General features: G+C 57.7%; 41 protein-coding genes and 1 tRNA gene (1 of these 42 running past the window's edge). 24 read left to right on the forward strand and 18 right to left on the reverse strand.

The features are described from left to right. Both ADB08_RS11510 and ADB08_RS06790 read right to left on the reverse strand, forming a co-directional pair. The coding region (locus ADB08_RS11510) for a helix-turn-helix domain-containing protein (RefSeq protein ID WP_239660036.1) at positions 1-174 on the reverse strand (174 nt) is incomplete at its 3' end. A 208-nt stretch (positions 175-382) separates the two neighbouring features. Beyond that, positions 383-1,516 carry an Mrp/NBP35 family ATP-binding protein gene (locus ADB08_RS06790; RefSeq protein ID WP_049171989.1) on the reverse strand — a complete coding sequence of 378 codons (1,134 nt, stop codon included), beginning with the start codon at positions 1,514-1,516 and terminating at the stop codon, positions 383-385. A 319-nt stretch (positions 1,517-1,835) separates the two neighbouring features. Between ADB08_RS06790 and ADB08_RS06795 the strand changes: the two genes are divergently transcribed. Further along, the gene (locus ADB08_RS06795; RefSeq protein WP_042388577.1) at positions 1,836-2,318 is read left to right on the forward strand and encodes a general stress protein; all 483 of its coding nucleotides are present in this window, start codon (positions 1,836-1,838) and stop codon (positions 2,316-2,318) included. 43 nt (positions 2,319-2,361) lie between these two features. On the opposite strand, the gene ADB08_RS06800 is transcribed toward ADB08_RS06795, so the two are convergent. Then, a complete protein-coding gene (locus ADB08_RS06800) occupies positions 2,362-3,585 on the reverse strand; it encodes a magnesium and cobalt transport protein CorA (protein WP_049171991.1) in 1,224 nt (407 codons plus the stop codon). Between the two features lie 43 nt (positions 3,586-3,628). On the opposite strand from ADB08_RS06800, the gene ADB08_RS06805 reads away from it, so the two are divergent. Next, the gene (locus ADB08_RS06805; RefSeq protein ID WP_048732840.1) at positions 3,629-4,384 is read left to right on the forward strand and encodes a hypothetical protein; all 756 of its coding nucleotides are present in this window, start codon (positions 3,629-3,631) and stop codon (positions 4,382-4,384) included. Positions 4,385-4,736: 352 nt separating this feature from the next. Here the strand turns inward: ADB08_RS06805 and ADB08_RS06810 are convergent, their stop codons facing one another. The 3 genes from ADB08_RS06810 to ADB08_RS06820 form a co-directional block, all read right to left on the reverse strand. Next, positions 4,737-8,405 carry a multifunctional oxoglutarate decarboxylase/oxoglutarate dehydrogenase thiamine pyrophosphate-binding subunit/dihydrolipoyllysine-residue succinyltransferase subunit gene (locus ADB08_RS06810; RefSeq protein WP_048732838.1) on the reverse strand — a complete coding sequence of 1,223 codons (3,669 nt, stop codon included), beginning with the start codon at positions 8,403-8,405 and terminating at the stop codon, positions 4,737-4,739. A gap of 103 nt (positions 8,406-8,508) precedes the next feature. Beyond that, on the reverse strand, positions 8,509-12,327 hold the full coding sequence (locus ADB08_RS06815) for an ABC transporter ATP-binding protein (protein ID WP_162837152.1): 3,819 nt from the start codon (positions 12,325-12,327) through the stop codon (positions 8,509-8,511). A 105-nt stretch (positions 12,328-12,432) separates the two neighbouring features. After that, the gene (locus ADB08_RS06820; RefSeq protein WP_224433199.1) at positions 12,433-13,251 is read right to left on the reverse strand and encodes a hypothetical protein; all 819 of its coding nucleotides are present in this window, start codon (positions 13,249-13,251) and stop codon (positions 12,433-12,435) included. 177 nt (positions 13,252-13,428) lie between these two features. On the opposite strand from ADB08_RS06820, the gene ADB08_RS06825 reads away from it, so the two are divergent. Both ADB08_RS06825 and ADB08_RS06830 read left to right on the forward strand, forming a co-directional pair. Continuing rightward, positions 13,429-14,250 carry a (2Fe-2S)-binding protein gene (locus ADB08_RS06825; protein WP_222865052.1) on the forward strand — a complete coding sequence of 274 codons (822 nt, stop codon included), beginning with the start codon at positions 13,429-13,431 and terminating at the stop codon, positions 14,248-14,250. A 198-nt stretch (positions 14,251-14,448) separates the two neighbouring features. Then, on the forward strand, positions 14,449-15,279 hold the full coding sequence (locus ADB08_RS06830; protein WP_049171997.1) for a hypothetical protein: 831 nt from the start codon (positions 14,449-14,451) through the stop codon (positions 15,277-15,279). A 28-nt stretch (positions 15,280-15,307) separates the two neighbouring features. Here ADB08_RS06830 and ADB08_RS06835 read toward each other — a convergent pair whose 3' ends face one another. Continuing rightward, positions 15,308-15,862: a hypothetical protein gene (locus ADB08_RS06835; protein ID WP_049171999.1), complete on the reverse strand. Its 555-nt coding sequence runs from the start codon at positions 15,860-15,862 to the stop codon at positions 15,308-15,310. Positions 15,863-16,139: 277 nt separating this feature from the next. On the opposite strand from ADB08_RS06835, the gene ADB08_RS06840 reads away from it, so the two are divergent. Then, the gene (locus ADB08_RS06840; protein ID WP_239660032.1) at positions 16,140-17,222 is read left to right on the forward strand and encodes a S1 family peptidase; all 1,083 of its coding nucleotides are present in this window, start codon (positions 16,140-16,142) and stop codon (positions 17,220-17,222) included. 255 nt (positions 17,223-17,477) lie between these two features. After that, positions 17,478-18,617 carry a trypsin-like serine protease gene (locus ADB08_RS06845; protein WP_239660033.1) on the forward strand — a complete coding sequence of 380 codons (1,140 nt, stop codon included), beginning with the start codon at positions 17,478-17,480 and terminating at the stop codon, positions 18,615-18,617. 97 nt (positions 18,618-18,714) lie between these two features. Here ADB08_RS06845 and ADB08_RS06850 read toward each other — a convergent pair whose 3' ends face one another. Continuing rightward, positions 18,715-21,603: a DUF3427 domain-containing protein gene (locus ADB08_RS06850; protein WP_049172005.1), complete on the reverse strand. Its 2,889-nt coding sequence runs from the start codon at positions 21,601-21,603 to the stop codon at positions 18,715-18,717. A 41-nt stretch (positions 21,604-21,644) separates the two neighbouring features. After that, positions 21,645-22,037 carry a (deoxy)nucleoside triphosphate pyrophosphohydrolase gene (locus tag ADB08_RS06855; protein WP_049172128.1) on the reverse strand — a complete coding sequence of 131 codons (393 nt, stop codon included), beginning with the start codon at positions 22,035-22,037 and terminating at the stop codon, positions 21,645-21,647. Between the two features lie 120 nt (positions 22,038-22,157). Between ADB08_RS06855 and ADB08_RS06860 the strand changes: the two genes are divergently transcribed. Further along, a complete protein-coding gene (locus ADB08_RS06860) occupies positions 22,158-23,540 on the forward strand; it encodes an MFS transporter (protein ID WP_049172006.1) in 1,383 nt (460 codons plus the stop codon). Here ADB08_RS06860 and ADB08_RS06865 read toward each other — a convergent pair. Next, on the reverse strand, positions 23,537-24,469 hold the full coding sequence (locus ADB08_RS06865; RefSeq protein WP_049172008.1) for a bile acid:sodium symporter family protein: 933 nt from the start codon (positions 24,467-24,469) through the stop codon (positions 23,537-23,539). The two genes, ADB08_RS06860 and ADB08_RS06865, sit on opposite strands and share 4 nt — an antisense overlap. Positions 24,470-25,182: 713 nt before the next feature. Between ADB08_RS06865 and ADB08_RS06870 the strand changes: the two genes are divergently transcribed. Then, a complete protein-coding gene (locus ADB08_RS06870; protein ID WP_049172010.1) occupies positions 25,183-27,348 on the forward strand; it encodes a DEAD/DEAH box helicase in 2,166 nt (721 codons plus the stop codon). Between the two features lie 176 nt (positions 27,349-27,524). Here the strand turns inward: ADB08_RS06870 and ADB08_RS06875 are convergent, their stop codons facing one another. From ADB08_RS06875 to putP, 3 genes are all read right to left on the reverse strand, one after another. Beyond that, positions 27,525-28,025, reverse strand: coding sequence for a hypothetical protein (locus ADB08_RS06875; RefSeq protein WP_049172012.1), 501 nt, complete (start codon positions 28,023-28,025; stop codon positions 27,525-27,527). Between the two features lie 108 nt (positions 28,026-28,133). Next, on the reverse strand, positions 28,134-28,775 hold the full coding sequence (locus ADB08_RS06880; protein WP_049172013.1) for an HNH endonuclease family protein: 642 nt from the start codon (positions 28,773-28,775) through the stop codon (positions 28,134-28,136). 97 nt (positions 28,776-28,872) lie between these two features. Further along, positions 28,873-30,396 carry a sodium/proline symporter PutP gene (putP, locus tag ADB08_RS06885; protein ID WP_053087320.1) on the reverse strand — a complete coding sequence of 508 codons (1,524 nt, stop codon included), beginning with the start codon at positions 30,394-30,396 and terminating at the stop codon, positions 28,873-28,875. 578 nt (positions 30,397-30,974) lie between these two features. Between putP and ADB08_RS06890 the strand changes: the two genes are divergently transcribed. The 10 genes from ADB08_RS06890 to ADB08_RS06935 all read left to right on the forward strand — a co-directional run bounded on the left by ADB08_RS06890 (position 30,975) and on the right by ADB08_RS06935 (position 43,678). Continuing rightward, entirely contained in the window at positions 30,975-34,214 is a 3,240-nt protein-coding gene (locus tag ADB08_RS06890; protein ID WP_049172017.1) for a DEAD/DEAH box helicase, read from the forward strand. After that, positions 34,214-35,272 carry a hypothetical protein gene (locus tag ADB08_RS06895; protein WP_049172019.1) on the forward strand — a complete coding sequence of 353 codons (1,059 nt, stop codon included), beginning with the start codon at positions 34,214-34,216 and terminating at the stop codon, positions 35,270-35,272. Before ADB08_RS06890 ends, ADB08_RS06895 begins: the two co-directional genes overlap by 1 nt. A gap of 2 nt (positions 35,273-35,274) precedes the next feature. Further along, positions 35,275-36,450: a metallophosphoesterase family protein gene (locus ADB08_RS06900; RefSeq protein ID WP_049172021.1), complete on the forward strand. Its 1,176-nt coding sequence runs from the start codon at positions 35,275-35,277 to the stop codon at positions 36,448-36,450. A 3-nt stretch (positions 36,451-36,453) separates the two neighbouring features. After that, on the forward strand, positions 36,454-39,111 hold the full coding sequence (locus ADB08_RS06905) for an ATP-binding protein (protein WP_049172023.1): 2,658 nt from the start codon (positions 36,454-36,456) through the stop codon (positions 39,109-39,111). Positions 39,112-39,125: 14 nt separating this feature from the next. Next, entirely contained in the window at positions 39,126-39,617 is a 492-nt protein-coding gene (locus tag ADB08_RS06910) for a MarR family winged helix-turn-helix transcriptional regulator (protein WP_049172025.1), read from the forward strand. Between the two features lie 71 nt (positions 39,618-39,688). After that, positions 39,689-40,141, forward strand: coding sequence for a MarR family winged helix-turn-helix transcriptional regulator (locus ADB08_RS06915; protein ID WP_016422437.1), 453 nt, complete (start codon positions 39,689-39,691; stop codon positions 40,139-40,141). Between the two features lie 171 nt (positions 40,142-40,312). Next, positions 40,313-41,515, forward strand: coding sequence for an ABC transporter substrate-binding protein (locus ADB08_RS06920; RefSeq protein ID WP_049172028.1), 1,203 nt, complete (start codon positions 40,313-40,315; stop codon positions 41,513-41,515). A 30-nt stretch (positions 41,516-41,545) separates the two neighbouring features. Next, the gene (locus ADB08_RS06925; protein ID WP_049172030.1) at positions 41,546-42,721 is read left to right on the forward strand and encodes a FecCD family ABC transporter permease; all 1,176 of its coding nucleotides are present in this window, start codon (positions 41,546-41,548) and stop codon (positions 42,719-42,721) included. Then, positions 42,721-43,512 carry an ABC transporter ATP-binding protein gene (locus tag ADB08_RS06930; RefSeq protein WP_049172032.1) on the forward strand — a complete coding sequence of 264 codons (792 nt, stop codon included), beginning with the start codon at positions 42,721-42,723 and terminating at the stop codon, positions 43,510-43,512. Before ADB08_RS06925 ends, ADB08_RS06930 begins: the two co-directional genes overlap by 1 nt. 93 nt (positions 43,513-43,605) lie before the next feature. Next, a tRNA-Arg gene (locus tag ADB08_RS06935) sits at positions 43,606-43,678 on the forward strand. Positions 43,679-43,873: 195 nt separating this feature from the next. Here the strand turns inward: ADB08_RS06935 and ADB08_RS06940 are convergent. Further along, on the reverse strand, positions 43,874-44,896 hold the full coding sequence (locus tag ADB08_RS06940; RefSeq protein WP_049172034.1) for a pirin family protein: 1,023 nt from the start codon (positions 44,894-44,896) through the stop codon (positions 43,874-43,876). A 117-nt stretch (positions 44,897-45,013) separates the two neighbouring features. On the opposite strand from ADB08_RS06940, the gene ADB08_RS06945 reads away from it, so the two are divergent. Beyond that, positions 45,014-45,418: a hypothetical protein gene (locus ADB08_RS06945; RefSeq protein ID WP_016422442.1), complete on the forward strand. Its 405-nt coding sequence runs from the start codon at positions 45,014-45,016 to the stop codon at positions 45,416-45,418. A gap of 16 nt (positions 45,419-45,434) precedes the next feature. On the opposite strand, the gene ADB08_RS06950 is transcribed toward ADB08_RS06945, so the two are convergent. Genes ADB08_RS06950 through ADB08_RS06960 form a run of 3 tightly spaced genes read right to left on the reverse strand, consistent with a single transcriptional unit; the run spans position 45,435 to position 48,489 of the window. Further along, a complete protein-coding gene (locus ADB08_RS06950; protein ID WP_016422443.1) occupies positions 45,435-46,151 on the reverse strand; it encodes a LutC/YkgG family protein in 717 nt (238 codons plus the stop codon). A gap of 2 nt (positions 46,152-46,153) precedes the next feature. Further along, positions 46,154-47,701: a LutB/LldF family L-lactate oxidation iron-sulfur protein gene (locus ADB08_RS06955; RefSeq protein WP_049172036.1), complete on the reverse strand. Its 1,548-nt coding sequence runs from the start codon at positions 47,699-47,701 to the stop codon at positions 46,154-46,156. Next, the gene (locus ADB08_RS06960) at positions 47,701-48,489 is read right to left on the reverse strand and encodes a (Fe-S)-binding protein (protein ID WP_042388597.1); all 789 of its coding nucleotides are present in this window, start codon (positions 48,487-48,489) and stop codon (positions 47,701-47,703) included. The genes ADB08_RS06955 and ADB08_RS06960 overlap by 1 nt, the downstream gene beginning before the upstream one ends. Before the next feature lie 213 nt (positions 48,490-48,702). On the opposite strand from ADB08_RS06960, the gene argS reads away from it, so the two are divergent. From argS to thrB, 4 genes are all read left to right on the forward strand, one after another. Next, positions 48,703-50,355 carry an arginine--tRNA ligase gene (gene argS, locus ADB08_RS06965; protein ID WP_049172039.1) on the forward strand — a complete coding sequence of 551 codons (1,653 nt, stop codon included), beginning with the start codon at positions 48,703-48,705 and terminating at the stop codon, positions 50,353-50,355. Positions 50,356-50,420: 65 nt separating this feature from the next. Beyond that, entirely contained in the window at positions 50,421-51,839 is a 1,419-nt protein-coding gene (gene lysA, locus ADB08_RS06970) for a diaminopimelate decarboxylase (RefSeq protein ID WP_049172040.1), read from the forward strand. Beyond that, positions 51,836-53,170 (forward strand): homoserine dehydrogenase, encoded by a 1,335-nt coding sequence (locus tag ADB08_RS06975; RefSeq protein WP_049172042.1) that lies wholly within the window; start codon positions 51,836-51,838, stop codon positions 53,168-53,170. The genes lysA and ADB08_RS06975 overlap by 4 nt, the downstream gene beginning before the upstream one ends. After that, positions 53,171-54,097, forward strand: a complete 927-nt coding sequence (thrB, locus tag ADB08_RS06980) for a homoserine kinase (RefSeq protein ID WP_005509404.1) — start codon at positions 53,171-53,173, stop codon at positions 54,095-54,097. Positions 54,098-54,142: 45 nt separating this feature from the next. Here thrB and ADB08_RS06985 read toward each other — a convergent pair whose 3' ends face one another. Next, a complete protein-coding gene (locus ADB08_RS06985; RefSeq protein ID WP_049172045.1) occupies positions 54,143-55,861 on the reverse strand; it encodes a long-chain fatty-acid--CoA ligase in 1,719 nt (572 codons plus the stop codon). Positions 55,862-56,376: 515 nt separating this feature from the next. Here ADB08_RS06985 and rho point away from each other — a divergent pair. Next, positions 56,377-57,671, forward strand: partial view of a transcription termination factor Rho gene (gene rho / locus ADB08_RS06990; RefSeq protein WP_049172046.1) — the 5' portion only. The gene runs 658 nt beyond the window's last position; 1,295 of the gene's 1,953 nt are visible here — the first part of the coding sequence; its start codon is at positions 56,377-56,379; its stop codon lies off the right edge, out of view.

Genomic DNA, 57,671 nt, shown 5'->3' on the forward strand with positions numbered 1-57,671 from the left:
TCCGGCTTGTCGCGCCCACCGCCTGACAGTTGGTGAGGGTATCCCTAACTCACGTCCAACCGCGCTTGCTGATGCCCCGTTGGCAATGTGTTGAAGCGCAATNGGTTTGATGGCACTGTATTTCGTTCGGCGGGTTTGCTTCACTACTTCTCCTGGTCGAAAGTGGTGATGCATTCACCGCCTGAACCTACCGCACAAATTTTGCCACGAAAGTGTCATAAACCTAGTCAGTAAGTGCACGCAGCCGCTTTGGTGGATGCACCACCGAAAACGCCCACAACACATACGCCCCAGACACCGCAGCCGCAAAAGCAGACGCCCCCTTCCCGGCACCGAAAATACCGGGGAGGGGGCGTCGCTGTGATCGTCGTAAAGCGAAGGCCTACTTCGGAGTCACGCCCAAGCCGAGCGACTTGCCTGCGAGCGACTCGCGACGAACAACCAGCTTGCCAGCGATAGCGTTCAGGGCCTCGCCCGCGCCCGAATCCGGCTTGGACAGGACAATCGGAGTGCCCTTGTCGCCGCCTTCGCGGAGCTCGGTGTCCAGCGGTACCTGGCCGAGCAGCTCGACCTTTCCGCCGGTGATCTGGGTAAGACGACGGGCAACGGTCTCGCCGCCGCCTGTGCCGAAGACCTCCATCTTGGAGCCGTCGGGCATTTCCATCCAGCTCATGTTCTCGATGACACCGGCGATGCGCTGGCGGGTCTGCAGCGAAATGGTGCCGGCGCGCTCTGCGACCTCGGCGGCGGCCATCTGCGGGGTAGTAACAATCAGCAGCTCAGCGTTCGGCACGAGCTGCGCCACGGAGATGGCGATGTCGCCGGTTCCCGGGGGCAGGTCGAAAAGCAGGACGTCCAGGTCGCCCCAGAACACGTCTGCGAGGAACTGCTGGATAGCGCGGTGCAGCATTGGCCCACGCCAGACAACCGGTGCGTTGTCGTCGACGAAGTGTCCGATAGAAATCAGTGACACGCCGTGCGCCTGCGGAGGCATGATCATGTCGTCGACCTGGTGCGGCTTTTCCTCGGAGCCCATCATGTGCGGAATGGAGTGTCCGTAGACGTCGGCATCGAGGACACCGACAGACAGACCCTTCGCGGCCAGCGCGGCGGCGAGGTTCACGGTCACGGAGGACTTACCAACGCCACCCTTACCGGAGGCGACGGCGAACACGCGGGTGCGGGAGTCCGGCTGGGCGAATGGGATCACCGGCTCGGAGGCGGTGCCGCGGACGGCGTTGCGGAACTCGCGGCGCTGCTCGTCATTCATCACATCGGTGGTGACGGTGACGTTGCCAACGCCCTCGATACCGTTCAGCGCCTCTTCGGTGCGCTCGATGATGGTGTTTTTCATGGGGCAACCGGCGATGGTGAGGTAAATCTCCACGGCCACGTCATTGTTGTCCGCCACCGAGATGGACTTGACCATGCCAATCTCGGTAATCGGGCGACGTACCTCAGGATCTTCGACCTGCGCCAGGGCGGTGCGAACTTCAGCTTCAGTAATCGTAGACATTATGTAGTGAATCTTATCGTGAGACCCCGCAAGACAAAGAACTACTGACAAAATCAGTAGTTTGCCGCTTTACGACGGTCACAGCGACCAACCCTTCCGGCAAGAGCGGTGGCGGTGGAATGGGCGGCGGACCAGTCGGTGGAACAATTGCCAATCGTCTGACGTTGTCCTTGATAGAACGCCTTTTGGCGATAGTTTTAGCAATATTTTCAGCAACTGAGTCACCTTTTACTGTGACAACAACTGCAAGGGAACGGTGAGAGTACCGATGGCAAATGGGGAAGCGGGCAGCGGTTGGGGGAGCGGCCGGGAACAGAGCATGAAGTCCCGGTTGCCTCAGCGCCAGGTACCCGAGGGGTGGCCGGTGGGCAGTTTCACCAACTACTCCGACGCGCAGGCGGCGGTGGATTCGCTCAGTGATCGCGATGAGTTCCCGGTTTCCGACCTCACCATCGTCGGTGTTGACCTGATGCAGGTGGAGCGCGTGGTTGGCAGGCTGACCTGGCCGAAGGTGCTCGGCGGCGGCGCGCTGTACGGGCTGTGGATGGGCCTGTTCTTCGGCCTGATTCTGGGGCTTTTCCAGGAGGATTGGGTTAGTCCGCTGATTGTTGGCCTCGGTATGGGCGCCATCTTCGGCATCGTGCTGGCCGCAGTTCCGTACGCAATGCAAAACGGCAAGCGGGATTTCTCGAGCACAACGGAGATTGTTGCCCGTCGCTACGACGTCCTGTGCAATCCCCGCAATGCCGAGCGGGCCCGTGACCTGTTGGCGCAGCGGGCGCTCGGTGGGAATCGCGGGTAGGTTGCTGTATCCGTCGTAAAGCGATGCCTGCCAGAAGCAGTACCTACAGCCACTTGTTGCGGCGCAGGACCCACACCAAAAACGCCACGATGGCAAACATGATGGCGAGGACGATGAAGTAGCCGTACTCCCAGTGCAGCTCGGGCATGTGGTCAAAGTTCATGCCGTAGATGCCGGCCAGGGCGGTCGGGACGGCGAGAATAGCCGCGTACGCCGAGATGGTACGCATATCCTGGTTCTGCTGCAGCTGGATTTTCACGGCGGCGGCGTCGATGAGGGCGGAGAGTCGTTCGTCGAGTCCGGAGACGAGGTCCGCGGCGGCGAGCTGGTGGTCGAGAACATCGGAAAGATAACGGCTGACGTCCTTAGGCATGATGTCTTCCCGCAGATTCATCAGGGAGCGCAGTGCCGGTGTCAGCGGATCGATCGCGTGGCGCATTTCCAGAATCTCTCGTTTGAGGATGTAAATGTCCTCAATATCCGAATCCAAGTTCGGCTCGAAGACTTCGTCTTCCATGATCTCCACGCGATCTTCCAGCTGCATCGCGATGCGCAGGTACGCATCGACGAGATTGTCCGTCAGCGCCCACAGCACGCCCGCGGGGCCGTAGTCGATGGCGTCGGTGGTGTTCTCCACGCGTGCGCTAATGCGCTGCATATCCGAGCTCGGCATGCCCATGCGAATGGTGATGACGTACTCCGGGCCGATAACAATCATCAGCTGGCCGGAGCGAATAATCTCATTTTCGTCATCCGCGAGGCCTTCCGGGGAGTAATGAATCGAGCGAATTACAAAAACCACGTGATCATCGTGGATCTCAATCTTGGGACGCTGGCGGTTAGTCAGTGCGTCCTCCACCGTCAGCTCATCCAGCCCGTAAAGCTCGGCGATGGCGTCCATCTGTGTCGCGTTGGGACGCGACAATGACAGCCACGTGAAGCCCTCGCCAAAATTCCGTACCTCGGACAGCCCGGAGAAGTGGTCGTAGGTGCCGGGCAACCGCTTGCCGCCGATGTAGACGCCGCAATCGCGCAGGGCATCGCGCACCGCCCTCGACTGTCCTGTTCCTGTGCTTGACGACGAGCCGTTGGTGCGCGTCACCTTCGAGACAGCCGACTTCGCTGCGGATTTAGCCGCATTCGTCGCCCGAGCGGTTTTACCGGGTTTTGCTGTGGCCGACGGTTTTGGGCTTTGACTGGCCGAGCTAGTTCGCGGATTGCGAGCCTTCGCCGAAGCGCTGATGTTGCGGCTTTTCTCTTCGCCCATTCTGGGTGACCTCACAATCCGTTCGTAGGTTACGCTGGTGTCGATGATTGATTCTAGACGTGCGAACGCCGGGTTCCACTTTCGCATCCGCTCAATGGGGTGCAAGGGTAGCTCCACGGCTACTGCGTGCACTTTTACCGCCCTGGCGTTGGTCACTGGGGCGACGGGGTTCGGTCTTGCCGCATGTTCTGATTTGGATCCGCAGATGCCCGTTCCTCCTGAGCAGGAGGCGGTAGTGACTGTCGGGGCAGACCTACGCAACCCTGAGCAAGCAGCTCTTGCGTACGTGTATGCGCAGAGCTTTGAGAGGATAGGTCGGCAAGCGGAGGTCGTTGGCATTCGCAATGCTGACGACCGGTTGCGGGCCGTACGCAATGAAGCGGTCCTGGTCTCCTTCGGATGCACAGGTGAGCTACTCGGCCTGAGCGACCCTGCGTCGGCGGCTTCACTGGCGGAGGAATACGCGGACGACTCCACCCCGGACAAGCAGTTCAGCGGCGAGTGGCGCGACCGTGTGTACGACGCATTTTCGCGGTCGCTGCCGGGCGAAGTAATGGCCACCGACGCGGGCATGGCACAGGGCTGCGCAGATGTGTCAGCTGACAATGCCGGGGCTGACTTGCCGCAATGGCTTGTGCCTTTCTACGTCAAGCCAGCGCTGGACCGAGATGATCGAGTCCGCGTGCTCAATGAAATTGCGGGTTCGCTGAGCACTGAGGACTTAAAGCTGATGACCCGGGCTGTGGCTGGTGGCGCCAGCCCTGAGTTGGTCGCTCAAGAGTGGCTGGACAAGGCGTAGTCGGGGTGGCGGGGGCTAGTTGTGGCGGTATCGGACGTGTATCTGCTGTTGGCTGCCGCCAAGTTTGTTGATTAACCCATGAATGCGGGCTGCAAATGTGAAACTGTGCGAGTTTATGACACTTTCATGCCATTTTTCGGGACATTTTTGTCATAAACGTAGTCAGTAACTCGCATTGAGGACTAAGTAGTAAATGGTGCCGACCCGGTGGCACGCCGACCGGACACGCTTTTTGACTATTCGCCCTTGATGCCTGGCAACGATCGCCCAAGCAACAGGAAAGGGGCTCCAACCGTTCGGTTGGAGCCCCTTAGCGTTTACACGCCAACTGGCGAAGACCAGTCAATGAGACCTACTTGAGAGCCTCTTCCAGCAGAGCCTTCTCCTCAATCTGGTGGACCTTAGCCACACCAGTTGCGGTGGAGGACTGTGCACGGCGGGAAACGCGGGTCAGCTTCGGCATATCCGGCAGAACCTCTGGGAGGTTCAGTGCCAGGAACGGCCATGGACCCTGGTTAGCCGGCTCGTCCTGAACCCAGCGGACTTCCTCAAGATCCGGGTAGGACTCGAAGATGTCGCGGAGGCGGTTGTGCGGCAGCGGGTGCAGCATCTCCAGGCGAGCGATTGCAAGATCGTCGCGCTTGTCCTTCTTACGCTTCTTCTCCAGCTCCCAGTAGATCTTGCCGGAGCAGAGCAGCAGGGTCTTGATGCCGGACTTGTCCTTGGACTCGAAGTTCGGGTCATCGATGACCGAGCGGAACTTGTTCGGGTTGGTGAAGTCCTCGACAGCAGACGCTGCCATCTTGTTGCGCAGCATCGACTTCGGCGAGAACACAACCAGCGGACGGTGCAGGTCGGACAGGACGTGGCGACGCAGCAGGTGGAAGTAGTTAGCCGGCTCGGACGGCTGAGCAACGGTGTAGGAGCCCTCGGCTGCGAGCTGCAGGAAGCGCTCGATACGTGCCGAAGAGTGGTCCGGGCCCATGCCCTCGTAGCCGTGCGGTAGCAGCAGAATCAGCTTGGAGGTCTGACCCCACTTGGCCTCGCCGGAGGAAACGTACTGGTCAATGGTGGTCTGAGCGCCGTTGGCGAAGTCACCGAACTGTGCTTCCCAGAACACTGCTGCGTCCGGGTTACCCAGGGTGTAGCCGTACTCGAAGCCCATGCCTGCGTACTCGGTCAGAGCCGAGTTGTAGATCATGAAGCGACCACCGTTCTTGGACTTACCGTAGGCGTCGATCGGGTTGTATTCCGAACCGTCCTCGGAGTCAATCAGAACTGCATGGCGAGAGGTAAAGGTACCGCGGCGGACATCCTCACCTGCGAAGCGGACGTCGATGCCAGCACCGGTGAAGGAGCCGATTGCCAGCAGCTCGGCCATACCCCAGTCGATGCCACCTTCCTGAGTCATCTCCGCGCGCTTCTTAGCGACCGGCGCAACACGCGGGTGAATCTTGAAGCCCTCAGGGAGGTTGACGTAGGACTGACCAATCTCGACGATTTCAGCCTTGTCGATGCCGGTCTTGAGACCGTGCGGCAGCGGCTGAGAACCGGCGATACCGGTCTGCTCGCCCGGCTTTGCGTCCTGAGCTGCGCGAACCTCGTTGAAGACCGCTTCCATCTGGTCGTGGAAGTCTCGGCGTACTGCTTCGTACTCTTCCTCGGAGATGTCACCGCGACCGATGAGGTCCTCGGTGTACTGAGCACGAACGCTTTCCTTCTCGTCGATGATCTTGTACATCAGCGGCTGAGTCATGGACGGGTCATCGGCCTCGTTGTGGCCGCGCTTGCGGTAGCAGACCAGGTCGATGAAGACGTCCTTGCCGTAGCGGTTACGGTACTCAACAGCCAGCTGGCCGACCCAGACGACAGCCTCCGGGTCGTCACCGTTGACGTGGAAGACCGGGCAGCCGTATGCCTTGGCGATGTCGGTTGCGTAGTAGGAGGAACGACCGGAGTCCGGCGAAGTGGTGAAGCCAATCTGATTGTTCACCACGATGTGGACGGTACCGCCGACCTTGTAACCACGCAGGGACATGAGGTTCAGGGTCTCCTGGACAATGCCCAGGCCGGCGAAGGATGCGTCACCGTGCAGCAGCAGCGGCATGACGGAGTAGCCCTCTTCGCCCTTGTTGATCTTGTCCTGGCGTGCACGAGCAAGACCCTCAACGACCGGGTTGACGGCCTCGAGGTGGGACGGGTTCGCAGTCAGGGTGACGTCAATCTCGCCCTCGCCGAACATCTGGATGTGACGGCCAGTAGTACCCAGGTGGTACTTGACGTCACCAGAACCGCCGACCTGTGCCGGGTCGATGTTGCCTTCGAACTCGGTGAAGATCTGGCGCAGTGGCTTGCCGACGATGTTTGCGAGCACATTCAGTCGACCGCGGTGTGGCATACCGATGACGACCTCATCCAGGCCAGCACCAGCAGCGGTGTCAATGGCGGAGTCCATCAGCGGAATCAGCGACTCTGCGCCCTCAAGGGAGAAGCGCTTCTGGCCGACGTACTTGGTCTGCAGGAAGTTCTCGAATGCCTCAGCGGCGTTCAGCTTCTGCAGAATGTACTTCTGCTCAGCGTGGGACGGCTTTGGCTGGCCGCCCTCAATGCGCTCTTCCAGCCACTCGCGCTCTTCGCGGTCGAGGATGTGAGCGTACTCGGAACCGACCTTGAGGCAGTATGCGTTCTGCAGGCGCGAGAGAACTTCGCGCAGCGTCATCGTCTCCTTGCCGCCGAAACCACCGACGTTGAAGGTACGGTCCAGATCCCACAGGGTCAGACCGTGCTCCTCAATATCGAGGTCAGCGTGGTTCGGAGCGGAATCATTCGGCTGGTCAGAACGCAGCGGGTCGATATCAGCCAGCAAGTGACCGCGGGAGCGGTAGGCCTCAATCAGACGCATAACGCGGGTGTTCTTGTCGATACCCGTGTTCGGCAGATCCTGTGCCCAACGGATTGGGGTGTAGGGGACGCGCATGGTCTGGAAGATGTGGTCCCAGAACTTGTCGTCGACGAGCAGGTTGCTCATCGTGCGCAGGAACTCACCGGACTCTGCACCCTGGATAATGCGGTGATCGTAAGTAGAGGTGATGGTCACCAGCTTGCCGATGCCCATCTCTGCCAGACGGTCCGCGGAAGCACCGGCGAACTCAGCCGGGTAATCCATGGAGCCGACACCGATAATCGCGCCCTGCCCCTTGGTAAGGCGCGGGACGGAGTGGCGAGTACCGATACCGCCCGGGTTGGTCAGGGAAATGGTGACGCCCTGGAAGTCCTTACCGGTCAGCTTGCCGTGGCGAGCACGAACGACGATGTCCTCGTAGGCGTCGACGAACTGCTTGAAGGTCAGGGTTTCACACTCGCGGATAGCAGCAACTACGAGCGAACGAGAGCCGTCCTTAGCTGGCATATCAATGGCCAGGCCGAGGTTAATGTGCTCCGGGGTAACCAGAACTGGCTTGCCGTCAACCACCTTGTAGTTGTTGTTCATGTCCGGGTGGAGCATGACAGCCTTCACCATGGCGTAACCAATGATGTGGGTGAAGGAGATCTTGCCGCCGCGGGCGCGTGCCAGATGATTGTTAACCAGGGTGCGGTTTTCAAACATCAGACGTGCCGGCATATCGCGAACCGACGTAGCGGTCGGCATCTCCAGGGAGACATCCATGTTCTTAGCGATAGCCCGTGCGACGCCCTTCAGAGGCTCCTCGCCGGATTCAACAGCCGAAACCTTGGCTGCTGCATCCATTGGGGACTTCTTTGGCTTCGGGGACGCCGGCTTGTTCGGGGTCTTAGTGGGTTCGACTCCCTTGGATTCACGACGTCCGGTTGCCTTAGCTTCCTCCTTCGTGGCTGCTGCTGGCTTTGCCATATTGGAAAGGTCCTCGCCCTTTTGGGACGGGGTGTGGGTTGCGAAGAATTCGCGCCATTCCTGACCCACAGATTGTGGATCCTTCTGGAATTGCTGGTACATCTCGTCGACCAGCCATTCGTTCTGGCCGAAGCTCATGTCGCTGCTCACGGCAGGTACTCGCCTCTTTTCGTCTTAGTTTTACTAACTCACGTTTATTCTAATTAGCGCAAGTGTCAAAGTGTCATTCAAGGATAACGAAAATTCTGAATTACTACACCGTCGCGCTCCCCATATGGTACTTGCTCCAAAGCTCTGCGTATTGGCCACCCGCCGCTAGGAGCTCGTCATGGGAGCCGTCCTCGACAATACGCCCGTGGTCAAGTACCAAAATCCGGTTGGCCCGAGCCGCTGTAGCCAGGCGGTGGGCCACAATAATTGCCGAGCGTTGACGCGACGCACGGTCAGTGGCTTCAAGGATTGCCGACTCTGTTGCAGGGTCGAGTGTCGCGGTGGCTTCGTCGAGAAGCAGCAGTTCAGGACGCATCATTTCGGCACGAGCGAGTGCGATGAGCTGACGCTGTCCGGAGGAGAGCCCTCGGCCATCTGGGCCGACGGGGTGGTGGAAGCCACCGGGCAGGCTGGCAATGGTGCTGAGGGCACCGACGTTTTTCGCGGCCTGCTGAATTTCAGCATGACTGCTGTCCGGTAGACCGTAGGAAATATTTGTTGCTACTGTCCCCGAAAACAGGTGTGATTCTTGGGGGACATAGCCGAGGGTGCGTCGCCAATCGTTAAGAGGGAAGTCGCGGATGTCAGTTTCGGAGGCTCGCACCACACCGTCAACTGGATCGTAGAACCGAGCAAACAACTTAATGATTGTTGATTTTCCGGCGCCGGTGGATCCGACAATTGCGACTGTTTCTCCGGCAGGAATCTGCAAATCGAGAGCATCGAGAACCTGCGGGCGTTCGTGCTCAGAGTCGGCGGCGGGGTAGGAGAAAGTTACCTTGTCTAAGCGCAGGTCGCCAGCAGCTGCGCGGGACGCGCCGTCAGTAGTACCGTGATCTGGCATGGGGGCGGTCTGTAGGAGGTCATCAATGCGATTGAGGCCGACCTTCGCCTGCTGGTAGCCGTCGAAAACATGGGACAGCTGCTGAATCGGGCCAAAGAGCATTCCTAGGTACAGCGTGAAGGCGACGAGTACGCCGGGTGTCGTGGTTCCCGAAGCAACCTGTTGGGCACCGACAGCCAATACCGCGGCTGTTGCCAACTCAGAGACGAAGTTGATGCCGGGGAAGAATAGAGCCACGGCCAGCTGTGCTCTCTGACGAATTGCGCGGTACTTGTTGGATTCCTCGGCAAAGGAAGATTCGATATCGGCGACGCGGTGGTACATCTGAATCTCGCGAAGCCCACCAATAGTCTCCTGAAAATCAGCGTTGACCAAGGAGAGCTGCTCTCGCGCAGCCTTGTATAGGCGCGAGGAGATCCGGCGGAATACCAGAGTGGACACCACAATGATGGGAAGCGATGCCAACGCCACCGCGGCGAGTGACACCTGTGTGGCAAGCAACAGCGCCGTGACACCGAGCAGAGTAAACGCGGCGATTGCCCCCTCTGCCAGTCCCGTTTGCAGGAAAGAGGAGAGCGCATCGATGTCGGTTGTCATCCTCGTCATGATGGCGCCCGAGCGATTGGCCTCGAAGTAGTTAATGCCAAGCGACTGCAGGTGACGGTAGCAGCGCACACGCAGGGCATAGAGCAGCCGCTCACCAGTGCGCGCAGTAATAACAGCATTTGTGGCTACGGCAAGCCAACTGATGAGGACCGTCGCCAAGCCACCTGCGGCGCAGGCCCACAGCACGGCCTCATTGTGCTCACTGATGCCGTGGTCAATGGCGTAGCGCACGAGCATGGGGAACGCCAGATCGGCAACGGCAATGAGGGCGAGCAGCGCGATGACACTTATAAATAGGCCGCGGACATAGGAGAGCAGCCGGCGTAGAGAAAAAAGCTCGGAGTTGTCGAGTGCCGCAGCGGGCACACGCGGTTTTTCGGTAGCGGGTGGGAGGTTTCGCACACGCTCGAGAAGCTCAGGCGTCGCAGGAGCATTGGCGAGAGCCGCCCCCATGCCACCACGACCGCCGCCGCGGCCACCTGGACCGCCTCCGGCTCGGCCAACCCCGCGGCTCATTTGAGAAGTGGCACCTCCGGGAAGCCGCGCAGCGGTGTCTGGCGTGGAGTTGTCGGAGGTTGGCGCGGTTTCGTCGGGCCAGAGTTCCTCGGGGCTGGGGTCCTCACTGCCAATGGGGTCGAGAACGAGGTTTTCGATTTCGGGGTAGGCGTTCTGGTCGATGTCCATCAGCTCGGTGAAGCGCGGATGAGAAGCAATCAGTTCGGCCTTGGTGCCAATGCCAGTGATGGCACCGTCTTCGAAAATGGCGATGTGGTCCGCCTGCTCGAGAGTGGAAGATCGATGCGCCACGATGACGATAGTCGTATCCGCCAGCTGTGAGGTCAGCGCGCTGAAGATTTCCAACTCTGTCGCGGCATCGATTGCTGAGGTCGCGTCATCGAGAACCAAAACCCGAGGACGGGCGAGGAATGCCCGTGCTAACGCCACGCGTTGAGCTTGTCCGCCGGAGAGATTATGCCCGCGCTCACCGATGGCTGTGTCCCACCCCTGAGGCAGGTCGTCGACGAAGTTGACCTGGGCGGCGGTCGCTGCGGCGTTAATCTCTTCCTGGGACGCCGCGGGATTGGCGAATGCGATGTTCTCACGCAACGTGCCCGCAAATAGATAAGGAGTGTCCGGAACGACAGTAATAGCGTCATACACATCGCTGGAGAGAATGCGCGCCGTATCTGTGGATGTGCCGTGGCTGGGCGCATCGATAGTGATGGTTCCCGAATCCGGCAGATAGTGACGGCCGAGTAACTCCGTGGCGATAGTCTTTCCGGACCCCGGTGGGCCAATCAACGCTAAGGTCGCCCCTGGCGCGACGGAGAATGAGACATCGTCGATAAGCGTGCGTCCGCCACGGCTGTGGGTGACGTGGTTGAAGCTGATGCCAACGGGGCCGTCGGGGAGAGGAAGCGCGTCGGTGGGTTCGGGGTTGTCTGGTCGGGCGTCGATGACATCGGAAATGCGGTCGATGCTTGCCGACGTCAGATGTATCGAGATGACCATGTTGGAGACCAGACGCGACAGGGCAGTCAGGCTGGTGAGATACGTGGCAAAAGCTACGAACGTGCCTAGGGTGATGTGTCCGTTAATCGCGAGCCAGCCACCGACCGCGATATTTCCGACGAGGGACAGTTGCGGCAACGACTGCAGCGCCGGTTGGAATCGAGCGCTGAGTTTTGCCGCTCGCAGGCGTAGGGAATAGAGCAGCGACGAGTTACGCTCCATCTTCGCAACTTCGTTGTCACCCTGCGCAAACGCCTTGACAACGCGGATGCCGGAAACGGTTTCCTCGACTTGTCCGGCGATCTCGCCTGCTTGCTGTTGGGCAGCCCAGGTTGCGGCATGGAGTTTGTCACGCGAATTCACCGCAATGTAGACAATCGCTGGCACGACGGCGAGGCCGACCAGTGTCAGGGGCAGCGAGAGGGCGAGCATGATGCCGATTGTGATGAACAGCTTGACGACGGATCCCAGCGTCAACGGCAACATCGCCAGTAGTCCGGACACTGCCTGGAGGTCAGAAATTGACCGTGACACAACCTGGCCGGTGTTGACTCGGTCTTGTGCTGGACCATCGAGGTTTTGTAGGGAGCGAAGGATCTTTAGTCGCAGGTCGTGCTGAACATCAATGGAGAGTTTGCCGGAGAAGAATCTGCGCCCCATCTGGGCGACGAAGCGTACTAACGCGATGGTCAGAAATACAGAAATGACTGCCTGCAGGGGAGTTAGGGAAGGCAGTAGGCGTGCGGGGACACCGCCATCGGAAGTGCCCGTTGCCACATCAATGGCATCTCTAGTGAGAAGTGGAAGTACGGACTCCAGCCCGACAACGATTAGCGCTGCGACAACGACACCATAGAGCGGTAGTGGCCTGTGAAGAGACTGTTTCCACAAGAACTTCATGGGAGAGGTTCTGAGGGGTTTGCTCTGGGCCATGGTGGGTACCGCTCTTCCATTGAAAAACGTCGCTGAAGGGTAAGTCGCTGAAGGGTAATCGGGTAAGAGGAACTACTTATTCTTCTTTTTCTTCGGCCACTTCAGCGCCGAGGGGATAGAGAACCTCGATGACCTTGAGCCCTTCTTCGAGTCCTCAGAGGTGTTGGATTTAGCCGGTAGCTTTCGTTCAAAGTCCGACCAATCCTGGGGAAGCGGGCCCAGAGATGCGCGAGTGGAGCTGATAAGAATGCCACCGAGCTTGCGATTGGCGGAGGCCCCAACCACGGCGCCAATTCCAAATGGCAAAATCTTACCGATGATGGCCAGACGAGCGTTCTTCATCAAGCGCTTGCGTGCCTCGCGAATCAGCAGGCGGTTTGCTGCACCCAGCTGCGGAACACCAAGCCGTGGCAGTAGAGAATTCACGGAAGTTTTGGTCTGCTTCCGCAGCGATTCCTCGCCAAGCAGAGAGGCCATAATAGCTGTCCCCTCAGAACCACTCATGGCCGCAAGAATCAGCGTGCGACGGCGTTGCGGATCGGTGATGTCAATATTGCGCAGGGTTGCTGAGGCCAGTGTGTACCAGGCTGATGCTTCCAGAAACAGCAGCGATTCACCGGTAACCGCAGCCAAGCCCGTGATCATGCCGACGCCGGGAAGAACCGCACTGCCGCCGGCGGCACCACCGGTTCCGGTGACCAGGTTGAGGTAGTGGGAATCAATACGTTCCTGTACCTGCGCCGGAGTTTCATCTTTTTTTCGCTTGTGTAGGGAACTGACGTACCCGGTGATGGCAGACGACTGCCAGCTCATGGTCTTATCCAGGGTTTGGATAAGAAGGGTTCCCAGTTTTCCGGCATCACGTTCGATCGCTTCGGGGGTTGAGTTCACCGCATCAGTTACTGTGCGAGTTGAATCCTTCTTCGTCTTTTGGAACAAAGTAGTAGACCTCCTAAACGGGTCCGTTGAGAGCCATATGCCCATATAAACACTACTGAGCTGTGGGGAAATTCCGTAGTCGGTGGAAAAATAGACAGGTGTACGGCGATTAACACAGTCGATAGAAGGATGAGACTGGTGAACGATGTCACGCGGGGTGCCGCATTGCCTCCCGAGTACTCCCAGCTTTTGGCGGACTTTCCTCGGTTTTCCGCAGATGTCACGCCTCACGACGGCGCTGCGGAGTGGCACCTTTCTACCGAAGCTGTAGCCGCCGGAATTGAGGCTGGGAGAAAGCTGTTTCCCATGCCCGAGGTTGAGGTGGATACCCGTTTCCAGGCCCAGTTGTGGTGGTGGTCCATGTGCGGAGCATTGGTAGGGCCATCGCTGGCATGCGTGTTGGTGTCCGATCGAGTTCCAGTGTGGCAGTGGTCTTCTTGGCTCACATTTCTTCGAGATGACTATTGGGTTGGGTTCCAAGCTCAACAGTTTGAAAGCATTTCCGCTGAGGATGCGGATGAGCTGAAGGATTCCGGCGAAGCACTGGCTCATTTCTTGGAGCCGTTGGCTCAGGTTGTTGGAGAAGTCGGGGAAATCAAGCCTGCCCCTCTTTGGGCCGTGGCTGCCGATGCCGTAGCTAACGCCGCAATATCCGCCGGTAATGAGCTGATGGAGCCCTGGCGTGGAGCGCTTATTGGCAAACATGTCGTTGAGGGAATACAGCGAGTACATCGGGTCCCTCTTCCTCGTTTCATGGATTCCTGCGGAGGCGAGGTGCGCCCCTGGGATGAAGCCGCTGCTGAATCGGGAGAAGAACCGGACTTCGATGTAGTTACTCACCTGGAGAGAGCTACTTGCTGCATGATTTATCACAGCCCAGATGCCGATCTGTGTGTCTCCTGTCCAAAACGTTCTCGTGAGGAACGCCATCAACTCTGGGCACGCTACTGAGCGCTCTGTTTTCGAGAATCGACAGCTGGCGGCCTGCCCCTCAACCGACCGCGTTGGCGGCTTTGCAGCAGCACGCACGCTGCCGGCGCGATCTTTCCCAGCAATTGCCGGGGGCATGAGGCACCCCATGATTGCGCGTTTGTCGCTACGATTGGCTGCGGGTAGAGGCCAATTATCTTTCAAGGGAGGATTCCACCCATGAGCTTTTTCGAGCAGATTGCTGCGGCACTGGACCGCGAGGGCATTGAAAGCCGTGTCAACGATGACACCCTCTTCGTCCCCATTACCTCTGACCTGGAGGTTCAGTTCGTCACCATTGATGAGGACATCCCGGCTGCCGAAGTTTACGTAGCCGCTGCCGATGTGGATGATGAGGACGACGAGTTCGAAGCTGTTCTGGTCTCCGCTGTATTCTCCGTCGAAGACGCCGTCGCGGCAGTCGCCCACCATGTAGCTACTGACCAGGTTGTTGGCCTGCTGCGCACTCTGCTCGATGGTGATGATGACCGCATTGCTGACCTGGAGTTTGAACAGGACCCCGAAGAGGCAACCTTGGTCACCTCCGAAGTTGGTACCTCCTCGTTGGTCCAGGTTTTGGTAACTGCCCACAACAACGAGCCCAGCGCACACGTCCGCTTCATCTCTCAGGACGCGAACTTGGACGACATTGTCGACCAGGCCATCGCAGAGTTCTGGGACTCGGACACCGAAACGGTTCTCACCGATGATGACCGTCGCAAGATGTTCGCTGACCTCTACTCTGACATCCAGACCTTGCGCAATGAGGTTCTGACGCTGGGCACCTTCAAGGACTTTGACAAGCTGATGGATGTCCTTGCGCTCGTGGTAGACCGCGCAGAGGAATGGGAAGATCAGCTGGCACCCGTCGATGACGGGTACGCGGAGTATATCTACTCTGATCACGTTGCCTCCTTGGACGGGGATGATGACGATGACGACGATGATGACCTCTATGACGATGGCGACTATGACGACGAGGACGACGAAGAAGGCGACGACAGCGAGTAGCTGTACTGTGGCAGCACTGGGACCAGTACTAAGCCGCTGATGGGCGAGAAGAAAAGAGCTCGTTAGGACACGGCAGTGGCCGCGCGTCCCTGGTGCCAATCCAGCTATAACGGCGCCCGGGGAGTGCGAGGTCAGTGCCGTTTTCGTGTATCTTGCTGCAGTCCTGCGCACGATGGAGTGCCTCAGCCACAGCCCGAGTACGTCGGCGGTTTTCTTCCCGCGTCCGATTCGAACCGCCAATTCCGCGGAGGACTACCTCCGATGAGGATTCCACCTTGACGGAAACGGAGTACATGAACATGGGCACATCCTTCAGGATGAAGTATTCCGCGTGCACGTCGGCAAGCTGGGAGACCAGTGCGCGAGGAAGCGCTATCCGTGACGCGCGGACGGTGACCACAGGCCCGTCGGGAAGCGAGAAGGTGTGATCTAGCGCGCCGGGCGAATGCCTACGGCCGATGGTGGGGTGGCAGAGGATTGTGCGGATGAGGTCGAGGTCTTCGAAACATTCTGCACGGTAGGTAGCGGAAAGTGGGGGAAGAGCTAGGCGGCGATGAATGGGAAACTCGTCTGCTGTGTTCATGGCTCACAAGTTATCGAACACCCCGGACTCACATTTTCGAACATATAGAACTAATGTTCGAGATATGTTTAGCATCAATTGGCTACCCAAGTGGGGGTAGTCAATTGGCTAGGTGCCTGGTGTTATTGCAGGGACATGTGGGGTTGTGGAAACGATTCGATAACGACTTTTGTAAAAGTCCAAGAGTCTGAGAAAACGCTATTTCTGGGGGTGGGGTGGTGGATTAGTGTGGGGGATGGTCCTAAAGGAAAACTAAAAATTTGAAAGATTCGTCTCAATGAAGCACGCAAGAAGTCGAATGGCGGTATCGGCTTTCGCAGCACTTTTGTCCTTGGCAGCCCCGGTCGCGGCACATGCTGTCGTGGTTGGTCCGGGTGACCCGATTCGAACTCCCATGGAGGGAAGTCCGTGGGATGGGTATCGAAATATCAACTCGCCGATGTGTTCGGCGGGTGTTCCGGGAACGGTGACGGACCGCAATGGGGAAAAGCATCGGGTCATGTTGACCGCAGGGCACTGCGTGAATGATGCTCCGGATGTGGGGCTGCCAATCGTCACTGGTGAGGTGTATGTGCCGACCACCGAAGGCGATAAGCGCATTGGTACGACAGGTGCTCACCGTTGGGAAGTGCCGCAGGAAGATGCCGGACTGGAGTCGTTGCCGGCGGCCTTTAATGGCGCGGACTATGGGGTAATCAACCTTGATCCGGACGTAGAAACTACCGGCGCAAGTTACTCCATCGATGAAAATGGTCAGAGCTACGGGGAGCCTGTAGCGATGACTGGCATTCAGGACAATGAAGACCTGCCGCGTGGCGAAGTCTCCTTCGATAATTTTGGCAAACCTATCTGTAAGGACGGCATGCGTACTGGACGTGCCTGTGGCTATCAGGTATTTCGGGCTCGAAACGGCATTTGGACGGTTGGTATTGGCGTTGACCATGGTGACTCCGGCGGAAATGCCTATGATCCGACCACTAACGAAGTTATTGGCGTAAATTCGATGACCTTCGGTCCGGTCTCGCGTGTGATGCCCGCGGATATTGCCATTCAGGAGGCCTACGGCATTCCCGATGGTCAGGTAAATGACCACTTCGAGGTATCGGATTCCACGGCTCAGCGCGACTCCTCCTACCGCACCCTCAATGAGGATATGGCGGCGGATCAGGAGTATGCCCGGGCGCAGGATTCGCAGGCTTCGCAGGAAGCTTCTGTACCGCAGTTAGCTGATCTTGTGGACCAGCTGCCGCAGTCACCGCAGCTCCCTGAACTGCCACAATCGCCCCAATTGCCACAATCGTCACAGCCGTTTGAGCTGCCTCAATTGGCAGAAATTCAGCTTCCAAGCTTTGAGGGCTAGCACCAGTCTGAGAATCTGACAAAAATCACCCCCGAACCGTTAAGAGAGCCAGAATCATCCAAGGCGGATGGTTCTGGCTCTTGCATTGCTGTTGAACAAACCTTTTGATGTGTAATGCGCGTGCCGTGAAGGCGAATGAACGGTTCCTCGACTGAGAATTTCACCCTAGGTTCCATTTTTGGAGAGCTTTGTAAAGGTGTCCCTAATACACTGAGTGGGACAAGTTTTCTGTACAGAAATGGAGTATCGCACACTATGGCCAGTTCAAAGAAGGTCGCCACACTCACGGCTGCACTGTCGGTAGCTGCGGGTGGCTTTGTGCCCGGAATCGCGGTAGCTGAGGCTGCACCGGCAAACTCGGATGTTGTCATCGGCCCGGGCTCGCCGTTGCGAATGCCGTTCCCGAGCAGTAAGAACATCGACGGACGGCATGTTCAGTCCCCGATGTGCTCTCTGGGAGTTCCCGGCACCGTTGTGGATCAGAATGGCGTTTCGCATCGTGTCATCATGACTGCCGGTCACTGTGTTGTGGCGAAGGATACTGAAACCGGCGAAGAGGTCACCGGCCAGTTCTTCATCCCAACCAAGGACGGCGACAAGCTGGTCAACAAGGACTACATGGGCACCGATATCATGCCGGAAGAGGGTGACTTCGACGAAAACACCACTATGCCGGAGTTCTTCAACGACCTCTTCAATAGCGGTGACTACGGCATCATTGAGGTTCAGGACGACATCAAGACCACCTCTATGTCCCACTCTGTTGATGAGTTCGGCAACGTCCACGGCGAGCCGGTTCAGATCGTCGGTATCGAGGACAAGCGCACTCTCGAGCCGATGGAGATTTCTGTCGACAACTTCGGTGAGCCTGTGTGCACCGACGGTTCCCGTACCGGCCGTGGCTGCGGCTTCCAGGTCTTCCGAGTCCGCAATGGTGTCTGGGCTATCGCTCCGATTGACCACGGCGATTCGGGCGGAAACGCTTTCAACCCGGAGACTCGCGAGGCCATTGGCGTTAACTCCATGGGCATCGGCCCGCTGAGTCGCTTCCAGCCGATTGACGTTGCTCTTGAAGAGCAGTACGACATCCCGGACGGCCAGGTCAACGAGCGCTTCAAGGTAGAGACCTCCACTGAACCGCAGTCCGAGTTCCGCACGATTGACGAGGACTCCCAGTACACCAAGCAGCACGTCCCACAGGAAGAGCCGGATTTGGGTCCGATTGGCGAGCTGCTTCCAGAGGGCGTCGAGGTCCCGCCGGAGATTGCCGACATTATCTCGGAGAGCCCATCTCTCCCGGAGCTGCCGATTCCGGAGCTGTCTGGTGCGACCGCTCAGGCAACGCAGGCAGCCAGCAACATTTCCTCGCAGGCGAACCTGCCGAGCCTGTTCTAATCAGGTCACCGCAGTCTCGTAGATAGGGCGTTCGCTTTACGACGCTCCGTCCAACCCCCTATTCCGCCACAGTGGCGGGGTAGGGGGTTTGCTTTCGTTAGTCAATCGGCTTTGCGTGAAGGTACTCGAAGAATGTGTCGGGAACGGGATGTTCAAGGTGAAGCTTCATTGTGACAACATTCGAGTCTTTTCCCTTAACCCCCTTCATTTTTGCTTGCTGGGGATCACTTGGAGTGGCTTCGCCAAGGTAGGTGAATCCTTCATCTGGTAAATCATCCCTGCGTACAAACAAATGGATAGGGAATTTATGTTGGATGATGCTCTGGACTTCCTGACTCTTTAGCGTCCTATTCGAACGTGTAAACCAACGCATCGTCGAATGGTCAATGAATTCATCCTCGTATGCGATGCGAGGAGCAAGCCCTTTGTGCTTTCGGTAGTTTACAAAGATTGGAATCGTCTGCGAGTGGGAATCGATTTTGTAGCCGTTAAGCGTTCCTGACTGATCGGATTCGAGTCGTAACAGGCGGGAAACGTCCTTCCTCGAGTAGCGGTGATTGCGACGAAGCGCGCCTGCGAAATAACCATTTTCTCGGGATCGGAAAAGAGCAGTTTGAATAATGTCGTCGACATGCTCTCGAAAACTGTTTGGATATGACGTGTCCCACTGGTTGTACAAAGCCAAGAATTCATCAGTCAGTCTGTACCGCGAAGTTTCGTCATCATAATGGACCAAACTGATTTCCTCGTAAGCCCGCTTCGGATAAAACTCGAGGTTGAGCACTCGTTCGACAACAGAGAGATCCTGGTCGCTATTGGAAACACTCTTAGTGCCGAGAAGATCTGAAAACTCTCCACGCGTAAGCGAACCATGTTTAATAAGCTGCTCAAGTAGAAGCAGCTCTTGCGGTTGCTTCCCAGGTAATAGCTCGCGGGACAAAAACTTCAAGTATTCACTTTGCCTTTGCGTCGGCTCTGTTTCGGCTTTTCCCACTCGGTGAAGGAGCTCCCAATAATTCTTGGTGCGTCTGGTCGAGATCACTACGGGATCAACGAGGTCGAACCGTGCAAAATCCATTAGTCGCGGAACTCGGTTAAGGCGGTACTGAAGTAGTTGAATATCCTTCTTAAATTCAGCAATCGTGTCTAGCGAGGCAGTATCAATGGCCTTAAGGATCTTTTCTTTAGCGATTTCATCGAAGCTCACAGTCGAGCCTGATGGGATAGGGGATGGGTCAACGACTTTGCCCTTCATGTTCGACTTATTTCTAGAAGAATCGCCGAAAAGAGCCATTGGAATCAGGTAATTGTTCTTGTAATTTCCGATGAAATCAATTACTCGGAGATGATCCTTTTCCGGGGCTTTGCGAAGGCCTCGCCCCAGCTGTTGCGTAAAGATGATGCTTGACTGCGTGGCTCGCAGCATTACTACTTGGTTGACTGCTGGAATATCAATGCCCTCATTGAAAATGTCAACAGTAATGATGTAGTCAAGTTCGCCTGCAGATAACTCCGCGACGACAGCATTTCGCGTTGAAATTGAGTCCTCGCCAAGAAGAACTTTCGTTCGCAGCTGCCGCCCAAAAAGCTGCTCTTGGTTGAGTTGCTCGGACAGCGCTTTCGCTTCGTCTTTCCGACTGCAAAATATGAGTCCCTTAACTCCTTCAGGAAACCCATAGACACGGAGCTTCTCCAAGAGATAGTCGATACGATCTTTAGCGACCAAGGCCTCAATGGAGGCGGTTTTGTCACCGATAGCCCGCTCTCCATCATCAAAATCGGTGACACCGAAATAATGGAATGGTGCAAGCATGTCGGCTTCAAGGGCGGCTTTCAGCCGGATTTCGTAAGGAACGTTGAAATCAAAGAGCCGAAAGATGTCTCCTGAATCTGGACGCTCGGGTGTCGCTGTTAGGCCGAGAACAAACTCACTGTTGAAGTATTCAAAGACTGGCTTGTAGGAATTAGCAACGCCACGATGAACCTCATCGATAATGATGAAGTCAAAGGCATCAGGAGAAAAGGTCTTGTATGTCGATTGGGAGTACAGGGATTGCACTGAGGCAAAAAGGTATCGTGCATCAGTTTCTTTTTTCCCACCAACTAAAAGGCCAAAGTCTGTGTCTGTAAGATCAGTGCCGGAGTAGGCAAGTACTTTCTGGAACTCCTTCATTGTCTTTTCCAGAATTTGTTCCCGGTGGGCAACGAACAAGACGCGCTTGGCCTGTGCTTCTTTAACTGCTAGTGCAGCAAGGATCGTTTTCCCCGTGCCGGTAGCGGAAATTATGAGGCCTTTCCGCTCGCCTGACTGCCTCAAGTCAGCGATATTCGACAGCGCCACTTGCTGCATTTGATTAGCGATAATTGGGCCGTCAGGCAACAATTTGGTGCTCGAGTTTTTCCAACGTGGAGGGATGCGGCGCTGTTCGTACTCATTGACCCATTGGTGAGTTAATGGAATGCAGCGCTTACGTTGCATATCAATGGCCGTCTCAATTTGGAACGTGATATCGCCATTTTGGTGACTCGAAAAGTGTAGATTCCATTCTTCGTTTTGTTGCAGCGCCTTTTTCGTTAGGTTCGCACTCCCAACGATGGCTGAGAGCCCGATGTCGTTGTAAAAGAGGTATCCCTTAGGGTGAAATCCGCGGTGATGATCATCGGGGTAAATATAAACATTGAGTCCCTTAATCTGAAGGAGTTCCCTGAACATCGATGGTGTATTGAAGTCAAGGTAGGTCGAAGTAATGATCGTCTTTGGGCCAGAAAACTCAAGGAGTTCATTCTTCAACATGGCCAAGGCTTCTGCGGAAATGAAAGCAACCGAAAAAACAAAGCCTGTTGCAGTGCCAAGCTCCTCGCGGAGCGCATTGTACATAGTGGCGGACTCATCATTTCGGATGAGCCGAGGATTGTATTTTTTGTCGGCAACGAATTTTTTATCGATGAAGCCGTAGCGTAGGTCTCCGACCAGGGAATTCATCATTGTTTTAGCATACTAAATGCACCCTGCGTCGCTTGTATTGATTACTGTTCGTTTACAAGAATGTCGACTGTAGGGATGTCCGCTGGCGCCCAATCAACGGAATAAAGCTCGGCCGGTTCTAACCAACGATATTCAGTGTGCTCCGTTAGCTTGATTTTGGGAGAAGAAACGGAACAAAAGTATGTCGCAAGTGAGATAACGGCGAAGTCATACTCATGGTCGACAGTGAGAATGTGGTTCCCAATCTCAGCGTCAAGTTTTAGCTCTTCTCTTAGTTCACGGGCTAGAGCCTCACGAGGGGACTCGCCTTCTTCGATCTTTCCACCGGGAAATTCCCAATAGTTTTCCATCGAGCGACCTGGGCCGCGTTGGGCGGCGAAGATTTTTCCTTCGTAGGTAAGAACGGCACCTACAACTTCGATTCGTTTTTTCATCTCAACTCCGCGTTCTGTCATTGCGCCTCATTCTAGTAATCGTCACTGTTTGCAGATCGGGCTATGGTGAACTCTTGGGCTTCTTATTTTCGCTTTTGCACAGTAGAAAGGACCGTTACCTTGTCAGCTTCCCGTTCGCGCGACCTGCTTCGTCGTAAAGCAAAGTGCGAATCTCAGCCGGATATCGCATCGGAGGTGGGAAGCAAACCACAAGGTCTGGATCCTCGGCAGGGTGAATTAGACGGGACTAAACAGCCGATTCCGCGAGAGATTTGGATTCTGGTCAGCGCTGCGTTCATCATTGCGCTGGGCTTCGGTCTGATTGCACCGATCTTGCCGCAGTACGCGCGCAGCTTCGATGTGGGGGTGTTCGCGGCCAGCTTCGTGGTCAGTTCGTTCTCCATTTTCCGGCTAATCTTCGCGCCGGCATCGGGCTCACTGGTAGAGAAGCTCGGATATCGACGCACGTACCTAACCGGCATCAGTATCGTCGCGTTCTCGACTTTGCTTGTTGGTGTTGCGCAGACATATTGGCAACTGCTGGCGTTTCGTGCGCTCGGAGGCATCGGTTCGACGATGTTTACGGTCTCGGCAATGGGGCTGATTGTGCGGATTTCACCGCCGGAGATCCGCGGTAAGAGCTCGGCTGCCTACGGCACAGCCTTCCTGTTGGGCAATGTCTTTGGACCAATTATTGGTGCTGCGATGGGCGCATGGGGCATGAGGGTGCCGTTTTTCATTTACGGTGGCGCGCTGATTGTGGCAACGATTGTGGTCGGTATGTCGCTGAGTGCGGAGCATCTTCGCCACGTAGTGCCCAAGCGCACGACCCCGGTGCTGAAGTTCTCCGAGGCAATCCGTGACTCGGCATATCGAAGCGCACTAGTCGGAGCCTTCGCCAACGGTTGGTCGAACTTCGGCGTGCGCGTCGCGATTGTCCCGTTGTTCGCCGCGGCAACGTTTTCCCATGTCGGCGCACCAGAACCGGGCAGCGATGGGGCAGTAGCCGCCACTGCCACAGCTGGTTTTGCGCTGACGGCCTTCGCACTCGGCAATGTTACGGCACTGCAGTTTTCCGGCCGTCTCTCCGACCGCATTGGCCGTCGCCCACTGCTCATCACAGGGCTGTTTATCAACGGCGTATTCACTGGCGCTATCGGATTTAGCAGCGGCGCCATTCCGCTACTGATTCTCTCCGTCCTCGCGGGTTTCGGCGCTGGCATGATCAATCCATCGCAGCAGGCTGTGCTTGCCGACGTCATCGGCGCCAACCGCCAAGGTGGAAAGGTGCTCGCCAATTTCCAGATGGCTCAGGACTTCGGAGCGATTTCCGGCCCGCTGATTGTCGGCGCAATCGTGGATGCCGCAGGGTTCAAGGCCGGTTTCTTTGTTTGCGGTGTCATTTCGCTGGTCGCAATGGTGGGCTGGATCTTCGGGCGCGAGACTCTACCAGCCCACTCGTCGAACAGCGGAGCCAAAGAAGCCGAAGCGAAAACAGCTTAAGCAGAGGCGGATTTGCTAGTTTCCTTGCCTTCATCGAGCTTTCGGCAAATAGCCACGTAGATAGCGCCAGTAATGTTATGCACCACAGCGGCCACCGCGCCGGGAAGCGCTGCCTCCGGGGTAAAGAACTTCGCTGCCATACCGGAGGACAGGCCAGCGGACTGTGTGCCGACCTCCACGGCCACCGTGCGCTTGCCCGCAGTCGGCATCCCCACCAGCTGGCCTGCAAAGAAGCCGAGCACGTAGCCCAGGACGTTGTGGATGATCACAGCCACAAACACAATCAGGCCAATGTTCGCCAGGCTCTCAGCGTTCTTGGCCACGGCACCGAAGACCACGCCACCGATACCGAGAATGGAAATCCACGGCAGAATCGGCAGGATCTTATTAATAAACGAGTCGGCCACAAAGCGGATAATCAGACCGCCAATCACTGGCAGGAGGACTGTCTGACAGAGGCTCCAGGCCATCCCGAGGCCGTCGACCTCCGTGTGCGCGTCGGCAAGCACGAGCATAAGAAACGGCGTCATAATCGGCGAGACCAGCGTCGACACACTGGTCATGGCGACGGACAGTGCGACGTCACCGCGTGCCAGGTAAGCGATGACGTTCGACGAGGTGCCGCCGGGGACGGATCCCAGCATCAGCAGGCCGACGGCGAGTGCCGGGTTGAGGCCGAGGGCTTTCGCCACGGCAATCGCTAGCAGCGGCATGATGACAAACTGAGCAATGACGCCGAAGAGAATCGCCAACGGGCGCTTAGCGACCTGCTTAAAGTCCGGGATGGTCAGGGTGAGGCCCATCGCGAACATGATGATCATCAGGAAGTACGTGATGTAACCCGTCAGCGGAGTAAACGGGGCGGGGAAGAAGAATGCCAGCGCCGAACCCGCCAAAATAAAGCCCGGAAACCCGAGAACTTCAATCATTGCCGAGAGCTTCGACGGTGCCTTATTTTCCTGCCTGCCATTCCCAGAAATCTCCTCGGGAGAATGTGGTTTTAGCGGGGACTGCCGGGGCGAAGACGGCTGCGTTTCTGGTGCGTTGTTATAGCTGGACATTCTCTAGCGACCTTGGGCTTATGCGTTGCGAAATTGCAAAAATCCGCCGAACGGTGGGTGTTCCACGGCGGAAAATAGCTGATATGTGTACAAACTTGTAGGGAAAATGTTAGCCACCTCACCCCAGGAAATTACAAAATAGGCACCCCGAAGTGGGTGCAATGCGCTCGCTTAACGACGGCCCCAGCGCCGGGGCCTCATCCAAGAAATCGACCGCCTAGTGTTGTGACCTTGCGGACAGGAAATGGTTTTTTGACCGACGGTGGCGTAGTCTGGGCAGTCGGTGTGAAATCCTGACGACAATGTCGCAGAGAATCTGGCAGCGGTATAAATTCGCTGGTGAAACGCTTGAAAGTGCATAGTGCATGATGGGCGCCCCTCCTCGGAAGTAAAAGCTGAATTGGGTTTGGGCGCAATTTTTCGAAGTATGTGCAAGAGAAGCGATGTCATCGCAATTCCGACGTGAGAGCACTGAAAAACAAGAACGTAAATTGGGCGGGTCATGTATGTGCGACCCAACTGTGAGTAATCAACTGTTGAATATTGAGTGTGCGGGCGAAAAGGCCCAGGAAGAGCCCCAAATGGCTAATAATGAAATGAATGGCAGCGTCGAGGAAAACCGCGAGGATCAGCGCGAAAACCGCGAGGACGCAATTGTGAAGGCCGAGGATGTAGTGGCCGAGGAAGCACCGGTGGTCGAAGAGAAGGCCGCTGAGGAAAAGACCGAAAAGGCCGAGGTCAAGGAAAAGGCTGAGAAGAAGGCCGAAAAGAACAAAGACGACAACGACGACACCGTCGGCTTCGATGAGCTTGAGCTGCCGGATGACATTGTCAATGCAGTTCGCAAGGTTGGGTTTGAGACTCCGTCCCCAATTCAGGCTGCTACTATCCCGACTCTGATGAGCGGCCGCGACGTCGTCGGCCTGGCTCAGACTGGTACCGGTAAGACCGCGGCGTTTGCGCTGCCGATTCTGGCTCGCATTGATCGCTCCGTCCGCGCACCTCAGGCTCTGGTGCTTGCTCCGACCCGTGAGCTGGCGCTGCAGGTTGCGGACTCCTTCCAGTCGTTTGCTGATCACCTGGGCAAGATTCAGGTCCTGCCAATCTACGGTGGTCAGTCCTATGGAGTGCAGCTGTCGGGTCTGCGCCGAGGTGCGCAGATTATCGTCGGCACGCCTGGTCGTGTCATCGACCACCTGGAGAAGGGCTCGCTGGACATTTCCGACCTGCGTTTCCTGGTGCTGGACGAGGCCGATGAGATGCTGCAGATGGGCTTCCAGGAGGATGTCGAGCGCATTCTTGCCGACACCCCGGATGACAAGCAGGTCGCGCTGTTCTCGGCTACCATGCCGGCTGCGATTCGTCGCCTGTCCAAGCAGTACCTGACGGAGCCGGAAGAGATTACCGTCAAGTCCCAGACTCGCACTGCGGACAACATTCGCCAGCGCTTCCTGATGGTCAGCCACCGCAACAAGCTGGACGCGCTGACCCGCATCCTCGAAGTCGAGGAATTCGAAGCGATGATCATGTTCGTGCGCACCAAGCACGAGACCGAGGAGCTCGCCGAGAAGCTGCGTGCCCGCGGATTCTCCGCTGCTGCCATCAACGGCGACATCCCGCAGACTCTCCGTGAGCGCACGATTGATCAGCTCAAGGACGGCCGCCTGGACATCCTGGTGGCAACCGATGTGGCTGCTCGTGGCCTGGACGTTGACCGCATTTCCCACGTGGTCAACTACGACATTCCGCACGACACCGAGTCCTACGTCCACCGCATCGGTCGTACCGGCCGCGCTGGCCGCTCCGGCGAGGCGCTGCTCTTTGTCACCCCGCGTGAGGGACGCCTGCTGCGCTCGATTGAGCGTGCAACCAAGTCGCAGCTGCACGAGATGAAGCTGCCGACCGTCGATGAGGTCAACGACTCTCGCAAGCAGAAGTTCGCTGATGACTTGACCGAGGCGCTTGCTGATTCGCAGGTTCCGGTCTTCCGTGAGCTCATCGAGGAGTACGCAGAAGAGCACGACACCCCACTGGTTGATATCGCCGCCGCTATCGCTGCGCAGGCACAGTCGGGCGACTTCCTAATGAAGGAACCGCCGCGTGGCCGTCGTAACGACCGTGACCGTGATCGTTTCGACCGCGACCGCAACCGTGGCCGCGATGGTCGCTCCCGCGGTGAGCGCGGTCAGGGCAAGCGCGCTGACCTGGTCGAATTCGACCGCGAGGGCACCGCAACCTACCGCATCAGCGTCGGTCGTCGCCAGCACGTCCGCCCGGGTGCCATCGTCGGCGCCATCGCCAACGAGGGTGGCCTGTCCTCCAAGGACTTCGGACACATCGACATCCGTGGCGACCACACACTGGTCGAACTGCCGGCCAACCTGCCGCAAGAAGTCATCAACAACCTCTCCGATACTCGCATCTCCGGCCAGCTCATTGGGCTGAAGCTTGACGACGGCACCTCGGTCGACGACAGCGATGACTACCGCGGTGGCCGTGGTGGCTACCGTGGCGATCGTCGTGATGGCGGCCGCGGTCGCGGAGGATACCGTGGTGGTCGCGGTCGCGATGACCGTCGTGGTGGTGGCCGTGGCCGTGGTGGCTACCGTGGAAACTTCGATGACGGTGACGATTTCGGTGGCCGTGGTCGCGGTCGCGATGACCGTCGTGGTGGCGGTCGCGGTCGCGGTGGCTACCGTGGTGGCCGTGATGACCGTCGCGGTGGTTACCGAGGCGGACGCCGCTAAACCTGCTAGGTGAGGTGAGCTGGGGGGGGGGAGCGTCGTCAGGCGACAACCGACGACCGCCCTTGGCGCTGACCTAGAAAATAAAAAACTGCCGGTGCGCATGTACTTCCAAGCCCTAAAAGTCGGGCCGAAACGTACAGGCGCACCGGCAGTTTTATTGTGTCTGAGCGTGAGCTCTAGATGAAGAACATCAGGATGCCGGCGACAACCCACAGCAGGGAGAAGATGCCGGAGAACATAGCCAGCTGGCCCTTCTGCTTGTCCCAGTCGAGCTCTTCAGCCTTCTTGCGACGCTCGATGAACTCCGGATCGTCAGCATCCTCGTCTTCGTCAGCGATGCCGAGGCCGGCCATCATCAGACGCTGACGCGGAATGACCAGGAAGAACAACAGTGCCCAGGCGATGATAGCCAGCAGAATTGCGGCGTGCATTGCCCCGGACTTCATGTAGGTCGACACATCGGTGAACATGACACCGAAGCCGAGCAGCGGCACGAGCAGCGACCACATGCCGTAGGTGCGCGAAATGGCGTGCATGGTGCGCGCGGCGCCGACCGTTCCAGCCTCTCCGCCGCGGGCTGCAAGCGCGAGCTTCGGGAACATCGAAATTGCGACAGTCACCGGTCCAAGCAGCAGAATTGCCGCCAGGACGTGAACCATAAGAACTACGTTTTGCACGTATTACCTTTCCACGACTGAATGTAGGCCTCGCGTTCAAGCGAGGAGTGGCCTGGATATTTCTTTATTAAGACCAGTCCTTAACTTAACGTGCTCGCACTATTTTCTCTATTTCGTGCCTTTCCTCGCGCGGATTCCACACGCAGTGGCCATCGCCTTCCAGTCTGCCGACGATACGGGCAGGTCCCATTTAATGGCCACCGCTAAGTAACGATGCGAGTAGTCACACGCCTTCGCATCCTCGGGAAGCCATTCCGCCGGGCTGGCATCTCCTTTATCCCGGTTGACCGCGCTTCGCGTGGGCACGAGGTTGGTCTCGATATCGTTGGCAAATTGCCGACGCCTCTCGGGATCCCAGGCGTAGGCTCCGAAATCCCACGCCGCTGCCAACGGATAAATGTGGTCGATATCGACCTCATGCGCACCAACCGGGTCACCCGTGTAAGGGTCAGGGATTTCGCGCGGGGAGCCGTCGTCAAGCGAACACGCAGAGCCCCCGAACCACGCCGCCAACACTTTATGGCGTGTATTGCAATCGGCAGAACCTGCCCAGACGTCGAAGCGCTCGCGCTTGTATCCGGTGACGGTGGGGCGGTCGGCGACGACGCGTACGGTGCGCAGTTGCTTGACGACGGCTTCCGTCTCCGAGCCCGCGGGGGAGGAGGTGACGAGAACTCGCGTAAGCGCAAAGGATGAGACAAAGGCGGCAGTCAGGGAGGCGGCCAGGATGGCAAATAAAAAAGGGCGCATACCTAGTTGGGCGCGAAAAATACTTTTTCGGTTCCCTTGTAGGTATGCGCCGGGGCTAGCCTGCGGGGCTAGCGGAGGCCAAGCCTAGATCAAAGCGTTAGACCAGAGCCTGCTTTGCTGCGTGGTCGAACTCTTCCTTGATCTTCTCGTTCGGCTCCTTGGTAAGCAGCGTGACAATAATCATCACGACAGTTGCAGCGGCGAAGCCCGGGACGATCTCGTAGAGAGTGTCGCTGAGCGAGCTCATGCCCCATGCGAAGGAGACAACCGCACCGGTGATCATGCCGGCAGCAGCACCAGGGGTGTTCAGGCGCGACCAGTAGAGGGCGGCCAGCAGAATCGGGCCGAATGCCGAGCCGAAGCCAGCCCACGCGAAGCCAACCAGATCCAGAATGGAGCTGTTCGGGTTAGCAGCGATGATTGCGGCGATGATGGCAATCAGCGCGACGGCGACGCGGGAGAGCGTCATGTAGGTCTTCGGACGCAGGGACTTGTTGACCGTTGCCTTGAACAGGTCCTCGATCAGCGCGGAGGAAGACACCAGCAGCTGCGAAGAAATGGTGGACATGATTGCTGCCAGCACTGCAGTCAGAATCAGGCCTGCAATCAGCGGGTGGAACAGGATGCGGGTCATGTCCAGGAAGATGGTTTCGTAGGAAGACGCATCAGTGACCGAAGCATCTGGGTTCGTAGCGAAGAAAACAGTTGCGGTCAGGGCCACGAGGACCGAGCCGAACATGCACAGTGCCTGCCAGCCAACGCCCCAGCGGCGACCCTCAGTTGCGTCCTTTGCACTGCGCAGAGCCATGAAGCGAACGATAATATGCGGCTGGCCAAAGTAGCCCAGACCCCAGCCGAGCAGACCGATAATCGTAATTAGCGGAATACCAGCGAACGGATCGAAGAAGGCCTCAACCGGCTGTCCCTCGCTGCCCGGGTAGGGGTTGTTAGCAGCAAAGCTGAAGATGTCCGAGGCGGAGTTGCCATTGTTGATTAGGTAGATGATGCCGACAGTCGGAACCGCCAGCAGTGCGATGAACATAATGATGCCCTGCACCGTGTCTGTGTAAGACACCGCCAGGAAGCCACCGAACAGGGTGTACGCGACAGTGATAGCCGCTACCAACAGCATGCCGACGAGGTAGTTGCCACCGAACGTCGACTCCCAGTAACGGCCACCTGCCACCATGCCCGAGGAGACGTAGAAGGTGAAGAACAGCAAAATAATCAGGCCTGCGGCAACGCGCAGCACCTTCGACGTATCGTGCAGACGATTCTCCAGGAACGACGGCACGGTAATCGAGTTACGAGCAATCTTGGTGTAGCTACGCAGCCGTGGTGCGGTGAACTTCCAGTTCAGCCATGCGCCTGCGACCAGGCCGATTGCAATCCAGGTCTGGTTCAGACCCGAAAGGTAAATCGCGCCGGGCAGACCCATCAGCAGCCAGCCGGACATGTCCGATGCACCCGCTGACAGTGCCGCGACGAACGGATGTAGGCCGCGGCCGCCAATCATGTATTCGTCATACTCTGCAGTCTTTTTCCATCCGGTCCAACCGATGTAGACCATCAACAGCAGATAAATGACTAGTGCGATGATGAACCATGTGTGTTGGTCCACAGGGCAACTCCTCATTATTTATTAGTCGTACAGTCGGACTCGCGCACTACCTAGCGCACCAAAAAGCATTTTCGGCGCACAACTCAGTTTCGCTTAATCAAGTCTGCTTGACGACGTTCACAGCGCCGCGGCAGCATCGAGCCAAAAAGTGGCCGACGTCCACGGTGGAACCTGCGGTTCGCGATTCAGCACAGCTTCAGCTTCCGGACTATCTTCGACAGTCAGCGGAGCCTACTGGCACATGCGAACCATGGCAGAACTATTGCACGAGTCACACATTTTTAATTCTTGTGGCCTATACGACGTTTTCATGTGATGCGCTGCATTGCAAGATAAGAAGCGTTGAAAAAGCTTTTAAAAATCGGTTAAGTGCGACAAATTACCTGGGAAAAGGGGTATTTGGGTAGAGGAGGAGTAATTTTTGCAAGATACATAATTCGAACATGCGTGCTAATGTTGTGGTGTGGTGGAAAAGCTGATCCGGGGTGCGTGGCAGAATCTTCATTGAACAAATATCTGGTGGCGAAGTCGCCGGGTGATTAGACGGTGATGACTGAGCAAGCAGTGGGGAGGAAGTAATGGACCAAGTTGCTAAGTCAGCGGTGCCGTTGCTGCTGCACGCGGTCTGGAAAGATGATTCGGGTCTTCACCTATGGGTGGAGCGGCCAGAGGGGCACCGGATTATTGCGGACGTGGATTTGCTGGAAGTCCCGGCGCATCAGCGTCGGCTTTTTGCAGTGCTGGACCAGGGGAGTCGAGCGCAACTGACGCTAAAACTGCGCACACCGAAGGGGCGGGCAGTAGAGAAAGCGGTACCCACATGGGTGTTCCCGCCATGGGCTGCGGTGACGGCACTGGTGCAATTGCAGGAGGAAGTTTCCTCGGCGGCGATGGCACCGGATCTTCGGTTCTTTGTGGATGTTGTACAGGGATTGGATGCTTTCGCACGCTCTGGGCGGGCATTGGTGGCGCTGACGTGGGAAGACAATGAGTGGTGGCCGACGTGGCGGATGTCGGAGGGGCTGAGTGAGATTGCTTGGCAGAGTCAGGTCATTTCTCGTACACCACCGGTATTGATTGATAACGGAGGCGCCACGGTGGCTGAGGATTTCATCAATCGGATGTTTCATTGGGTCACCAACGCGCTTCTGGCCGATCTGGATGAACCGGCAGAACAGCGGCAGAGTTTCGTGCGGTCGTTGTTGCAGTCTCAGTCCCTGGGGCGTGCGACGCCGGGGGTGGCGCAGTCACTGGCAAAGTGGAGGCTGTCGGCCGATGGTGAGGATGTTCGTCTGCAGCTAATGGTGCAGGAACCTGTTGGTTTTGAAGGCCAGCTGGAAGACTTGCCGGATGTGGATCTTCCGCAGCTGTTGGAGTTGCGGAATCGAGCGGATGAAGAAGGCGGCTCAGTAACTCGCTTCAATCCTCGTTCAGCTGCGGTGGAACATGAGACTCTATGGCCATTGCGGATGTACTACCGCATCGGCGTCGCAGCTCCGGAGCGCCTGAATCCAGAAATGTGTCGCCGGTCCGTGCTGTCGCTGCTTCGCCCGCAGCTATTGGCGGCACAGGAGGCATTCCCAACGCTCAAATATGCGAAAGCAGCGGGACACCCGGGCTTGGATCTGCTGCTGACCTCAGAGCAGCTGATAGAGCTTATGACTGATGGCATCTCGCAGCTGGCAAAGGTTGATATCGATGTGATGCTGCCGCCGAACTGGAAGTCAGTGGAGACCACCCTGCAGTTGCACACTGAAGTCGTCCAGTTAGATCCGACGGGGCCTGCTGGGCGCCGTTCGGAACCGAAACTCGGATTTGACCAACTGGTTGATTACGAGTGGAAGCTGGCCGTGGGGGATGCCGTACTGACGGAAGCGGAAATGCGTGAGCTCGCTGCATCGAGTACGGGGCTAGTGCATCTGCGAGACCATTGGGTGCACGCGAACCCAGAGGTAGCTAGGGAAGCCCTGAAGTTTTTGGTGGAGCAGACCAAGGCCGGGGAGGAAACCGGTAAGGGGCAAGCCACCCTGAAAGAGCTGGTCTTCGACGGTGGCTTAGAGTCGCAAGCTCCAGCAGCAGTGCCAGTCGCCCCCAGGGACCCCTCTTGGCTCAAGGCGTTGGTGTCGAAGTACTCAGACGGTTCCACGGCCCTCGCAGAGTCGGTCGAGGTGCCACCGAGTTTTGTCGGTGAGCTGCGGGAGTATCAACAGCGCGGTGTGGAGTGGCTGGCGGATATGTCCAACCGCGGCTTTGGTGTCATTCTCGCGGATGACATGGGGCTCGGTAAGACTGTGCAAATTCTGGCGCTGTTGGAGTATGAGCGCTGCCGTCGGAAAGCAGATGCTACGGCTCAAGGGCACAAGACTTCGCTGCTGGTGGTTCCGACAGGTGTGTTGCGCAACTGGGCAGCAGAAGCGGCAAAGTTCACTCCAGAGCTTAAGGTTGGGCTGCTGCATGGTTCAAACCGCCCTCATGGTGGGGAACTACAAGAATTTATCGGAAAACACGATGTTGTTGTGACGACCTATGGTGTTGCTACCCGCGATGTGAACGAACTCGCCCAAGTGCAGTGGGATCATGTGATTGCTGACGAAGCACAGGCAATTAAGAACCCCAACGCACAGGTATCCAGAGCGCTGCGGAGCCTGGGCTCGCGACACAACATCGCCATGACTGGTACTCCGGTGGAAAATGACTTGGGCGAACTGCGCACCATCATGGATTTCTGTAATCCAGGCATGCTGGGCTCGGCGAATGCATTTCGCAACAAGTTTGCGATTCCCATCGAGCGTGATGGGAATGCGGAAATGCTGCTGCAATTACAGTCGATTACAGCACCTTTTATCCTGCGCCGACTCAAGTCGGATCCAGCTATCGCGCCGGACCTGCCCAAGAAGAATGAGCAGGTGGAGATGGTTCCTCTCACGACGGAGCAGGCTTTCTTGTATCAGGAGGCCGTGAAGGATATCGAGGACAAGCTTAAGCGCTCGAAGCGGAATCGTTCTGGCAGCTTCGGGCGAAAGAGCATCATCCTCGGCGGCATCATGAAGTTGAAGCAGATTTGCAACCACCCAGCGCACTACCAGCACGACGGCTCGGGGCTGCTTAATCATGGGCAGCATCGCTCGGGCAAGGTCGCACGGTTGGAAGAGCTCGTCGATGAGATTGTGCAAAACGGTGAACGCGCGCTTGTGTTCACGCAGTTCGTGGAGTTTGGCAAGATGCTTGCCCCTCATTTCAGCAAGCGCTTGGGCGTGGACATTCCGTTTATTCAAGGGGCAATGACTCCGGCACAGCGCGAAAAAGTAGTGGCAGAGTTTAATGCCCCGGACGGTCCGCCAATCATTTTGCTGTCGACTCTCGCGGCAGGTGTCGGCATCAACCTAGTTGCCGCCAACCACGTCATTCACATTGACAGGTGGTGGAATCCAGCGGTTGAAAACCAGGCCACGGACCGTTCCTACCGCATCGGTCAGCGTAAAGACGTCCATGTGCACAAGCTGGTCAGTGTTGGAACGCTTGAAGAACGCATCGACGAGCTGATTTTTGAAAAAGCAGAATTGGCGGATGCAGTTGTGCGCGCTGGTGAAACCAAGCTGACGGAGATGGACTTTCACCGTTTGCGGTCACTGTGGCAATTGGACAAGGACAAGATTCAGTCACTGCGTGAATCGATGGACGCAGCGGAGTCAGAGTCCGGTGGGACGGTGACCGATGGGGTGACCCCGGAGGCCACGGCATTGGATTCCGCAACCTCGGATGACGATTCGATTCCCAACAATGTGACACCGTTTAGAGTCCAGAAGAGGTGGTACTAATGGCCGGTGACGGAGACGTGACATGGGGCGACAATGTCATCTTTGCCGAGTTTGGCAAGGGCCCCTCTGGAAAGCGCGGTCGTAAAAGGACTACGGCGCGAAGCGCACCAGCAACCAGCTCGACGATTGAAAAGCTCCTGGCCACCCAGGACTGGGCTGGTGCATTTACCGGGCAGCAGCGACGTGGAACCTCAGCGCGTGTGGCGGTCGAGCCACGTACTACTTTTGCCCGGTGGGTGTGGGAGTTCATCATCCGTGGTGCCGATTCGGGTCGTATTCACAGAGGCGAGAAGTACAGGTTCGACGGCAATGTGCTCGGGCTTCGAATCGCGGATGGTTACATCATCGGGGAAGTGCAGGGTAGCCAGCCGGAACCATTCTCAGTCTTTATTCGGTTCCCACGGCGGGAGCAGAAACAAACTGACGACGTACTGCGGTGGTTGGTGAACAATCCGTCGGCCTTCACAGAGTTTGAGCACGGCGAGTTGCCGTATGAGCAGATGGAAATGCTGTTGTGCGATGGTGAAGAGCACATTTATAGCGAATGCACCTGCCCGGACCCGGCACCTGTGTGTAAGCACACCGTTGCAGTCGCCGCTCAACTTGTCGCTGATATTGACCGTGATCCGCTGTCGCTAATGCAGCTGCGCGATTATCCGCAGCGCGAATTGCAACGCCGACTTCAGGAACTAACACAGCTGCGAAACCGGACTGCGCCAAAGCGCCTCGGGCTTGGCGGCGCGGTTCGGGAGGATCCCAATAAAATCGCCCAGAAGGCGGATGGCGCTGGTGGAAATGATGGCGGTGACAACGAGCAGAAAAAGGTTGCCGAGCTTTTCGCGGTCGAAGCCGACTACTGGGGCAATGATTTGGAACGAGTCAGTGTTCCTTCGCTCGAGGTTATTGCCCCACTAACAGTTACCGACCGTAGTTTGCTGCATGAAGCATTGCAGCCAACCTGCGTAATTTCGAGAGAGACCATTCGTGCAGTCGCCGATTTGGAAGATTGTTGGCAACATCTGCAGGAATCGCTGAGCCTGGGACAAAAGGAGCGCTAGTCATGAAATTCATTCACACCTCAGATTGGCAACTGGGAATGACTCGGTGGTTCCTAGAGCTCGATGGCGGTGAAGCCCAAGCTAGGTTCCACGAAAGTCGCCTCAACGCCATCGACCGCATCGGTGAGTTGGCGACTAGCGAAGGCGCTGAGTTCATCGTCGTCGCTGGAGACGTGTTCGATTCCAACACATTGCCGGACAAGGTGTTCTTGCGGGCTCTTGAGCGAATAGCCAAGCTACCCGTGCCGGTGTATCTCCTGCCCGGCAACCATGATGCGCTTGATGCTTCTTCCATTTATCGACGTAGTGCTTTCGAATCTTTGGAAGACCGAGGAGTTTACGTAATTCGCGACAGCCAGCCCATTTCCATCCGTGACGGGGTGGAACTCATCGGTGTGCCAGTACGCGGCAAGTATTCGGCAGACGACATCGTGGCGGAAATAGCCACGGAGCTTGAGCCGGCCGATGGAATCCGAGTGATGGTCGCACATGGCCAAGTAGAAGGCTTTGGTGCTGATGCGGGAGCCACCATTGATTTGACCAGCTTGGAACAGGCTATTGACCGTGGGGCGTTGCACTATGTGGCGCTGGGGGATTCCCACTCCACGAGCCAACTTGACCATGCTGGCAGAGTTTATTTCTCCGGCGCACACGAAACCACAGCGTACGACGACAAAGAACGGGATTCCGGCAATGCACTCGTCGTCGACATTGTAGAGAGCGGCCCCGAAAAGGGCTCAGTTACCGTGGCCTCCCACCGAGTGGGGCAGTGGGCTTTTCATGCCATTGACATGGATATCACTGGCGCGGAAGACCTCGATGAGTTCTTTGCTGAACTGGACGGTATCGAGGCGAAGACAGACACAGCGGTGAAGTATTCATTGCGAGGAACCGTGACACTGTCGGAGTCGACTACCTTTGAAAATCGACTTGAGCAGTATCAACAGCTTTTCGCTGCACTTTATCGCCGAGAAAGTGGTTCCGATTTGACGGTGGTTCCGTCCGAGGGGGATATCTCTAATCTCAATCTCACCGGTTATCCGCTCATAGCTGCAGAAAAACTAACGGTCTTGAGCAAAGGGCGAACCGAGAGCGGCAGCCCGCTATCAGAATCTGAATCCACCGCAGCAGCCGATGCGCTTCGCTTGCTGGCGCGCCTGGCCGGAGAGAAGGAATAAATCATGCGTTTTCACGACATCGAATTACACAATGTACGTGCGATTGATTCACTCTCAATCACAGGGCTAGCCGAGCGGGGCGTGGTAGTGATTTCCGGTGAAAACGAGTCGGGTAAGACGACAATCGCCAAAGCTATTCACGTTGCGCTGACGACAAAATGGAAGTCCAGGTCAAGCGAAGCGCTTAGTCTGAACAGCCACTCCAGCCAGGAAAAGCCGCAGGTTAAGCTCCGGCTGGAGCTTGACGGCTACGAATTTACGCTGGACAAGATCTTTGGTAGCACCAAGGACACCGGCACAATCGTCACCGTCCACTCTCCGACAGCCGAGGTTCTTAAAGATGACCAGGCGGAAGAGTGGCTGGCCGCACGAATGCACAATGCGGACACCAAGAACCTGTGGCAGGTTTTCGTTGCTGAACAGGGACAAGCGCAAAAGACACTCTCCTTGGGCGGTTATGCGCAGGTCACAAGCGCACTGCAGTCGGCATCGGGGCAGCGCGCGGAAACCGCAGAAGAGGTAGGTCTGTTTGAAGCCGTTGAAGCTGAATACGGCAACTATTTCCAAAAAAATGGCAAAGAGCGCAAGCAGCTTACCGACGTAGACAAGGAGCTGACGGAAGCCCAGCAGGTGCGCGACGAAGCGGCGAAAAAGGTCCGAGAATTCGAAGCGCTCAATGAGGAAGCTGCTCGTAATGAAGAAAGCCAACACACGCAGCGGGCATCGTTGCCAGAAGCCAAAAACGAAGTCGAGCATTGGGCGCAGGCACTCGAAGAACTCGAAAAGTTCAGGGTTGCCGTGTCCCAGGCACAGGAGGTCTCCGCAGCGGCGAAGCAGCAGCTGGACTTAGCTAAACAGGCTCAGCAAGAGCGCGAAACCTTCATTCAGCAGGCACAAGATGCCAGGGATCAGCATTCCGTCGCAGAGAAGAAAGTTGCTGAACTTAAGGAAGCGTTCGATAAGGAGGTCGCAGCTTTAAAGAAGGCGCAGGAGGATCGCGATGCAGTTGTGACCGCGTACCGCGAAGCTCGAAAAGCAGAAGAGCTGGCTGCAGCTGAAGTCGCATTGGGGGAGAAGCGCGGCTTGGTTGAAGCCTTGTCGAAGCGAGTGGAGAAGCTCGATGCGCTCCGCGCGCAATTGGCAGAGCAAAAGGAGGTAATTGCTCGGAATTCCGTTACCGAGGAGGTAATGGAAAAACTGTTGACCTGCGAACGCGAAGTTGCAACAGCCACCGCTGTGCTGGAGGCGTCGAGCCCGAGTGTGCAGCTCTCGGCTAGTAGTGCGCAGGAGGTCACAGTCGACGGCGAGAAAGTGGGGCTAGCTCCGGAGGCTGAGACAGTTCAACGTGCGGTTACTAAGCCGTTGGCCATCGAAGTTGGCGACGTCACGGTTGCTATCCAGCCCGGAGACGGCTCAGATTCGCAGCAGCGCAAGCTAGAAAAAGCAGAGATATCGCTCAAGGAACAGCTTGAGGCGGCAGGCGCTGATTCCGTCGCGGAAGCACAAGAGGCACACACACGACGGCGTGAAGCGGAAAAAGCAAGATTCCAGGTGGAGACATCCATAACTGCGGTGTCCGACGGTGTGGAGTATCACCAGCTCACCGCAGAGTTGGACGATGCGAAGGAAGAAGCACGAGTACAGGGCGAGCGGTATCGGGCACTTGCGGGCGAGGATGCGCCGACGGAGATTGACTTGGTAGCGGCGAAGGCGCGGTTGGAAGAAGCTGCAGCGGGGCGTAGGGATGCCGAGTCGAAGCGTGACAATGCCGATATGCGCTTGTCGAAGCTGGAAAAGCGTCCTGCACACGCCAACTATACGAAGGCCAGCAGCGAGCTTGAAGGGGCTCGGTCCGTCCTAAAGGTCCGCGAAGATTCGCTCACGACGGCGCGAGAAAAAGCCTCGGATGCCGAGATTTTTGCTGCGGTGGAAAACCGAGGCAAGGACTATGAGGTGGCAGAAGAGCAGCTGGCTGCGGCTCTGAAAGAGTTGGCGCAGCGGGATGCCGACGACGTGGAAGCATCGCTCGCGGGCGCTAAGCAGCGACGGGATGCAGTTGAGAATCGCCTGGCTGAGCTGGAAAAGCGCCGGCAAGAGATTCGGGTGCACTTGGACTATTTCGACAGCGCGAATGAGAAGCTGGCAGCTGCTGAGGGGGTAGTGGAGCGAACACAGCGAGATCGGGACTCGATGCGTCGCCGTGCAGCCGCCGCCAAGACTCTTATGGAGGTAATGACACAGGCACGTGCGGCATCGCGGAATGCGCTGGCTGACCCCTTGCTCCGCAAGCTCGAAGAGTACGGCGGCGGTGTGTTCGGTGCGGGAACCCAGTTCACGATGAATGAGGACTTGCAGATTGAGTCACGGTCCAATGCTGATGGCAAGTTCGATGTCGATGAACTATCTGGTGGAGCGCAGGAGCAGCTGGACATTCTGCTGCGCTTGGCCGTTGCCGGTGTCCTGGAGGGCGGCCAAGGCGCTCCGGTGATTATTGATGATGCGTTAGGTTATTCAGACGAACACCGTTTGCGGCGGATGAATAATGCTCTTGCCAAAGCGGGGCGCGATATGCAGGTATTAGTCCTGACGTGCGATGAAGCCCGTTTTGATCGCGTGACAGGAGCGGAATTTATGAAAATTCAGGATTTGGTTTCAAGATAGTAGGCTCTGTACATATGCAAGATGTTCCGTGGTTAAGTGATGAAGAGCAGCGGTTATGGCGCTCAATTCTGAACGCTAAACGGGCCGTTGACAGGTCAATTGACCTTCAGCTGCAAGATTCTCTCGATATTTCCACTGCAGATTTTTCGGTTCTGGTTGTTCTCTCCGAGGCTGAAGACAATGTTGTGCGCATGCGCACCCTGTGTGAGTCCCTGGAATGGGACCGCAGCCGAATGTCGCACCAAATTACTCGCATGGAGCGACGTGGACTAGTAACTAAGGAACGCTGCGCCTGCGATAACCGTGGTATCGATGTCACGCTTACTGAACACGGTCGAACCGTGATTGAGAAGGCGGCGCCGAACCATGTGAAGCTTGTACGTCATGTCTTGTTTGACGTGCTCGGTGAAAATATCGACTATCAGGGGATTTCCGCTGTGCTCGATAAGATTGCAGCGACCGCCAATGCTGCGGTCACCGATTCCGTCGACGGAAAAGCAGAGTAGTCAAAAGTTTTTCTGTGAGTGTTTTCTCATTTGTCTCCGCTTCGAGGCTCTCACCATTAGCCTAGAGCAGTATGAACTCATTTGAATGGCTGAGTGATGATGAACAGCTCTTTTGGCAGTCGATGGTAGCTGCTTTTCGCGAGGTAGAGCGCAATATTGAGCGGAGCCTACGCACTCGCACCGGGCTGACGTTCGCTGACTTTACCCTGCTCATCGCTTTGCATGAGGTGGAGGATGGGATTCTGCATGTTGACAAGATTTGTGATCGACTGAAGTGGAACCACCCCCGCGCGCTGCTGCATACCAACAGATTGGAAAAGCGCGGATTTATTCACACCGAAGATCACGGCGAAGACCCGGACTCGGATTATGTCGTCGTCCTAACAGGTGTTGGTCGACACGTGTTTGCCGAAGCGGCGCCGGATTACGTAGACACCGTTCGCGAGGAAGTTATTTCGCCACTTGCGAATGAAGACCGCGAAGTGATGTTGAGGTGCTTCCAGGCGGTTCTCGAAAGGAAATAAGCCTCCTACGCCCTGCTAGTAAAACCACCACTAGCAGGGCGCTTTTTTCTCTCCGTTTCAATCTGTAAGGTAAGGCGTGCCTAATGCAAAGGGATGAGTATTCACTTCTCTTTGTGCGCCCTAAACACCAAAAAAACTACGCAGAGATAAATAAGGCAGAAACAAGAACGCATGAGAGTCAATATTTTCGCCAAGGCTAAAACCGCGCCAAAGACCAAAACTCTGGCCGCAATCGGGTGTGCAGCGCTGAGCTTCGTCGCTACAGCATGCGGTGCGGACGCAGAGTCGAACACGGCTGCCGACAACAAGGGAGAACTCACTGTCACTGATGTCGCAGGTCGCACTGTGACCTTCGACAAGCAGCCAGAACGAGTAGTGCTCGGTGAAGGCCGCGCCATGTTTGTCACCGCGATGCTTGACCAAGAAAACCCGGGTGACCATGTTGTCGCCATGGGCAGCGATCTGCATTCGGGCGCTCCATCGTTTGAAGCCAAGCTTTTCGAGACGAATCCAGAGCTGAAGGATATGCCGACCATCGGCAATATTGCCAAGGGCGATGTCACAGTTGAAAACCTCATCTCCCACGACCCAGACGTGGTCGTCATGACCCTTGACCACAAGAAGGCCGCGGAGGAGTCCGGCTTCCTCACCAAGCTCGATCAGGCAGGTCTGAAGTACGTATTCACCGACTTCCGTCAGAAGCCCCTGGAGAATACCGCCAAGTCCGTCGAGCTCCTCGGCCAGATCGTCGACGAGCAGGACAATGCCAAAAAGTTCACCGACTTCTACACTGAGCGCGTCAACGAGATCACCGAACGTGCCGCCAAGCTCGAAGACAAGCCAAAGACCTTTGTCTGGCGAGCAGCTGGTCTCAAGGATTGCTGCTCGACCGTCAACAAGTCCAACCTCGGTGACCTCGTCACAGCAGCCGGCGGTGAAAACCTCGGAGACAGCCTCATCAATACCGAATCGGGCAGCGTGACCGCAGAGAAAGTCCTGTCCGTCCAGCCGGAAAAGATCATCGCCACCGGCGGCTCCTGGGCGCTCGACCCGCAGAAGCCGGAAGTCCTGCCACACGTTGAGCTCGGTTACACCGCCACTCCAGAGACCGCACAGCGCACTCTGGAAGGCCTGCTGAAGACTCCGGGTTTTGACACCCTGACCGCGCCGAAGAAGGGGGACCTGTACGCCGCCTTCCACCAGTTCTACGACTCGCCGTACAACGTCTTCGCCCTCGAGCAATTCGCCAAGTGGATTCACCCCGAAGAGTTCGCTGACCTCGACCCAGTCGCTGACTTCGCCAAGTTCCACAAGGACTATCTGCCCTTCGAACTCAGCGGCACCTTCTTCACCGCGCTGGAGCCGACCAAGTAACCCATCTTCCACCATCGAAGAAGGAATCCGATGACTTACACCAATCTGCACGCTCCCGCGTCAGGGCTTGACGACGAACCCCGCGAGCCCACCTCCACCAACGACAGTGGCGGTCAAGAGTCGCACCCCGCCACCGAACAGCACGAGTGTCCGTCGTCAAGCACGACCTACGACTCTGCGCGACAGTACCGACGACGCTCGGCCCAGAAGATTGCCGTTATTGCGGTGCTGGTAGGCCTGGCCGTGTGCGCGTTTGTAGTGGCGACAATCGTGGGGCCGATGTCACTGAGTGTGGGAGACGTCGTCCGTGGCATCGTGAGCCCGAATGATGTGGACGAAACCACTCGTACGGTGCTGTGGAAGCTGCGTCTGCCTGCATCGGTGATGGCAGTGCTGATTGGTGCAGCGCTGTCGCTTGCCGGTGCACAGATGCAGACAATCCTCGATAACCCTCTGGCGGAGCCGTTTACGCTCGGTATCTCGGCTGCAGCGGCGTTCGGTGGGGCGGCATCGATTGTGCTGGGCTGGGTGATTATTCCGCATGCGCAGTTCAACCTGGCGGCCGTGGCCTGGGTATCATCCGTCGTCGCTGTGGCGATTGTGGCGGCGGCGTCGGTATGGCGCGGCTCGGGTAAGGAATCGATGATTCTGCTCGGCATTGGTCTGGTGTTTCTATTCCAAGCGCTGTTGGCGCTGTTGCAATACCGCGCGACTACCGAGGCGCTCCAGCAGATTGTGTTCTGGACGATGGGCTCGCTACAGCGCGCGAACTGGGTGGCCAACGGTATCATTGCGGCGGCGCTGCTAATCGCTATTCCGTTCACTATCCGCTATGCGTGGGCGCTGACGGTGTTGCGGCTTGGCGATGCCCGAGCAAAAGCCGTGGGCATCAATGTGGATAGGCTGCGCATTGCGACGCTGATTGTAGCCTCGCTGCTGGCAGCAACCGCAGTGGCCTTCGCCGGCATCATCGGCTTCATCGGACTGGTCGGCCCACACATTGCACGCATGCTGGTCGGTGAAGAACAGCGCTTCTTTGCCCCGGCATCGATGGCGGCGGGCGCGGCGCTGCTTGCGGCAGCTCATGCGGTATCCATCACGGTGGTGCCGGGTGTGGCAGTGCCGATTGGCATCATTACCGCAATCGTCGGTGTCCCATTCTTTGTCGGCTTGGTTTTTCTGCGTAAGAGGACGGTGTGGAACTAATGGGCGTATTTCTCGATGTCAACGAAGTAGCTGCAGGCTATGGTAAGCGGAAGGTGCTGCGCGGGGCGTCGATGCGCACGCTGAAGCCGGGTACGGTGACGGGTTTGCTCGGGCCAAACGCTGCGGGTAAGTCCACACTGATGACCACCCTGGCGGGGATTCGAAAGCCAATGGCCGGGGAGATTGCACTGACCCGTGACACTGAGCGGGTCGTCGGCTCCGAACTGCGCGATGTGGTGGGCTACGTGCCCCAGGATTTGCCAGCAAGTGCCTCGCTGACCGCATTCGAATCGGTACTGGTCTCTGGCCGGCGCGCCGGGCGTCTGCGCGTGCGCGGCTCCGAGATTGAGCACACTGCGGCGGTTCTCCGGAAGGTTGGTATTGAGCACCTTGCCGACCGCTTCGTCGGCGAGCTCTCCGGCGGTCAGCGTCAGCTCGTCGCCGTCGCGCAGATGTTTGTCCGCAATCCCGAGGTCATGCTTCTCGACGAACCCACCTCCGCCCTCGACCTGCGCCACCAGGTGGAACTCCTACAGCTCGTCCGCGCGGAGGTCGCCTCACGGAGCTCCTTGGCGCTCGTCGCAATCCACGATCTCAATCTCGCAGCCCGCTACTGCGATGAGCTTGTCATGCTTCACGACGGCCACGTGGTTGCCCAGGGGAGTCCTGCTGACGTTCTCACACCGGATCTTTTGGCCCGCGTCTATGGAATTCGAGCCCGCGTGCTTAATGATGGAGGCGTTCCTGTGGTGTGTCCTATTGAGGAAGACCAGGTTTCTGAGGCCGCATAGTGCGGATTCGGCTGGGGTGCGGGGCATTTCGCTAATCGCCCCAGCCAAGTGGTAACATCTTTTCTCGTTGCACTTGTTGTGCTTGTGCCACACGCCCCCGTAGCTCAGTGGATAGAGCGCCGGTTTCCGGTACCGAAGGTCGGAGGTTCGACTCCTCTCGGGGGCACGTCTTATCCCTTAAGCGGTTAGGTTCGATTAGATTCGCCTGGTTGCTTGAGGGATTTTTGTTTCGGGTGTACCTGGCGGAAGCGGGCCAATCCGAGTTACTGACTGCGTTTATGACAAAAATGACCCAAAAAATGGCCTGAAAGTGTCATAAACTCACACAGTTTCACATGTGCAGCCCCGTCGGGGATCCCGGTTAATTGACCGGGCGACGAACCGTACCGTCCGGATAGCGGGCAAAGCGCCCCTCTTCAAAGGTTGCAACCGGATCGTTGGAATCAAACCGCCATGCGCCGAACTCGCCACGCTGGTAGGCATCGAATGCCTCAACGAGCTCTTCGCGGCTATTCGCGACAAACGGGCCATGCTGATACACGGGAGCGCCAATTGGTCGGCCTTGGAGGATGAGCGCGAAGGCCCCCTCGGCACCTGCAGAAATGTCCAGTGCCTCGGTTGAGCGCAGCACTGCGCCCTCTTGCACCAGCGTTTCGCCCTCGATAGTGAGGCTGCCGCGTAGAGAGTAGAGAGTCCGAATTGTCTCGGCATAATTGGTTGGTGGCAACGTTAGCTGTGCGCCCGGTTGCAGGCGCAGCACCCACACGGCTACATCGGAATCTGGTGCAGCGGCCCAGGATTCCGGTGGTGGAGCAAGCGGCTGAGTATCGTCGAATGCGCCCGCGATGACCTTTACGTCGTAGCCGTGGCCATTGTCATCAGTGCCGGTGACATGCGGAGTGTCTTCTGCCCAGAACATCTGGAAGTGCGGCTTTGCCTCCTTGCCTTCGGGCGGCAGGTTCAGCCAAATCTGAAACATGTGGTGAGGATTGGGGCCGTCGTTATGCAGAAGCGGGAACATTTCAGCATGCGCAGTGCCTGCGCCGGTGGTCAGCCACTGAGTGTCGCCGTCGCCGTAACGAGCCTGTGCACCTTCGGAGTCGGTGTGGTCGACGTAACCTTCCTCGACAATCGAGATAGTTTCAAAGCCGCGGTGTGGGTGGGAGGGGAAGCCGGGGACGGTTGTGCCGTGGTACATGGACCAGCCGTCCTTGCCGGAAAAGTCCATGCCGATATTACGGCCGAGCAGCGAGGCATCTGGTGTCATGGTTGTGCCCTTGGCCTGCGGGTATAGGTCGTAATGGTGGACCGCGAACAGGAAGGGATCCATGCCGGGGAGCTGTGGGTTGTCGGCTACTGAGAACTTTTGAATGATTGCGCTCATGGAAGGCTCCTTTAGCTAGGTTGTTTCATTTTCCATAACGCATTGTTGTCATGTCAATATTCCGAGGTTTGGTTGAAACCGCTGTGGAGCTTCGATTTGAGGTTTAGCCTGGAATCTATGACGGAAACCGAAGTTGCGCTGAAAAGACCCAAAAGCCCTAGTGCAGTATGGGGACAAGCAGTTATCTATGCTGCCATTTTCGGGTTCTTAATCGGAGTCATTGCATGGGCGGGATTGACAACTAAGTGGATTTTTCCCGGTGTGTTGCTACTAATCGCGGTTCAGTTCGTTTTTGATTACCGCAATAGGGAAGGGGTCTTTGACCCGGACTGGGAGGACAATGCCTTCAAATGGGATAAAAGGGCGCGACAAGGTTGGGCTGCAGTCCTTGCGCTGGTTATTGTGCTGGTAGTTGCATCAAATGTGCCGCGGCACCATGTTGGCGCTACCGCTGCGGTGACAATCGTGGCGGTAGCGGTGATGCTATTCGTGTCAGTCAAAAGGTACTGGCCAGGGCGATAACAGGGAGTATTCGCCCCTACCCAGCAATAATCACAATCAAGGTGCGCGGGCCGTGGACACCTTCGACGCGGGAAAGCTCGATATCCGAGGTCGCAGAAGGCCCGGAAATCATAGTGATTGGAGCCGTGGGGTCAACCTCTCGCAGGCGGGAAATGGCCTCCGGAATGCCAGAGACAATCGTTTCTGCTGGGACGACACAAATATGCTTATCCGGCACCAAGGTCAGGGCTCGGCGCCCGGAGGTAGCGGAGCCGTCCAGGAAAATGGTGCCGGTCTCCGCGCAGGTAACCGCAGAGCTGGTGACAATGGCATCGAGTTCGTCCAGTTCGCGGGCGTTGAAACCGGTATCGACGCGGATTTCGGTCGCCCCTTCAGCAGTCTCGCCAGAGCCAAGCCCCGCAACCCAGTCGCGGTCCAAGCCCTCGGGGATACCAATCAGCGAGGCCCCAACATCCGCAATAGCCTTCTTCACTGCGTCATTGATTTCAGTTGCCGAGCTGCCACAACGGCGCACATCGGCTTTGTAATCGGCGATGCGTTCGTCGGCAAGCGAAACGATGTCCTTGTGGGGCAGCTCCGAGCTTCGTTCATAGTCGCGTGGAACGGAGAAGTGCGCGCCGGGCTCGCCGGTGATAATGCCCACGTCAGAGGCTAAATCGCGGCCCTCAAAGGCAATCTTCTGCGCGTTGCGGATGCGGCCGAGAATGTCGTTTTTGGCGCCAGAGTTGGTCATCGCTAGGACTCCTTTTCGCTTTGGCCATTGATCTTGGTCGGTACCTGATGCGCCGATTCACGCGCCAACTGAGCGGAGAGATCCTCCGAACCCCACACGGAGCGGAAGGGCTTCTGCGGCGGCACCGGCGTGTCACGCACATCGGACCAACCGCTGAGGAACAGCGGCAGGGCGTGAATTTCGCCGTCCTTGAGGCCCAGCACGCGGGCCAGCGAGGCCATCTTTGCGCTCATGTTCCAGAGCTTCTGATTGCCCATGATGAACCCGAGCGTGGCAAACAGCTTGCCCTCCACCGGCGGGCGGTGCTCCGTGACCTTACGGTGACGCAGCTCCAGCAGTGCCGCAGGGATGTCAATTCGCACCGGGCAGACCTCAAAGCAAGCCCCGCACAGCGAAGACGCATAGGGCAGCGAAGCATTCGGATCATCGTAGGAATCCATGCCAGTGAGCTGCGGGGACAAAATCGCACCAATCGGGCCCGGGTAGACCGAACCGTAAGCGTGACCGCCCACGTGCTCATAAACAGGGCAGATATTCAGGCATGCCGAGCAGCGAATGCACTTCAGCGCTTCACGCCCAATCGGATCTGCAAGAGTGGCCGAGCGCCCATTGTCCAGCAACACAATGTGGAAATTCTTCGGGCCGTCGCCGTCGGTCGTTCCCGTCCACAGAGAGGTGTAGGGATTCATACGCTCGCCTGTCGACGACCGTGGCAGTAGCTGCAAGAACACTTCCAGATCCTGGAAGGTGGGAAGCAGCTTCTCAATACCCATCACCGAAATCAGTGTTTCCGGCAGCGTGAGACACATACGGCCGTTGCCCTCTGACTCGACGACGGCCACAGTACCGGTTTCGGCCACACCGAAGTTGGCGCCGGAAATCGCAACCTTGGCCTCCATAAACTGCTCGCGCAGAAACTTACGGGATGCCTCGGCCAGATCGGCCGGATTGGCTTTCAAATCCGGGTCGACTCCTGGGATTCCATTGAGGAAGATCTCGCGGATATCCTCGCGATTGCGGTGGATAGCAGGAACCAGGATGTGGCTCGGCATGTCGTCGGCAAGCTGAACGATGAGTTCCGCCAGGTCGGTTTCGCGGGCGGTGATGCCGGCGTCGGCAAGTGCTTCGTTCAAGCCGATTTCCTGTGTGGCCATCGACTTAATCTTGACGACCTTTTCTTCGCCGGTCTCTTTCACCAAGTCCGTGATGATGCGGTTTGCCTCGGCGGCATCGCGCGCCCAGTGGACGTGACCGCCGGCGTTCGTAACTGACTCTTCAAACTGCTCCAGCAGTTCCGGCAGACGCGCCATAACATCGCGCTTGATGTGGCTGCCCGCGAGCCGCAGCTGCTCCCAGTCATTCTTCTCGGCTACGACATGCGCGCGCTTCTGACGAATCGAACGCGTGGCATGACCGACATTTTCGCGCATGCGAGTGTTCTTGAGTTCCTCGTGCGCTGCGGCCGTGAACCCGCGCGTACCGCGCAGATGCCCGACGTTGTGCGGCGCGCGGGGAGGAAGGGCTGGCATGCCGACGTTAATTGCGACCATTACTGTTCACCTCGCAGGGAAGCCTCTTGGCGGTTGTGCACATCAAACGGGGTCTCCTTGGTGGAGGCCAGAATCTCGGCCATATGGATGGCGTGCACGCCAGAGTCCTGGCGACGCAACGCGCCACCGATATTGAGCAAGCAGGAAGCATCGCCAGCGGTGACGAACTCCGCTTCCGTAGCGCGGATATTGGCTGTCTTGTCGGCAACCATTGCAGCGGAGGTCTCCGCATTCTTCACCGAGAAGGTGCCGCCAAAACCGCAGCACTCCGCCGCGCCGGGCAGCTCGCGCAGATCGATTCCATCGACTGCGCTGAGCAGCCGCCACGGACGGTCGCCCACCTTGAGTACCCGCAAGCTGTGGCAGGTGGAGTGGTAGGTCACTGAGTGGGGGAAGTAAGCACCGACGTCAGTCACGCCAGCGACATCGGTGATGAACTCGGAGAGATCCAGCGTCTTGTTCGCGCAGGCCTGTGCCGCGTGGACTTGGGCACGGGTACCGTAGCGGCCCGCGATCATCGGATGCTGGTGGCGAACGGCGCCGGCGCAGGAACCGGACGGGGCGACAACGTAGTCAATCGAGGAATCTGCAAAAGCATCAGCGTAGGTGTCCAGCTGAGGAAGGACTTCCTTTTGGTACCCGGTGTTGACGTGCATTTGGCCGCAGCAGGTTTGTTGTGGTGGAAAGACCACATCGCATCCTAGGCGCGTGAGAACTCTGGCGGTCGCACTCACTGCATCTGGAAACATCATGTCCCCGATGCAGGTCGCGAAAAGTGCTACTTTCACGGTCGCTCCAAAAAGGGTTGAGGGGTAAGGCAATAATTTCCTACCTGAATGCTACGCCTAGCCCCGGATTAAATCTGTTCTCAACCTGAATTCGGCTGGACCGTGAAAGCGGTGTAGGACAGCCGGACGCGGTGGCCTGCAGATACCCCTCAAATCAATCTTTTGGTGGCTGATGTTTCCACGACTGCGATTGACCTAATAGGATAGGCAATCGTGAATCCTGCTGATCTTGCTGTACTAGTCCGAAAAGTCACCGTCGAGGTTTTGACTGCCCACGATGCCGATGTCTCTATCGTGCCGGAAAACCCGACCGTCGAGCGTCCGCGTAACCCTGAGCACGGCGACTATGCAACCAATATCGCCATGCAGCTGGGCAAGCGCGTCGGCATGGTGCCGCGTGACTTGGCAACTGAAATTGCCACAGCGCTCGGCGCTTCTGAGGGCATCGATGAAGCAACCATCGCAGGCCCGGGCTTTATTAACATCCGCCTGGCCTCCGATGCCCAGGGCAAGATCGTCGAGGACGTCCTGGCAGCGGGGGAGAAGTGGGGTCATGCCGACTTCAACTCCAACCTCGACGTGAACCTGGAGTTCGTCTCCGCGAATCCGACCGGGCCGATCCACCTGGGCGGTACTCGCTGGGCAGCAGTCGGTGACGCTCTCGGTCGTGTCCTGTCCGCCACCGGTGCCAAGGTCACTCGCGAGTACTACTTCAATGACCACGGTCGCCAGATTGACCGCTTCTCCGACTCCTTGGTTGCAGCCGCTCGCAACGAGCCGACTCCGGAAGATGGCTACGGCGGAGAGTACATCCAGGACATCGCCGCTGCTGTGCTGGAGAAGAACCCGCAGGCACTCGAGGGCTCTGAGGAAGAGGTCCAGGAGCACTTCCGCGCCATCGGCGTGGACATGATGTTCGAGCACATCAAGAAGTCTCTGCACGAGTTCGGCACCGATTTCGACGTTTACTTCCACGAAAACTCGCTGTTCGAGTCCGGTCAGGTAGAAGCAGCTGTCAATTCCCTGAAGGAAAACGGCAAGCTCTACGAAGCTGACGGCGCATGGTGGCTGAAGTCCACCGATTACGGTGACGACAAGGACCGCGTGGTCATCAAGTCCGACGGCGACGCAGCCTACATCGCAGGTGACATCGCATACGTTAAGAACAAGTTCGACCGCGGCCACAACCTGTGCATCTACATGCTGGGTGCCGATCACCACGGCTACATCGCGCGTCTGCGCGCGGCCGCTGCAGCGCTCGGCTACAACGCCGATGGCGTCGAGGTGCTCATCGGTCAGATGGTCAACTTGCTTCGCGACGGCAAGGCTGTCCGGATGTCGAAGCGTGCGGGCACAGTGGTCACCTTGGACGACCTGGTTGAGGCAATCGGCGTCGATGCTGCTCGCTACTCGCTAATCCGTTCCTCTGTGGACTCCAGCCTGGATATCGACCTGGGGCTGTGGGCTTCGCAGTCCAGCGACAACCCGGTCTACTACGTCCAGTACGGCCACGCTCGTTTGTGCTCAATCGGCCGCCGTGCCGAAGAGGCCGGTGTGACCAGCGAAGGCGCTGACTTCTCCCTGCTGGTAGAGGACCGTGAAGGTGAGCTCATCCGCACTATCGGTGAGTTCCCGGCCATCATCAAGTCTGCTGCTGACCTGCGGGAACCACACCGCATTGCCCGTTACTCTGAGCAGCTCGCCGGTGTCTTCCACCGCTTCTACGACACCTGCCAGATTCTGCCAAAGGCAGACGAAGAGGTATCCGAGCTACACCGTGCTCGTCTCGGCCTGGCTGAGGCTACCCGCCAGACGCTGGCCAATGCTCTGCAGCTGCTCGGTGTTACCGCACCTGAGCGCATGTAGTCGAACGCGCCCGTAAAACTACACCCCGTTGCTCCGCCCGGGTAACGGAGAAAGAGAGCTGTTTCGTGCCTATCGACGGCAATGGTTTCGAACTGGGTGGCTACACTCGACCCGATTCCACCCAATTTAATGAACTACCAGCGCATGTCTGGCCAACTACCGCCCGTCGTCGGGGCGATGACGAAGATAACCCCGGCTCGGTGGAAATTGGCGGCGTGAGCCTGGTCGACATTGCCAAGGAATTTGGCACTCCGGTTTTTGTCGTCGATGAGCAGGACTTCCGCTCCCGCTGCCGCTCGATGGCCAAGGCCTTCCGCGGCGCGGAGAATGTCCACTACGCATCCAAGGCTTTCCTGTCGAAGACCATCGCCCGCTGGGTAATGGAGGAGGGGCTGCATCTCGATGTCGCCTCGGGCAACGAGATGGCTATCGCTCTGGCTGCGGGATTCCCAGCCAAGGACATGACCTTCCACGGCAACAACAAGTCCACCGCTGAGCTGCGTGATGCTATCTCCGCTGGCGTGGGCAAGATTGTGCTTGACTCCCGTTCGGAGCTGCGTCGCCTGTCCCAGGTGGCGGCTGAAGCAGGCGTGGTGCAGGACGTGCTCGTTCGCGTGAAGCCCGGTGTGGAAGCGCACACCCACGAGTTCATTGCTACTGCGCATGAAGATCAGAAGTTCGGCTTTTCCCTCGCGTCCGGTTCGGCGCTGGAAGCTGCCAACCTCGTAGAAGAGGACGACAATCTGCGCCTGGTTGGTCTGCACTGCCACATCGGCTCCCAGATTGTCGATTCCGACGGTTTCATTCTCGCCGCCGAGCGCGTGTTCTCACTGGTGGAAAAGCTGGTCGAACGCCACGGCACTGAAATCTCGGAACACTTCAACACCCTCGACCTCGGTGGCGGTTTCGGAATCGCCTACACCGCAGGCGAGCAGCCCCTCGACGTTGCTCCGCTTGCCGACGAGATCCTCACTGCCGTAGACAAGCTTGCGCAGCGTATCGGCATTGCGACTCCGGCAGTGGCTGTTGAACCAGGTCGTGCCATCGTTGGCCCGTCCATGGTCACGGTGTACGAAGTGGGCACTTTGAAGGATGTGACCATCGATGACGGCATGACCCGTCGTTACGTATCGGTCGATGGCGGCATGAGCGACAATATTCGTCCGGCGCTTTACGGCTCGAACTATGATGGTCGCGTTGTTAATCGCGAGGTGTCCGGTTCCAGGATTCCCACCCGCGTCGTCGGAAAGCACTGTGAATCGGGAGACATTCTGATTAACGATGCGAACTACCCGAACGACATTGTCGAGGGTGATCTGTTCGCGCTCGCTGCTACTGGGGCATACTGTTACGCAATGGCCAGCCGCTACAACATGCTGACGCGACCACCAGTAGTGTCGGTATGCGATGGTCAAGTGACCCAAATATTAAGACGAGAAACCGTACAAGACTTACTAAGCCTGGAGTGTGAAACGCCACGATGACTGCCGCAACGAATAATCCTGGAAAGGGCGAGGGCCACAAAGTTGGTGTCGCTATTTTAGGTCTTGGCACAGTCGGTACTGAGGTTTACCGCCTGCTCAACGAGAAGGCTGAGGACTTCGAGCGCCGCATCGGCGGACCGGTCGAGGTCGTTGGTATTGCTGTGAGCGACAAGACCAAGCCGCGTCCGAATGTGGATCAGGATCTTCTTACCGACGATGCTTTTTCGCTGGTTCAGCGCGATGACGTTGACCTGGTAGTCGAGGTCATCGGCGGCATTGATTACCCACGTCGCGTTGTGCTGGAGGCACTGCGTGCCGGCAAGTCGGTCGTGACCGCCAACAAGGCACTCGTCGCCGCTCACGGCGAGGAGCTCTCTGAGGCTGCCGATTCCTCGGGTGTCGACCTTTTCTTCGAGGCAGCTGTGGCTGCAGCTATCCCGGTCGTCGGGCCGCTGCGCCGTTCGCTGGCCGGTGACACTGTCAATAAGGTCATGGGTATTGTCAACGGCACTACCAACTTCATCCTTGATGCGATGGACTCCACTGGTGCGGACTACGACGAGATGCTGGCAGAGGCCACCCGCCTGGGTTACGCCGAGGCCGACCCGACTGCAGACGTCGAGGGCCACGATGCCGCTTCCAAGGCAGCTATTCTAGCCAGCCTGGCATTCCACACCCGCGTGACTGCTGATGATGTTCACTGCGAGGGTATTACCGAGATCACCGCTGACGACATCGCAGCCGCCAAGAGCGCAGACTGCACCATTAAGCTGCTGGCTACCTGTGAGCGAGTCACGGACGAAAATGGCAAGGAGTCCATTTCCGCCCGCGTGTACCCAGCGCTGATTCCACGTCGTCACCCGCTGGCAACTGTGCGTGAGTCTTTCAACGCTGTCTTCATTGAGGCCGAGGCCGCTGGTCGCCTGATGTTCTACGGCAACGGCGCTGGTGGTAATCCGACCGCCTCCGCAGTGCTCGGTGACCTCGTTGCAGCTGCTCGCAACATTGTCCACGGTGGTCGCGCACCGGGAGATTCCACCTACGCTAACCTGCCGATTCTCGACTTCGGTGACGTTCGCACCCGCTACCACATCGACCTGCACGTCGACGATCGTGTCGGAGTGCTTGCCGATGTCGCTCGCACCTTCTCTGATCACAACATCTCCCTGCGCACCGTCCGCCAGGAAGAGGGCTCCAACGGCGCTCGCCTGGTCATCGTGACCCACAAGGCACTGGAGAAGGATTTGGAAGCAACGGTCGACGAATTGCGCGCCAACGACGCGGTTTTGGCCGTCAACAACGTCATTCGTATCGAAGGAATGGATATCTAAATGGCACAGGAGCTTTTCCCGGGTCAGAAGGTCACCGTCACGGTTGCAGGTTCGTCAGCGAACTTGGGCCCGGGCTTCGACACCCTGGGGTTGGCAGTTGCACTCTATGACATCGTCGAGGTCGAGGTCATCGAGTCCGGTGTCGTCGTTGAAATTCACGGCGAGGGCGAAGTCGACCTGCCGCGCAACGAGTCTAATCTGGTTGTGCGCGCGATTCGCGCGGGCCTTCGCGCCGCAGGAGTCGAGGCACCGGGGCTGAAGGTTATTTGCCACAACACCATTCCGCAGTCGCGCGGTCTAGGCTCTTCCGCAGCCGCCGCCGTTGCTGGTGTCGCTGCCGCTAACGGTCTGGCGGGCTTCCCGCTTACCGACGACCAGGTAATCCAAGAATCCTCGGTATTCGAAGGCCACCCGGATAACGCTGGTGCATCCGTCCTCGGCGGGGCAGTGGTCAGCTGGACCGACAAGCCTGTCGATGGTCGCACCGCGCCCCAGTACCGAGCAGTGAGCATTCCGGTGCATGAGTCCATTCAGGCGACCGCACTCGTACCGGCATTCCACGCCTCCACGAATGCAGTTCGTCAGGTGCTGCCGAGCGATGTTTCGCATGTCGACGCTCGTTTCAATGTCTCTCGTACTGCGGTTATGACCGCAGCGCTGCAGTCCCACCCGGAACTGCTGTGGGAGGGAACGCGAGATCGCCTGCACCAGCCGTACCGCTCCGACGTGCTGCCGGTGACCGCAGAGTGGGTCAACCGCCTGCGCAACCGTGGCTACGCGGCATTCCTCTCGGGTGCTGGTCCGACCTGTATGGTTCTGGGAACTACTGCAGTAGATGAGAAGATCTTGGACGATGCCCGCGAGGCTGGCATCAAGGTCATGGAGCTGGGAATCGGTGAGCCGGTTAAGGTCGTGGTCGACGGCTAAGCCGCAGCTGCGGCCAGGTGCCGGGCCAGTGGCTTAGCCTGCTACCTACTTTTCGCCCGGCCCCTTCAGTTTCACGATGCTGTACTGACCTGCGCTCAAGTGCGAGCGCAGGTCTTTCTTGTCGAACTTGCCCACTGAGGTCTTATCGATTGAGTCCACGAAGGCCCAGTACTCCGGCAGCATCCACTTTGGCAGCTTTGGCCGCAGTTCATCGCGGAGCATTTCAGCGGTCTCCTTGCTCTGTTCAACTTCCGGCATCAGCACCGTAATGGCCAGTGGGCGCTCACCCCACTTTTTATCTGGCATGCCGATAATCGCGCACTCGAGTACCTGTGGGCTTTCCATTACGAAGTTTTCCAGCTGAGCGGAGTAGATCCACTCGCCACCGGAACGAATGACATCGCGAGCACGGTCATGAATAGTCAGGTAGCCGTCGTGAGTAATCGAGCCGACATCGCCAGTGCGGAGCCACCCGTCCTCGGTGAACTGTTCGCTAGCCTCGTCGACCTCCGCACCGCGGAAGAAGTGCGCGGTGCCTCCATCTTGAGCCTCCGGAGAGCTGTAGTAGCCTCCGGTGACCGTGTTGCCGCGCACCTGCAGCTCACCCTGGTTGCGGTCATGCAGGTCGAGCACGCGGTCGTTGTCATCAACAATGCGGAACTGCATGATGTCCGGGAAACGTCCTTGGCTGACACGGTAGCGTTCGCGGGCCTCACCGGAGGCGCCGTACGGAGGTCGTGCCACGGTACCGATAGGCGAAGTCTCGGTCATGCCCCAGAAGTGGATGACATCGACACCGTAGCGCTCTTCCCATAGCCGAATCAATGCAGGTGGGACAGGAGAACCGCCCGAGAAAATCTCCTGCAGACTCATGCGCTTCGGAGGATTGCTGAGGTAGTGTGCCATGAGGTTAATCCACAGCGTCGGCACGCCCTGAGCTACGCGCGGCATTGAGGTTTCGATGATTTCTGCCAGACGCGGTGCGGACAGGTCCGCGCCGGGGAAGATTAGCGACGCCCCGCACATGAAGGAGGCCAGCGGCACGCCCCAGGACAGGACGTGATAAATGGGCACACAGCAAAGCCACGGGTTTCCATGCGAGATGGCAAAGGAGTCAGTGGTGCGCATATTCAGGCTGTGCAAGTACAGCGAACGGTGGCTGTAGACGACACCTTTAGGTGCGCCCTCGGTGCCCGTCGAATAGCACATGGCTGCACCGGAGTTTTCATCGAGCTCAGGCCAGTCGAAGCGGCTGGGGCGTCCGTCGATGAGCGATTCGTAGGAGTACCACGGGATACCATCCGGCAGTTGCTCAGCCACGTCAGACAGATCACCGATACCGATAATGATGACAGCGCGGACGCGCGGGCAGTGCGGAAGAACCTCGGCGAGTAGTTCGATCTCGGTCGGGTCCGCGATGATGACCTGGTCATCGGCGTGATTGATAATGTGCACAATCTGATCCGGCATGAGCTGCTTGTTCAGCGGCTGGAATACCGCGCCCATGGAGGCGACGCCGAGGAAGACCTCGAAGTGTTCGGCGCAGTTGTACATCAGGGTAGCGATGCGCTGATCCCCGTCGATGCCGAGCTCATCGCGAAGTGCATGTGCCAGCGCACTAGCGCGTGCGGCGATGGCGGCAAAAGTGGTGGTCTCGGGGCCGTCACTGTTCCAGGAGGTCACCGGAGTCCGACCGTGAATGGTGCGACCGTATTCCACAATCTGAGCGATATTGAGAGGAATATGAGGCATCGTACTGCGCATGAGCTCTACAGTACCGACTCACAGCCCCGCGACCTAGCGAAACGCAGGTGAGAACTAGTGTTGCTACCTGACTATTTGGTGACTATCCTTGGGCAATAGGTCGTTTTCAATACGCGGCTAGATACGTACTTCTTCATGTACTCCGCATGCCGTTGACCTTCGCAGTTGTTCACACAACGCGATGGCGCAACGTGACATTGAAAACACATAAATCAGTAGTGCGACTACATAGTCTTGCGGTGCTGTGGACCTAAAATTTCCTAACCATCTTCAGCCCGGACGCTCGGGTTTGAGATGCGGAAATAATGTAGGCAAGATGCCTCGGTTTAGTTTCAACGTCGAGGTCTTTTGCCTGGCTTTTTCGATAGTTTCCCGTCAGCTGCGGCTACTTTTCCGCACGTGGTAAAGGTTCGACGACGGAGCACACGCGGTGGCGGGCAGTAAGAGCGAAAAAGTGTCAATGACATAGCCCCCTGTAGAGAGTGACTGCAGGGAAGGTCGATGAAAGGACATCCGTGACCGATACGGACACCACTGCCACGGCAGGCGGCCCAGAGAATCTTGCGGCCCTCCGAATGGCAGAACTGCGTGAAATCGCTTCCAGCAAGGGCATTCGCGGCATCTCCGCCATGCGCAAGCATGAGCTGATTGAGGCCATTAAGAATGGTGCCCCGGCTGCTGGTTCCGCTCCAGCTCGGAAATCTCGCGCGAAGAAGGCTGCGGCTGGGGCTGCGGATACCGGCTCCAAGGCGAAGGATGCCAAGGAATCGCCGTCGGAAAGCGCGGATAAGGGTTCCAGTAAGAGCGCCGACAAGAGCGACAAGGGCAACGACAAGCGAGACGACGCCAACGCGGATGGTCGCGAGGAGATGTCCCGTTCTCAGCAGCGTCGAAATCGTCGTAACCGTGCTCGTCAGCGCGAGCAGGAGAATCAGGACGATCGCAGCAACGATAGCCGCGACGATTCCGATAACGGCAACGACCGCGGTGATCGCAACGACAATCGCAACGATCGTAATGATCGTAATGACCGCGGTGATCGCAACGACCGTAATAACCGCAACGATCGCAACAACCACGATCGAGACAACGACGATGAAGGCCGCGGCAACCGCAACAACCGCCGCGGTCGCAACAACAATCGCAATAACGACCGCAATAACCATGACGATGACGGTCGTGGCAACCGTAACCGCCGCAACCGTCGCAATCGCCGCGACCGTCGCGGACGCGATAACAACGGTGGGGGACACGGCGGTCAGGACGAGATCCGCGAGGATGACGTTCTCCAGCCGGTGGCTGGCATCGTCGATGTGCTAGATAACAAGACCGCATTCGTGCGCACGTCCGGATACCTGCCGGGCTCTAACGATGTGCTGGTGTCCGCGCAAATGGTTCGTAAATACGGTCTGCGCAAGGGCGACGCCGTCACTGGTCAGGTCCGCATGCCGCGTGAGAATGGCTCGGGCCAGGTCACTCATGGCAACGGCCGTAATCGCCGCAAGTACAACCCGCTGGTCAAGGTCGAAACTGTAAACGGCATCGATCCGGAGCAGGCAAAGCAGCGGCCGAACTTCGCTAAGCTCACCCCGCTGTACCCGAACCGTCGCCTGCGCCTGGAGACCGAGCAGAAGATTCTCACCACTCGCGTCATCGACCTGATTATGCCGATTGGTAAGGGTCAGCGTGCGCTCATCGTTTCGCCGCCGAAGGCCGGTAAGACCACGATCCTGCAGAACATTGCGAACGCTATCGCGACGAACAACCCCGAGTGCTACATGATGGTCGTGCTTGTCGACGAGCGCCCGGA

Source organism: Corynebacterium sp. 239_CJEI (assembly GCF_001055995.1).
GTDB lineage: Bacteria > Actinomycetota > Actinomycetes > Mycobacteriales > Mycobacteriaceae > Corynebacterium > Corynebacterium jeikeium_D.

Coding starts and splice junctions, on each gene's coding strand:
- ADB08_RS06790 (WP_049171989.1), bottom strand. CDS start 1,516: ATGTCTACGATTACTGAAGCTGAAGTTCGCACCGCCCTGGCGCAGGTC.
- ADB08_RS06795 (WP_042388577.1), top strand. CDS start 1,836: ATGAAGTCCCGGTTGCCTCAGCGCCAGGTACCCGAGGGGTGGCCGGTG.
- ADB08_RS06800 (WP_049171991.1), bottom strand. CDS start 3,585: ATGGGCGAAGAGAAAAGCCGCAACATCAGCGCTTCGGCGAAGGCTCGC.
- ADB08_RS06805 (WP_048732840.1), top strand. CDS start 3,629: ATGATTGATTCTAGACGTGCGAACGCCGGGTTCCACTTTCGCATCCGC.
- ADB08_RS06815 (WP_162837152.1), bottom strand. CDS start 12,327: ATGAAGTTCTTGTGGAAACAGTCTCTTCACAGGCCACTACCGCTCTAT.
- ADB08_RS06825 (WP_222865052.1), top strand. CDS start 13,429: ATGAGACTGGTGAACGATGTCACGCGGGGTGCCGCATTGCCTCCCGAG.
- ADB08_RS06830 (WP_049171997.1), top strand. CDS start 14,449: ATGAGCTTTTTCGAGCAGATTGCTGCGGCACTGGACCGCGAGGGCATT.
- ADB08_RS06835 (WP_049171999.1), bottom strand. CDS start 15,862: ATGAACACAGCAGACGAGTTTCCCATTCATCGCCGCCTAGCTCTTCCC.
- ADB08_RS06840 (WP_239660032.1), top strand. CDS start 16,140: ATGAAGCACGCAAGAAGTCGAATGGCGGTATCGGCTTTCGCAGCACTT.
- ADB08_RS06845 (WP_239660033.1), top strand. CDS start 17,478: ATGGCCAGTTCAAAGAAGGTCGCCACACTCACGGCTGCACTGTCGGTA.
- ADB08_RS06850 (WP_049172005.1), bottom strand. CDS start 21,603: ATGATGAATTCCCTGGTCGGAGACCTACGCTACGGCTTCATCGATAAA.
- ADB08_RS06855 (WP_049172128.1), bottom strand. CDS start 22,037: ATGAAAAAACGAATCGAAGTTGTAGGTGCCGTTCTTACCTACGAAGGA.
- ADB08_RS06865 (WP_049172008.1), bottom strand. CDS start 24,469: ATGATTGAAGTTCTCGGGTTTCCGGGCTTTATTTTGGCGGGTTCGGCG.
- ADB08_RS06870 (WP_049172010.1), top strand. CDS start 25,183: ATGGCTAATAATGAAATGAATGGCAGCGTCGAGGAAAACCGCGAGGAT.
- ADB08_RS06880 (WP_049172013.1), bottom strand. CDS start 28,775: ATGCGCCCTTTTTTATTTGCCATCCTGGCCGCCTCCCTGACTGCCGCC.
- ADB08_RS06890 (WP_049172017.1), top strand. CDS start 30,975: ATGGACCAAGTTGCTAAGTCAGCGGTGCCGTTGCTGCTGCACGCGGTC.
- ADB08_RS06895 (WP_049172019.1), top strand. CDS start 34,214: ATGGCCGGTGACGGAGACGTGACATGGGGCGACAATGTCATCTTTGCC.
- ADB08_RS06900 (WP_049172021.1), top strand. CDS start 35,275: ATGAAATTCATTCACACCTCAGATTGGCAACTGGGAATGACTCGGTGG.
- ADB08_RS06905 (WP_049172023.1), top strand. CDS start 36,454: ATGCGTTTTCACGACATCGAATTACACAATGTACGTGCGATTGATTCA.
- ADB08_RS06910 (WP_049172025.1), top strand. CDS start 39,126: ATGCAAGATGTTCCGTGGTTAAGTGATGAAGAGCAGCGGTTATGGCGC.
- ADB08_RS06915 (WP_016422437.1), top strand. CDS start 39,689: ATGAACTCATTTGAATGGCTGAGTGATGATGAACAGCTCTTTTGGCAG.
- ADB08_RS06920 (WP_049172028.1), top strand. CDS start 40,313: ATGAGAGTCAATATTTTCGCCAAGGCTAAAACCGCGCCAAAGACCAAA.
- ADB08_RS06925 (WP_049172030.1), top strand. CDS start 41,546: ATGACTTACACCAATCTGCACGCTCCCGCGTCAGGGCTTGACGACGAA.
- ADB08_RS06930 (WP_049172032.1), top strand. CDS start 42,721: ATGGGCGTATTTCTCGATGTCAACGAAGTAGCTGCAGGCTATGGTAAG.
- ADB08_RS06940 (WP_049172034.1), bottom strand. CDS start 44,896: ATGAGCGCAATCATTCAAAAGTTCTCAGTAGCCGACAACCCACAGCTC.
- ADB08_RS06945 (WP_016422442.1), top strand. CDS start 45,014: ATGACGGAAACCGAAGTTGCGCTGAAAAGACCCAAAAGCCCTAGTGCA.
- ADB08_RS06950 (WP_016422443.1), bottom strand. CDS start 46,151: ATGACCAACTCTGGCGCCAAAAACGACATTCTCGGCCGCATCCGCAAC.
- ADB08_RS06955 (WP_049172036.1), bottom strand. CDS start 47,701: ATGGTCGCAATTAACGTCGGCATGCCAGCCCTTCCTCCCCGCGCGCCG.
- ADB08_RS06975 (WP_049172042.1), top strand. CDS start 51,836: ATGACTGCCGCAACGAATAATCCTGGAAAGGGCGAGGGCCACAAAGTT.
- thrB (WP_005509404.1), top strand. CDS start 53,171: ATGGCACAGGAGCTTTTCCCGGGTCAGAAGGTCACCGTCACGGTTGCA.
- ADB08_RS06985 (WP_049172045.1), bottom strand. CDS start 55,861: ATGCGCAGTACGATGCCTCATATTCCTCTCAATATCGCTCAGATTGTG.